Annotated in this window: 53 protein-coding genes, 2 rRNA genes, 1 pseudogene and 1 riboswitch (1 of these 57 only partly in view); of the genes and pseudogenes, 35 read left to right on the plus strand and 21 right to left on the minus strand. The window is 71.6% G+C overall.

What is annotated here, in order from left to right; translation table 11 throughout:
• Window positions 1-100: 100 nt before the first annotated feature.
• From ABZ312_RS06050 to ABZ312_RS06110, 13 genes and pseudogenes are all read left to right on the plus strand, one after another.
• Window positions 101-3,222: ribosomal RNA gene (locus ABZ312_RS06050) — 23S ribosomal RNA — on the plus strand.
• 65 nt (window positions 3,223-3,287) lie between these two features.
• A 5S ribosomal RNA gene (gene rrf / locus ABZ312_RS06055) occupies window positions 3,288-3,404 on the plus strand.
• Window positions 3,405-3,519: 115 nt separating this feature from the next.
• Window positions 3,520-4,128 carry a cardiolipin synthase ClsA gene (gene clsA, locus ABZ312_RS06060; protein WP_026250929.1) on the plus strand — a complete coding sequence of 203 codons (609 nt, stop codon included), beginning with the start codon at window positions 3,520-3,522 and terminating at the stop codon, window positions 4,126-4,128.
• A 141-nt stretch (window positions 4,129-4,269) separates the two neighbouring features.
• On the plus strand, window positions 4,270-6,765 hold the full coding sequence (locus ABZ312_RS06065) for a sugar phosphate nucleotidyltransferase (RefSeq protein WP_499510570.1): 2,496 nt from the start codon (window positions 4,270-4,272) through the stop codon (window positions 6,763-6,765).
• A gap of 94 nt (window positions 6,766-6,859) precedes the next feature.
• Entirely contained in the window at window positions 6,860-7,801 is a 942-nt protein-coding gene (locus ABZ312_RS06070; RefSeq protein ID WP_500325242.1) for a DUF881 domain-containing protein, read from the plus strand.
• Entirely contained in the window at window positions 7,798-8,130 is a 333-nt protein-coding gene (locus ABZ312_RS06075) for a small basic family protein (RefSeq protein WP_003984969.1), read from the plus strand. Before ABZ312_RS06070 ends, ABZ312_RS06075 begins: the two co-directional genes overlap by 4 nt.
• A gap of 7 nt (window positions 8,131-8,137) precedes the next feature.
• Window positions 8,138-9,070 carry a DUF881 domain-containing protein gene (locus ABZ312_RS06080; protein WP_500436605.1) on the plus strand — a complete coding sequence of 311 codons (933 nt, stop codon included), beginning with the start codon at window positions 8,138-8,140 and terminating at the stop codon, window positions 9,068-9,070.
• 327 nt (window positions 9,071-9,397) lie between these two features.
• A pseudogene (locus tag ABZ312_RS06085) lies at window positions 9,398-9,541 on the plus strand (zinc-ribbon domain-containing protein); the annotation flags it as partial.
• 15 nt (window positions 9,542-9,556) lie between these two features.
• On the plus strand, window positions 9,557-10,003 hold the full coding sequence (locus tag ABZ312_RS06090; RefSeq protein ID WP_500325261.1) for an FHA domain-containing protein: 447 nt from the start codon (window positions 9,557-9,559) through the stop codon (window positions 10,001-10,003).
• Window positions 10,004-10,022: 19 nt separating this feature from the next.
• Window positions 10,023-10,769, plus strand: coding sequence for a transcriptional regulator FtsR (gene ftsR, locus ABZ312_RS06095; RefSeq protein ID WP_499510566.1), 747 nt, complete (start codon window positions 10,023-10,025; stop codon window positions 10,767-10,769).
• Window positions 10,770-10,857: 88 nt separating this feature from the next.
• On the plus strand, window positions 10,858-11,331 hold the full coding sequence (locus tag ABZ312_RS06100; protein WP_018558705.1) for a bifunctional nuclease family protein: 474 nt from the start codon (window positions 10,858-10,860) through the stop codon (window positions 11,329-11,331).
• 191 nt (window positions 11,332-11,522) lie between these two features.
• Complete coding sequence (locus tag ABZ312_RS06105; protein ID WP_499510565.1) at window positions 11,523-12,146, plus strand: MerR family transcriptional regulator; 624 nt, start codon at window positions 11,523-11,525, stop codon at window positions 12,144-12,146.
• Window positions 12,147-12,239: 93 nt separating this feature from the next.
• A complete protein-coding gene (locus ABZ312_RS06110) occupies window positions 12,240-13,694 on the plus strand; it encodes a DNA polymerase IV (protein WP_500360027.1) in 1,455 nt (484 codons plus the stop codon).
• Here ABZ312_RS06110 and ABZ312_RS06115 read toward each other — a convergent pair.
• Complete coding sequence (locus tag ABZ312_RS06115) at window positions 13,607-13,987, minus strand: PRC-barrel domain-containing protein (RefSeq protein ID WP_499510563.1); 381 nt, start codon at window positions 13,985-13,987, stop codon at window positions 13,607-13,609. The two genes, ABZ312_RS06110 and ABZ312_RS06115, sit on opposite strands and share 88 nt — an antisense overlap.
• A 101-nt stretch (window positions 13,988-14,088) precedes the next feature.
• A riboswitch (glycine riboswitch) is annotated at window positions 14,089-14,193 on the plus strand.
• A gap of 155 nt (window positions 14,194-14,348) precedes the next feature.
• On the opposite strand from ABZ312_RS06115, the gene gcvP reads away from it, so the two are divergent.
• Window positions 14,349-17,237 carry an aminomethyl-transferring glycine dehydrogenase gene (gene gcvP / locus ABZ312_RS06120; RefSeq protein WP_500360026.1) on the plus strand — a complete coding sequence of 963 codons (2,889 nt, stop codon included), beginning with the start codon at window positions 14,349-14,351 and terminating at the stop codon, window positions 17,235-17,237.
• A 72-nt stretch (window positions 17,238-17,309) separates the two neighbouring features.
• Here the strand turns inward: gcvP and ABZ312_RS06125 are convergent, their stop codons facing one another.
• Complete coding sequence (locus tag ABZ312_RS06125; RefSeq protein WP_319139728.1) at window positions 17,310-17,516, minus strand: DUF5999 family protein; 207 nt, start codon at window positions 17,514-17,516, stop codon at window positions 17,310-17,312.
• Window positions 17,517-17,765: 249 nt separating this feature from the next.
• Window positions 17,766-18,356 carry a hypothetical protein gene (locus ABZ312_RS06130; RefSeq protein WP_499510561.1) on the minus strand — a complete coding sequence of 197 codons (591 nt, stop codon included), beginning with the start codon at window positions 18,354-18,356 and terminating at the stop codon, window positions 17,766-17,768.
• 558 nt (window positions 18,357-18,914) lie between these two features.
• On the opposite strand from ABZ312_RS06130, the gene ABZ312_RS06135 reads away from it, so the two are divergent.
• Both ABZ312_RS06135 and ABZ312_RS06140 read left to right on the plus strand, forming a co-directional pair.
• Window positions 18,915-20,411, plus strand: coding sequence for a glutamate-cysteine ligase family protein (locus ABZ312_RS06135; protein ID WP_500325234.1), 1,497 nt, complete (start codon window positions 18,915-18,917; stop codon window positions 20,409-20,411).
• 34 nt (window positions 20,412-20,445) lie between these two features.
• Entirely contained in the window at window positions 20,446-21,273 is an 828-nt protein-coding gene (locus ABZ312_RS06140; protein WP_500436607.1) for a CPBP family intramembrane glutamic endopeptidase, read from the plus strand.
• A 7-nt stretch (window positions 21,274-21,280) separates the two neighbouring features.
• Here ABZ312_RS06140 and ABZ312_RS06145 read toward each other — a convergent pair whose 3' ends face one another.
• The 6 genes from ABZ312_RS06145 to ABZ312_RS06170 all read right to left on the minus strand — a co-directional run bounded on the left by ABZ312_RS06145 (window position 21,281) and on the right by ABZ312_RS06170 (window position 25,196).
• Window positions 21,281-22,108 carry a PhzF family phenazine biosynthesis protein gene (locus ABZ312_RS06145; protein ID WP_500325230.1) on the minus strand — a complete coding sequence of 276 codons (828 nt, stop codon included), beginning with the start codon at window positions 22,106-22,108 and terminating at the stop codon, window positions 21,281-21,283.
• Between the two features lie 154 nt (window positions 22,109-22,262).
• On the minus strand, window positions 22,263-22,766 hold the full coding sequence (locus ABZ312_RS06150) for a hypothetical protein (protein ID WP_500325228.1): 504 nt from the start codon (window positions 22,764-22,766) through the stop codon (window positions 22,263-22,265).
• Window positions 22,767-22,933: 167 nt separating this feature from the next.
• A complete protein-coding gene (locus ABZ312_RS06155) occupies window positions 22,934-23,527 on the minus strand; it encodes a TetR/AcrR family transcriptional regulator (protein ID WP_500325226.1) in 594 nt (197 codons plus the stop codon).
• Between the two features lie 79 nt (window positions 23,528-23,606).
• The gene (locus ABZ312_RS06160; RefSeq protein ID WP_500325225.1) at window positions 23,607-24,623 is read right to left on the minus strand and encodes an alcohol dehydrogenase catalytic domain-containing protein; all 1,017 of its coding nucleotides are present in this window, start codon (window positions 24,621-24,623) and stop codon (window positions 23,607-23,609) included.
• A 265-nt stretch (window positions 24,624-24,888) separates the two neighbouring features.
• The gene (locus ABZ312_RS06165) at window positions 24,889-25,020 is read right to left on the minus strand and encodes a hypothetical protein (protein ID WP_500325223.1); all 132 of its coding nucleotides are present in this window, start codon (window positions 25,018-25,020) and stop codon (window positions 24,889-24,891) included.
• A complete protein-coding gene (locus tag ABZ312_RS06170; RefSeq protein ID WP_500325221.1) occupies window positions 25,017-25,196 on the minus strand; it encodes a hypothetical protein in 180 nt (59 codons plus the stop codon). The genes ABZ312_RS06165 and ABZ312_RS06170 overlap by 4 nt, the downstream gene beginning before the upstream one ends.
• A 216-nt stretch (window positions 25,197-25,412) precedes the next feature.
• Between ABZ312_RS06170 and ABZ312_RS06175 the strand changes: the two genes are divergently transcribed.
• Window positions 25,413-25,844, plus strand: coding sequence for an Ohr family peroxiredoxin (locus tag ABZ312_RS06175; protein WP_500325219.1), 432 nt, complete (start codon window positions 25,413-25,415; stop codon window positions 25,842-25,844).
• A gap of 123 nt (window positions 25,845-25,967) precedes the next feature.
• On the plus strand, window positions 25,968-27,653 hold the full coding sequence (locus tag ABZ312_RS06180) for a cytochrome c biogenesis protein DipZ (protein WP_500325217.1): 1,686 nt from the start codon (window positions 25,968-25,970) through the stop codon (window positions 27,651-27,653).
• Window positions 27,654-28,091: 438 nt separating this feature from the next.
• Here the strand turns inward: ABZ312_RS06180 and ABZ312_RS06185 are convergent, their stop codons facing one another.
• Window positions 28,092-29,150: an alpha/beta fold hydrolase gene (locus tag ABZ312_RS06185; RefSeq protein ID WP_500436609.1), complete on the minus strand. Its 1,059-nt coding sequence runs from the start codon at window positions 29,148-29,150 to the stop codon at window positions 28,092-28,094.
• A 332-nt stretch (window positions 29,151-29,482) separates the two neighbouring features.
• On the opposite strand from ABZ312_RS06185, the gene ABZ312_RS06190 reads away from it, so the two are divergent.
• A complete protein-coding gene (locus ABZ312_RS06190) occupies window positions 29,483-30,103 on the plus strand; it encodes an HAD-IA family hydrolase (RefSeq protein ID WP_500357770.1) in 621 nt (206 codons plus the stop codon).
• 69 nt (window positions 30,104-30,172) lie between these two features.
• Here ABZ312_RS06190 and ABZ312_RS06195 read toward each other — a convergent pair whose 3' ends face one another.
• Window positions 30,173-31,204, minus strand: a complete 1,032-nt coding sequence (locus ABZ312_RS06195) for a nitronate monooxygenase (protein WP_500436611.1) — start codon at window positions 31,202-31,204, stop codon at window positions 30,173-30,175.
• Window positions 31,205-31,441: 237 nt separating this feature from the next.
• On the opposite strand from ABZ312_RS06195, the gene ABZ312_RS06200 reads away from it, so the two are divergent.
• The 4 genes from ABZ312_RS06200 (at window position 31,442) to ABZ312_RS06215 (ending at window position 34,542) form a co-directional block, all read left to right on the plus strand.
• A complete protein-coding gene (locus ABZ312_RS06200) occupies window positions 31,442-31,831 on the plus strand; it encodes a YybH family protein (protein ID WP_500325209.1) in 390 nt (129 codons plus the stop codon).
• Between the two features lie 192 nt (window positions 31,832-32,023).
• Window positions 32,024-32,326, plus strand: coding sequence for a muconolactone Delta-isomerase family protein (locus ABZ312_RS06205; RefSeq protein ID WP_500325207.1), 303 nt, complete (start codon window positions 32,024-32,026; stop codon window positions 32,324-32,326).
• A 121-nt stretch (window positions 32,327-32,447) separates the two neighbouring features.
• Window positions 32,448-33,743, plus strand: coding sequence for a YbfB/YjiJ family MFS transporter (locus tag ABZ312_RS06210; RefSeq protein ID WP_500325205.1), 1,296 nt, complete (start codon window positions 32,448-32,450; stop codon window positions 33,741-33,743).
• 85 nt (window positions 33,744-33,828) lie between these two features.
• Window positions 33,829-34,542: an SDR family NAD(P)-dependent oxidoreductase gene (locus ABZ312_RS06215; protein WP_500325203.1), complete on the plus strand. Its 714-nt coding sequence runs from the start codon at window positions 33,829-33,831 to the stop codon at window positions 34,540-34,542.
• Between the two features lie 70 nt (window positions 34,543-34,612).
• Here the strand turns inward: ABZ312_RS06215 and ABZ312_RS06220 are convergent, their stop codons facing one another.
• The 4 genes from ABZ312_RS06220 to wrbA form a co-directional block, all read right to left on the minus strand.
• Window positions 34,613-35,326: an SDR family oxidoreductase gene (locus ABZ312_RS06220; RefSeq protein ID WP_500325201.1), complete on the minus strand. Its 714-nt coding sequence runs from the start codon at window positions 35,324-35,326 to the stop codon at window positions 34,613-34,615.
• Window positions 35,327-35,451: 125 nt separating this feature from the next.
• A complete protein-coding gene (locus tag ABZ312_RS06225) occupies window positions 35,452-35,850 on the minus strand; it encodes an MmyB family transcriptional regulator (RefSeq protein ID WP_500325199.1) in 399 nt (132 codons plus the stop codon).
• Between the two features lie 325 nt (window positions 35,851-36,175).
• On the minus strand, window positions 36,176-36,826 hold the full coding sequence (locus ABZ312_RS06230) for a DsbA family oxidoreductase (RefSeq protein WP_500325198.1): 651 nt from the start codon (window positions 36,824-36,826) through the stop codon (window positions 36,176-36,178).
• A gap of 116 nt (window positions 36,827-36,942) precedes the next feature.
• Window positions 36,943-37,551: an NAD(P)H:quinone oxidoreductase gene (wrbA, locus tag ABZ312_RS06235; RefSeq protein WP_500325197.1), complete on the minus strand. Its 609-nt coding sequence runs from the start codon at window positions 37,549-37,551 to the stop codon at window positions 36,943-36,945.
• A 191-nt stretch (window positions 37,552-37,742) separates the two neighbouring features.
• Here wrbA and ABZ312_RS06240 point away from each other — a divergent pair, with 191 nt between their 5' ends.
• Both ABZ312_RS06240 and ABZ312_RS06245 read left to right on the plus strand, forming a co-directional pair.
• Window positions 37,743-38,216 carry a MarR family winged helix-turn-helix transcriptional regulator gene (locus ABZ312_RS06240; RefSeq protein ID WP_500325196.1) on the plus strand — a complete coding sequence of 158 codons (474 nt, stop codon included), beginning with the start codon at window positions 37,743-37,745 and terminating at the stop codon, window positions 38,214-38,216.
• 140 nt (window positions 38,217-38,356) lie between these two features.
• A complete protein-coding gene (locus tag ABZ312_RS06245) occupies window positions 38,357-38,920 on the plus strand; it encodes a CGNR zinc finger domain-containing protein (RefSeq protein ID WP_500325259.1) in 564 nt (187 codons plus the stop codon).
• Window positions 38,921-39,028: 108 nt separating this feature from the next.
• Here the strand turns inward: ABZ312_RS06245 and ABZ312_RS06250 are convergent, their stop codons facing one another.
• Genes ABZ312_RS06250 through ABZ312_RS06260 form a run of 3 tightly spaced genes read right to left on the minus strand, consistent with a single transcriptional unit; the run spans window position 39,029 to window position 41,908 of the window.
• On the minus strand, window positions 39,029-39,721 hold the full coding sequence (locus ABZ312_RS06250; protein ID WP_500325194.1) for a cytochrome b/b6 domain-containing protein: 693 nt from the start codon (window positions 39,719-39,721) through the stop codon (window positions 39,029-39,031).
• Window positions 39,663-40,337, minus strand: coding sequence for a molybdopterin-dependent oxidoreductase (locus ABZ312_RS06255; RefSeq protein ID WP_500436698.1), 675 nt, complete (start codon window positions 40,335-40,337; stop codon window positions 39,663-39,665). The genes ABZ312_RS06250 and ABZ312_RS06255 overlap by 59 nt, the downstream gene beginning before the upstream one ends.
• A gap of 59 nt (window positions 40,338-40,396) precedes the next feature.
• Complete coding sequence (locus ABZ312_RS06260; RefSeq protein WP_500325256.1) at window positions 40,397-41,908, minus strand: GMC family oxidoreductase; 1,512 nt, start codon at window positions 41,906-41,908, stop codon at window positions 40,397-40,399.
• A 660-nt stretch (window positions 41,909-42,568) separates the two neighbouring features.
• Here ABZ312_RS06260 and ABZ312_RS06265 point away from each other — a divergent pair.
• The 4 genes from ABZ312_RS06265 (at window position 42,569) to ABZ312_RS06280 (ending at window position 47,600) form a co-directional block, all read left to right on the plus strand.
• Window positions 42,569-44,518 carry an N-acetylmuramoyl-L-alanine amidase gene (locus ABZ312_RS06265; RefSeq protein WP_500357774.1) on the plus strand — a complete coding sequence of 650 codons (1,950 nt, stop codon included), beginning with the start codon at window positions 42,569-42,571 and terminating at the stop codon, window positions 44,516-44,518.
• 195 nt (window positions 44,519-44,713) lie between these two features.
• Entirely contained in the window at window positions 44,714-45,172 is a 459-nt protein-coding gene (locus ABZ312_RS06270) for a hypothetical protein (protein ID WP_500436613.1), read from the plus strand.
• 82 nt (window positions 45,173-45,254) lie between these two features.
• The gene (locus ABZ312_RS06275) at window positions 45,255-46,709 is read left to right on the plus strand and encodes a glyceraldehyde-3-phosphate dehydrogenase (RefSeq protein WP_500325188.1); all 1,455 of its coding nucleotides are present in this window, start codon (window positions 45,255-45,257) and stop codon (window positions 46,707-46,709) included.
• A 150-nt stretch (window positions 46,710-46,859) separates the two neighbouring features.
• Complete coding sequence (locus ABZ312_RS06280) at window positions 46,860-47,600, plus strand: GNAT family N-acetyltransferase (protein WP_500436615.1); 741 nt, start codon at window positions 46,860-46,862, stop codon at window positions 47,598-47,600.
• 44 nt (window positions 47,601-47,644) lie between these two features.
• On the opposite strand, the gene ABZ312_RS06285 is transcribed toward ABZ312_RS06280, so the two are convergent.
• Window positions 47,645-48,226: a TetR/AcrR family transcriptional regulator gene (locus ABZ312_RS06285; RefSeq protein WP_500436617.1), complete on the minus strand. Its 582-nt coding sequence runs from the start codon at window positions 48,224-48,226 to the stop codon at window positions 47,645-47,647.
• Between the two features lie 87 nt (window positions 48,227-48,313).
• On the opposite strand from ABZ312_RS06285, the gene ABZ312_RS06290 reads away from it, so the two are divergent.
• From ABZ312_RS06290 to ABZ312_RS06305, 4 genes are all read left to right on the plus strand, one after another.
• Entirely contained in the window at window positions 48,314-48,682 is a 369-nt protein-coding gene (locus tag ABZ312_RS06290) for a DUF4267 domain-containing protein (RefSeq protein ID WP_500436619.1), read from the plus strand.
• A 47-nt stretch (window positions 48,683-48,729) separates the two neighbouring features.
• Window positions 48,730-49,221, plus strand: coding sequence for a cupin domain-containing protein (locus tag ABZ312_RS06295; RefSeq protein WP_500325181.1), 492 nt, complete (start codon window positions 48,730-48,732; stop codon window positions 49,219-49,221).
• A 361-nt stretch (window positions 49,222-49,582) separates the two neighbouring features.
• Window positions 49,583-50,308, plus strand: coding sequence for a DUF2625 family protein (locus tag ABZ312_RS06300; RefSeq protein WP_500325179.1), 726 nt, complete (start codon window positions 49,583-49,585; stop codon window positions 50,306-50,308).
• Window positions 50,309-50,410: 102 nt separating this feature from the next.
• A complete protein-coding gene (locus ABZ312_RS06305; RefSeq protein ID WP_500436620.1) occupies window positions 50,411-51,616 on the plus strand; it encodes a serine/threonine-protein kinase in 1,206 nt (401 codons plus the stop codon).
• A 34-nt stretch (window positions 51,617-51,650) separates the two neighbouring features.
• Here the strand turns inward: ABZ312_RS06305 and ABZ312_RS06310 are convergent, their stop codons facing one another.
• A complete protein-coding gene (locus ABZ312_RS06310) occupies window positions 51,651-52,493 on the minus strand; it encodes an undecaprenyl-diphosphate phosphatase (protein ID WP_500325176.1) in 843 nt (280 codons plus the stop codon).
• A 423-nt stretch (window positions 52,494-52,916) separates the two neighbouring features.
• Here ABZ312_RS06310 and ABZ312_RS06315 point away from each other — a divergent pair, with 423 nt between their 5' ends.
• Window positions 52,917-54,218 carry a hemolysin family protein gene (locus ABZ312_RS06315; protein ID WP_500436622.1) on the plus strand — a complete coding sequence of 434 codons (1,302 nt, stop codon included), beginning with the start codon at window positions 52,917-52,919 and terminating at the stop codon, window positions 54,216-54,218.
• A complete protein-coding gene (locus ABZ312_RS06320) occupies window positions 54,215-55,246 on the plus strand; it encodes a hemolysin family protein (protein WP_500325172.1) in 1,032 nt (343 codons plus the stop codon). The genes ABZ312_RS06315 and ABZ312_RS06320 overlap by 4 nt, the downstream gene beginning before the upstream one ends.
• 4 nt (window positions 55,247-55,250) lie before the next feature.
• Here ABZ312_RS06320 and ABZ312_RS06325 read toward each other — a convergent pair whose 3' ends face one another.
• Window positions 55,251-55,260 carry the end of a hypothetical protein gene (locus ABZ312_RS06325; protein WP_500325170.1) on the minus strand. It continues 353 nt past the right edge of the window, so only the last 10 of its 363 coding nucleotides appear in the window; the start codon falls outside the window, past its right edge; its stop codon occupies window positions 55,251-55,253.

Raw genomic sequence — 55,260 nt, forward strand, 5'->3', positions numbered from 1 at the left:
CTCGGTTGTGGACCGGACTCATCGAAGCTTCGCGGTTGCGGGGTGGGTGTTGGGTGACGGGTCGTTGTTTGAGAACTGCATAGTGGACGCGAGCATCTGTGGCCAAGTTTTTAAGGGCGCACGGTGGATGCCTTGGCACCAGGAACCGATGAAGGACGTGGGAGGCCACGATAGGCCCCGGGGAGCTGTCAACCGAGCTTTGATCCGGGGGTGTCCGAATGGGGAAACCCGGCAGTCGTCATGGGCTGTCACCCGCTGCTGAACACATAGGCAGTGTGGAGGGAACGCGGGGAAGTGAAACATCTCAGTACCCGCAGGAAGAGAAAACAACCGTGATTCCGGGAGTAGTGGCGAGCGAAACCGGATGAGGCCAAACCGTATGCGTGTGATACCCGGCAGGGGTTGCGCATGTGGGGTTGTGGGATCGTACTTCAGTCGTCTGCCGGCGGCTGGGCGAGTCAGAAACCGTTGATGTAGGCGAAGGACATGCGAAAGGTCCGGCGTAGAGGGTAAGACCCCCGTAGCTGAAACATTAGCGGCTTGCTTGTACGACACCCAAGTAGCACGGGGCCCGAGAAATCCCGTGTGAATCTGGCGGGACCACCCGCTAAGCCTAAATATTCCCTGGTGACCGATAGCGGATAGTACCGTGAGGGAATGGTGAAAAGTACCGCGGGAGCGGAGTGAAATAGTACCTGAAACCGTGTGCCTACAAGCCGTGGGAGCGTCGGACATCAGCTTGCTGGTGTCTCGTGACTGCGTGCCTTTTGAAGAATGAGCCTGCGAGTTTGCGGTGTGTGGCGAGGTTAACCCGTGTGGGGTAGCCGTAGCGAAAGCGAGTCCGAATAGGGCGATCCAGTCGCACGCCCAAGACCCGAAGCGGAGTGATCTAGCCATGGGCAGGTTGAAGCGTGGGTAAGACCGCGTGGAGGACCGAACCCACCAGGGTTGAAAACCTGGGGGATGACCTGTGGTTAGGGGTGAAAGGCCAATCAAACTCCGTGATAGCTGGTTCTCCCCGAAATGCATTTAGGTGCAGCGTCGTGTGTTTCTTGCCGGAGGTAGAGCACTGGATAGGCGATGGGCCCTACCGGGTTACTGACCTTAGCCAAACTCCGAATGCCGGTAAGTGAGAGCGCGGCAGTGAGACTGCGGGGGATAAGCTCCGTGGTCGAGAGGGAAACAGCCCAGAGCATCGACTAAGGCCCCTAAGCGTACGCTAAGTGGGAAAGGATGTGGAGTCGCACAGACAACCAGGAGGTTGGCTTAGAAGCAGCCACCCTTGAAAGAGTGCGTAATAGCTCACTGGTCAAGTGATTCCGCGCCGACAATGTAGCGGGGCTCAAGCGTACCGCCGAAGTCGTGTCATTGCAGCAATACTCCCAACGGAGGCTGTGATGGGTAGGGGAGCGTCGTGTGCCGGGTGAAGCGGCCCTGGAAGGGAGTCGTGGACGGTTCACGAGTGAGAATGCAGGCATGAGTAGCGATACAAGAGTGGGAAACTCTTGCGCCGATTGACTAAGGGTTCCTGGGTCAAGCTGATCTGCCCAGGGTAAGTCGGGACCTAAGGCGAGGCCGACAGGCGTAGTCGATGGACAACCGGTTGATATTCCGGTACCCGCTTTGAAGCGCCAGCGCTGAATCTGGTGATGCTAAGGCCGTGAAGCCGCCCTTGATCTCTTCGGAGTGATGGGGAGTGGTGGAGCCGCTGAACCTATCCAGTAGTAGGTGAGCGATGGGGTGACGCAGGAAGGTAGTCCAGCCCGGGCGGTGGTTGTCCCGGGGTAAGGGTGTAGGCCGAGTGGTAGGCAAATCCGCCACTCATTGAGGCTGAGACCTGATGCCGAGCCGATTGTGGTGAAGTGGATGATCCTATGCTGTCGAGAAAAGCCTCTAGCGAGTTTCATGGCGGCCCGTACCCTAAACCGACTCAGGTGGTCAGGTAGAGAATACCGAGGCGTTCGGGTGAACTGTGGTTAAGGAACTCGGCAAAATGCCCCCGTAACTTCGGGAGAAGGGGGGCCATTGCTGGTGAGGGGACTTGCTCCCTGAGCTGGTGGTGGCCGCAGAGACCAGCGAGAAGCGACTGTTTACTAAAAACACAGGTCCGTGCGAAGCCGTAAGGCGATGTATACGGACTGACGCCTGCCCGGTGCTGGAACGTTAAGGGGACCGGTTAGCTCCATTTCGGTGGGGCGAAGCTGAGAACTTAAGCGCCAGTAAACGGCGGTGGTAACTATAACCATCCTAAGGTAGCGAAATTCCTTGTCGGGTAAGTTCCGACCTGCACGAATGGCGTAACGACTTCTCGACTGTCTCAACCACAGGCCCGGTGAAATTGCACTACGAGTAAAGATGCTCGTTTCGCGCAGCAGGACGGAAAGACCCCGGGACCTTTACTACAGCTTGATATTGGTGTTCGGTTCGGCTTGTGTAGGATAGGTGGGAGACTTTGAAGCAGTGGCGCCAGCCATTGTGGAGTCGTCGTTGAAATACCACTCTGGTCGTGCTGGATGTCTAACCTCGGTCCGTGATCCGGATCAGGGACAGTGTCTGGTGGGTAGTTTAACTGGGGCGGTTGCCTCCTAAAGAGTAACGGAGGCGCCCAAAGGTTCCCTCAGCCTGGTTGGCAATCAGGTGTTGAGTGTAAGTGCACAAGGGAGCTTGACTGTGAGACTGACGGGTCGAGCAGGTACGAAAGTAGGGACTAGTGATCCGGCGGTGGCTTGTGGAAGCGCCGTCGCTCAACGGATAAAAGGTACCCCGGGGATAACAGGCTGATCTTCCCCAAGAGTCCATATCGACGGGATGGTTTGGCACCTCGATGTCGGCTCGTCGCATCCTGGGGCTGGAGTCGGTCCCAAGGGTTGGGCTGTTCGCCCATTAAAGCGGTACGCGAGCTGGGTTTAGAACGTCGTGAGACAGTTCGGTCCCTATCCGCTGTGCGCGTAGGAGTCTTGAGAAGGGCTGTCCCTAGTACGAGAGGACCGGGACGGACGAACCTCTGGTGTGCCAGTTGTCCTGCCAAGGGCATGGCTGGTTGGCTACGTTCGGGAGGGATAACCGCTGAAAGCATCTAAGCGGGAAGCCTGCTTCGAGATGAGGACTCCCACCCCCTTGAGGGGTTAAGGCTCCCAGTAGACGACTGGGTTGATAGGCCGGATGTGGAAGCCCAGTAATGGGTGGAGCTGACCGGTACTAATAAGCCGAGGGCTTGTCCATAGGTTGCTCGCGTCCACTGTGTAGTTCTGAAACAACGAACCGTTGGTTCGACAGTTTCATAGTGTTTCGGTGGTTATAGCGTTAGGGAAACGCCCGGTTACATTCCGAACCCGGAAGCTAAGCCTTTCAGCGCCGATGGTACTGCAGGGGGGACCCTGTGGGAGAGTAGGACGCCGCCGAACAAATTTTGAGCCCGTCACCGGAGCCTCTTCAGAGGCCCGGCGGCGGGCTTTTTCATGCCCTGAGGTAAGGTCGGGTGGAATCATCCGAGCGTACGTTCAAGAGAAGGGGCCCCCGGTGGAGGTCCAGGAGACAAGGGTGCAGACGGATCGCGTCTTCACGATCCCCAACATCCTGAGCATGGCACGGCTGTTGGGCGTGCCCGTATTCCTGTGGCTCATCCTGTGGCCCGAGTTCGGCGGTCCGAAGGTCGACGGCTGGGCACTGCTCGTGCTCGCCCTCAGCGGCGTGAGCGACTACCTGGACGGGAAGCTCGCGCGCCGCTGGAACCAGATCAGCAGCCTCGGCAGGGTGCTGGACCCGGCCGCCGACCGGCTGTACATCGTCTCCACGATCATCGGCCTCACGTGGCGCGGGATCCTACCGTGGTGGCTGACGGCCATCCTGGTGGCCCGGGACGCCGTCATGGGCGTGATGATCCTGGTCATGCGCCGGCACGGCTGGGGTCCGCCGCAGGTCAACTTCATGGGCAAGGCCGCCACCTTCAACCTCATGTACGCCTTCCCGCTGCTGCTGCTGAGCGACGGCGACGGGTGGCTGAACACGCTCGCTGCTATTTTCGGATGGGCGTTCGCAGGATGGGGTACAACGCTGTATTGGTGGGCAGGGATCCTCTACGTGGTCCAGGTCCGCCGACTCGTCAGGGCGGACGCCACGGCCGATTGAGCCCGCGTACCCGGCAGGAGAGCCCTCCGGCCGGGTACCCCGCGCGTGACCGGCGGTCCGGGGGACCGCGACGGTCCGCGTGAGAGAGAGCACGGGTGACGTCGGCAAGACAGTCGTCTCTTTGAGGAGGACGCTTCCGACATGAAGGCCGTCGTGATGGCCGGCGGCGAAGGAACACGCCTTCGCCCGATGACCTCGAGCATGCCCAAGCCGCTGCTGCCGGTCGTGAATCAGCCGATCATGCAGCACGTGCTCAAGCTGCTCAAGCGGCACGGTCTGACCGAGACCGTGGTGACCGTGCAGTTCCTCGCCTCGCTCGTCAAGAACTACTTCGGTGACGGCGAAGAGCTCGGCATGGACCTCACCTACGCGAACGAGGAGAAGCCACTCGGCACCGCCGGCAGCGTCAAGAACGCCGAGGACGCCCTCAAGGACGATTCGTTCCTGGTGATCTCCGGTGACGCACTGACCGATTTCGACCTGACCGAGCTGATCAACTTCCACAAGGAGAAGGGCGCGCTGGTCACGGTCTGCCTGACCCGGGTGCCCAACCCCCTGGAGTTCGGGATCACCATCGTCGACGAGGAGGGCAAGGTCGAGCGCTTCCTCGAGAAGCCGACCTGGGGCCAGGTCTTCTCGGACACGGTGAACACCGGCATCTACGTCATGGAGCCGGAGGTCTTCGACTACGTCGAGCCCGACGTCTCGGTGGACTGGTCCGGTGACGTGTTCCCGCAGTTGATGAAGGAAGGCAAGCCCGTCTACGGCTACATCGCCGAGGGCTACTGGGAGGACGTCGGCACCCACGAGAGCTACATCAAGGCGCAGGCCGACGTCCTGGAAGGCAAGGTCGACGTCGACCTCGAGGGCTTCGAGATCTCGCCCGGCGTCTGGGTCGCCGAGGGCGCGGAGGTGCACCCGGACGCGACGCTGCGCGGTCCCCTGTACGTCGGTGACTACGCCAAGGTCGAGGCCGGGGCCGAGCTGCGCGAGCACACGGTGATCGGTTCCAACGTCGTCGTGAAGTCCGGTGCCTTCCTGCACAAGGCCGTCGTCCACGACAACGTCTACATCGGGCCGCAGACCAACCTGCGCGGCTGCGTCATCGGCAAGAACACCGACGTCATGCGCGCGGCGCGGATCGACGACGGGGCGGTCATCGGCGACGAGTGCCTGATCGGCGAGGAGTCGATCATCGCGGGCGACGTCCGGGTGTACCCGTTCAAGACCATCGAGGCCGGCGCCTTCGTGAACACGTCGGTGATCTGGGAGTCCAGGGGCCAGGCGAACCTGTTCGGCGCGCGGGGCGTCTCCGGCATCCTGAACGTGGAGATCACCCCGGAGCTCGCCGTGCGCCTCGCGGGCGCGTACGCGACGACGCTCAAGAAGGGCGCCACCGTCACGACCGCCCGTGACCACTCCCGTGGTGCCCGTGCGCTGAAGCGTGCGGTGATCTCGGCGCTCCAGGCCAGCGCGATCGACGTACGGGACCTGGAGAACGTGCCGATGCCCGTGGCGCGGCAGCAGACCGCGCGCGGCAGCGCCGGCGGCATCATGATCCGTACGAGTCCGGGCATCCCCGACTCGGTGGACATCATGTTCTTCGACGAACGCGGCGCCGACCTGTCGGCGGCGGGGCAGCGCAAGCTGGACCGTGTGTTCGCGCGCCAGGAGTACCGCCGTGCGTTCCCCGGCGAGATCGGCGACCTGAACTTCCCGGCGAGCGTCTTCGACTCCTACACGGGCGCGCTGCTGCGGGCCGTGGACACCTCGGGCATCGCCGAGGCAGGGCTGAAGGTCGTGGTCGACGCCGCGAACGGCAGCGCGGGACTCGTCCTGCCCAGCCTGCTCGGCCGGCTCGGGGTGGACTCGCTGACGATCAACCCCGGCCTCAACGAGGCCAGGCCCACCGAGACGGCCGATGGCCGGCGCGCGGGCCTGGTCCGGCTCGGGGAGATCGTGGCGTCCTCGCGGGCGGCCTTCGGCGTGCGCTTCGACCCGGTCGGGGAGCGGCTGTCGCTGGTGGACGAGCGCGGCAAGATCATCGAGGACGACCGGGCGCTGCTGGTCATGCTCGACCTGGTCGCCGCCGAGCGGCGCAGCGGCCGGGTGGCGCTCCCCGTGACGACGACCCGCATCGCCGAACAGGTCGCGGCGTACCACGGGACGCAGGTGGACTGGACGACGACCTCGCCCGACGACCTCACCCGGGTCGGCCGGCAGGACACGACCATCTTCGGCGGTGACGGCAAGGGCGGCATCATCATCCCGGAGTTCAGCAGCGTCTTCGACGGCGCCGCGGCCTTCGTGCGGCTGATCGGCCTGGTGGCGCGTACCCAGCTCACCCTGAGCCAGATCGACGCCCGCATCCCCCGTGCCCACGTCCTCAAGCGGGACCTGGCGACGCCGTGGGCGGTCAAGGGCCTGGTCATGCGCCGGGTGGTCGAGGAGGCGGGGGACCGCAACGTCGACACCACCGACGGCGTGCGCGTGGTCGAGGCGGACGGCCGCTGGGTGATGGTGCTGCCCGACCCGGCCGAGGCGGTCACGCACCTGTGGGCGGAGGGGCCGGACGACGCCTCCGCGCAGGCACTGCTCGACGAGTGGTCGTCGATCGTGGACAGCGCCGGCCGCTGATCCCGCTCCGGCACCGGCTCACGGGCCCCTCCCGACGCGACGAACGGCGCGTCGGGAGGGGCCCGTTCGAGGTCGGTGGCACGGACATGCGACGATGTGCGGCATGTCGCAGCAGCACCCCGATCGGAGCAGCGCCCCTGGGAGGGCCGTGACCCGGCGCCCGGACGCCTCCATGTCGCTGCTGACGAACGTCATGGAGCACAGTCTCGACGACGGGTACGCCGAGGCCGCCGCCCGCCGGGGCGCCACGGGCACGTCCCGTCTGCCCGCAACGCTGCGGGGCCGGCTGGTGCTCGCACTGGGCCTGGTGCTGGCCGGCGTCGTGGTCACCATAGGCGCGGCGCAGACGCAGGTGGCCGCCCCGACGCTGGCCAAGGAGCGGCAGAAGCTCATCGACCGCATCGAGTCCGAGACCCGTACCGCCGACGAGCTGCAGAAGAGCGTGGACGGGCTGCGCGACGAGGTGGCGGCCAAGCAGCGTCAGGCACTCAACGACCGCGACGGTGACGCGGAGCGCGTGGCGCTCCTGGCCGGGGCGACGCCGGTCACGGGGCCGGGCATCGAGCTGGAGGTCAACGACGCCAAGGAGGCCTCGTCGGGCGGCGGTGGCGATCCGCGTACGACCAGTGACTTCTCCGACACCGGCCGGGTACGCGACCGGGACATGCAGCGCGTCGTCAACGGCCTGTGGGCAGCGGGGGCGGAGGCCATCTCCATCAACGGGCAGCGGTTGACGTCGTTGTCGGCCATCCGTGCCGCGGGTGACGCCATACTGGTCGACAACCGGCCGCTGGTTCCGCCCTACACGATCCTGGCGATCGGGGACCCGCAGAAGCTGAGCACGTCCTTCCAGGACGGTGCGGACGGGCAGTACCTGCACGTCCTGCAGGAGAACTACGGGATCCGCGCACGCATCTCCGAGAAGGAGAAGCTGGAACTGCCCGCGGCTCCGAGCCTGATCATCCGCTCCGCGACCCCGGTCCCGTCGGCCGGGCCGTCGTCGAGCGCATCCGGAAATGGGAAGGGTACGAATTGATCGCCGTACTGGGCCTGATCGTTGGAGTGGTGGTGGGCCTGGTGGTCCGCCCCGTCGTGCCGACGGTGGTCGAGCCCTACCTCCCGATCGCCGTGGTCGCCGCGCTCGACGCCGTCTTCGGCGGTCTGCGGGCCATGCTCGACGGGATCTTCGACGACAAGGTCTTCGTGGTCTCCTTCCTGTCCAACGTCGTCGTGGCCGCGCTGATCGTCTTCCTGGGCGACAAGCTAGGGGTGGGTGCGCAGCTCTCCACGGGTGTGGTCGTCGTCCTCGGCATCCGCATCTTCTCCAACGCCGCGGCGATCCGCCGCCATGTCTTCCGGGCGTGACAGCACGATGAGTGACGAGAACGACCAGACGCCGGAACGGCCGCGTCCCGAGCTGCCCGCCGGGGCCGAGCCGCCGGCGCGGGAGCGGCCCGCTGCGCGCCCGGAGCTGCCCGCGGCCGGACCGGTGCCGGCCGCAGGGCCGTCGGACGCGGGGCAATCCGCGCCCGGTCGGCAGCAGCCGCAGCAGGAATCGGGGGATCGGCGGGGAACGGCGTCCGGCGTGAGCGGCCGGCAACGCCTCAAGGCGGGGCTGTGGCCGCCGCGGGTGTCCCGGGCGCAGTTGATCGTCGCGCTGCTGCTGTTCGTCCTCGGTCTGGGCCTGGCCATCCAGGTCCGCTCGACCAGCGACACCAGCGCGCTGCGTGGTGCCCGCCAGGAGGACCTGGTGCGCATCCTGGACGAGCTGGACAACCGCTCGCAGCGGCTCGGCGATGAGCGGCGGCGCCTCGAGGAGCAGCGCACCGAGCTGGAGAACAGCTCGGACCAGGCCGAGGAGGCCCGCAAGCAGACCGAGCAGAAGGCGGAGCAGCTCGGGGTGCTGGCCGGCACGGTCGCCGTCGAGGGTCCCGGCATCACGTTGACGATCAACGACCCCCAGGACGCCGTCGAGGCCGACATGCTGCTCGACGCGCTGCAGGAGCTGCGCGCCGCGGGAGCGGAGGCGATCCAGATCAACGACGTGCGGGTCGTCGCCGACACGTACTTCATCCAGGGGTCGGGCGGTGTGCAGATCGACGGGCACAAGGTCAGCGCGCCCTACCGCTTCAAGGTCATCGGTAATCCACAGGATCTTGAACCCGCCCTGAACATCCCGGGCGGCGTGGTACAGACTTTGGAGAAGGAGCAGGCCACAGCGGATGTGACGCGATCGGAGAAGATCGTTGTCGACGCCTTGCGGCCGTCGGAGCAGCCTGACTACGCTCAGTCGTCGACCCGGTGAGGCGGGGGCGAGTGGGGTTTGCGGGGGAGGGCAGGAGAATGCGGGGGGTCGCCGCACCGCTGGGGTGGTGCGTGAGGGAAACTATGTGTCGGTCGTGACTGAGGGTTCGTCCTGCCCCACGGGCGGGTCTGTGTCGTTCAAGGGGAATCGCCCGTGAAGTTGTTCGGTAAGTGGTTCGGCAAGAGTTCGCGTCAGGCTGGTGACAGCCCCACGGCGCGTCACCGCGCCCCGCGGCACGCGCAGGATGAGGGACCGGGCGAGGAGCGCCCGCTGTTCCGTGACGGGACCGCTGCTCCGGGCGGTGACATTTCGGGCGCTCATGGTGCGGTGTCTGTTGACCCTGCGGCTGCGGGGCGCATAGGTTTCCAGCAACCATCAGCCTCTAGCACGGGTGGAGGGTCCTTGCCGGTCTGTACGCGGTGCGGGTTCCAGAACGCGGAAGCGAGCCGCTTCTGCTCCAACTGTGGCGCGCCGCTGCGTGCCGCGGTGCCGTCCGAGCGTGCCTCCGAGACCACGTCCACGATCTCCATCTCCGGGATCGAGGCGTACGAGGCCGAGGCGACGGGACAGACCGTGCTGCCGGCGCTGTCCCCGGAGGCCCAGGCCGCGGTCGACGCGCTGCCGCCGGGCTCCGCGCTGCTGGTGGTACGCCGTGGTCCCAACTCGGGGAGCCGCTTCCTCCTGGACGGCGAACTGACGACGGCCGGCCGTCACCCGGAGAGCGACATCTTCCTGGACGACGTCACCGTCTCGCGGCGTCACGTGGAGTTCCGGCGCGCTCAGGACGGTTCCTTCACGGTCTCCGACGTCGGCAGCCTCAACGGCACCTACGTCAACCGCGAGCGGATCGACTCGGTGACCCTGTCCAGTGGCGACGAGGTGCAGATCGGCAAGTACCGACTGGTCTTCTACGCGAGCCAGTGGGGCGCCTGACCCCCGCGAGGGAAGGTTCATGCTTCGTACACCGTCGGGCGGTGCCGGCAACGGCACCGCCACCGCGGACGACCGGCTGCTGAGCATCGGCGCGGTGCTCAACGAGTTGCGGGAGGAGTTCCCCGAGGTCACCATCTCCAAGATCCGCTTCCTGGAGGCGGAGGGGCTGGTGGAGCCGCAACGCACGCCCTCCGGGTACCGGAAGTTCACCGTCCGGGACGTGGAACGGCTCGGGCACGTGCTGCGCATGCAGCGGGACCACTATCTTCCGCTGAAAGTGATCCGCGAGCACCTCGACGCCCTCGACCGCGGCGAGCCGCTGCCGCTGCCCGTCCCGTCCTCCGGGGAGTCCCGGGAGCTGATCGAGGTCGGCGCGGTGGAGCGGGAGGCACCCGCGGCGCTGCGCATCGGCAGGGACGAACTGCTGGCCGCCACGGGGGCCGAAGCGGGCGAGCTCGCCCAGTGGGAGGCGTACGGACTGGTGGAGGCCGGTCCTGACGGTGACTACGACGCCGAAACGGTGAACATCGCCAAGATCGTGGCCGATCTGGGCCGCTTCGGGCTCGAACCGCGCCATCTGCGGGCGGTCAAGGCGGCCGCCGATCGTGAGGCCGGTCTGGTGGAGCAGGTGGTCGCGCCCCTGCGCAGGCACCGCAATCCGCAGACCAGGACGCACGCGGAGGCCACCGCGCGGGAGCTGGCGGCGCTGTCCGTGCGGCTGCACGCGGCGCTGGTGCAGTCCGCGCTGAGGGTGCGGCTCTTCTGAGCGACATTGGCCAGGACACGCCCGGTCGGTGACCGGCCGGGCTCGTCCCGACTACCCAAACCTGCCGGGCACGGCCTAGGGTTGCTGTGTGAACGAGCTCGACGTCGTGGGTGTCCGGGTCGAAATGCCCTCCAACCAGCCGATTGTGCTCCTGCGGGAAGTGGGAGGCGACCGCTACCTGCCCATCTGGATCGGGCCGGGGGAGGCCACCGCCATCGCTTTCGCGCAGCAGGGCATGACGCCCGCGCGGCCGCTGACCCATGATCTGTTCAAGGACGTGCTCGAGGCCGTCGGTCAGACGCTGACCGAGGTCCGGATCACCGACCTGCGCGACGGCGTCTTCTACGCCGAGCTGGTGTTCGCCAGTGGCGTCGAGGTGAGCGCCCGTCCCTCGGATGCCATAGCGCTCGCGCTGCGCACCGGAACCCCCATCTACGGTAGCGACGGGGTGCTGGACGACGCCGGCATCGCCATTCCCGACGAGCAGGAGGACGAGGTCGAGAAGTTCCGCGAGTTCCTCGACCAGATCTCGCCGGAGGACTTCGGAACCAGCAGTCAATAGGGCCCGCGAAGGCCATTCGTCCAGCCCTACCCCCACCATGGACACGGGAAACCACCTCTGGGGTTGATATCACTCGGCGTGCCGAGCGTGGCGATCGTTGACGCACCCGGAGTGACTGCCTACCGTCGAGGAGGAAAGTCCCGATGGCACGTGCGCGTGCCCTGAGGGGTGCGAAGGGACGGGAGGTCGGCGTGAGAAGCACCGGCGACGGTACGGCCTTTGGCGGCCCGTATCCGATGCGCGGGGCCTTGGCCCGCAACGCCGCGACGCCCCCCGGAGGGGGTTCGGGCGACACCTCGGGACAGCAGCCGGAGGGGGCCGGTGAACGGGTCGGCTACCGCGGGCCCACCGCCTGCGCGGCGACCGGCATCACGTATCGCCAGCTGGACTACTGGGCGCGTACCGGGCTCGTGGAGCCCAGCATCCGCCCCGCGTACGGCTCGGGGACGCAGCGGCTGTACAGCTTCCGGGACGTCGTGGTCCTCAAGATCGTCAAGCGGCTCCTCGACACGGGGGTGTCCCTGCAGAACATCCGCACCGCCGTGCAGCACCTGCGGTCGAGCGCGCCAGCCGAACTCACCCGCATGACGCTGATGAGCGACGGCGCGACGGTGTACGAGTGCACCTCCCCGGACGAGGTCGTCGACCTCCTCCAGGGCGGTCAGGGGATCTTCGGGATCGCCGTGGGCGTGGTGTGGCGGGACGTCGAGGGCGCCCTGTCGCAGCTGCACTCCGAGCGCGTCGACACCGGGGAGACCGTGGTCGGCCACAATCCGGGCGACGAGCTGGCGCGGCGCCGCAACCGCGCTGGCTGAACCGGGCCGAACCGCGCGGATCGGACCGCGGCCCACCCGTCCGCCGTACAGGCGTACGGCGGATGTCGGACCCGTGGGGCACCATCGGTGACTGTGAGAAGCGCGCCGACCATCCTCCACCTGGACATGGACGCGTTCTTCGCCGCCGTCGAGCAGGCCGCGAAGCCGAGTCTGCGGGGGAAGCCGGTCGTCGTGGGGGGTCTCGGGCCGCGCGGGGTGGTCGCGACCGCCTCGTACGAGGCCCGGGTACACGGGGTGCACTCGGCCATGGCGATGGCCCACGCGCGTCGGCTGTGCCCGAACGCGGCGTACCTCGTGCCGCGCTTCGCCGTCTACCGGCAGATCAGCGACATCGTCATGGAACTGCTGTCACGGCTGTCGCCGCTGGTCGAGCCGCTCAGCCTCGACGAGGCCTTCGTGGACCTGGAGGCGGGCGGGATCGCGGACGACCCGCGCGCGGTGGGGGAGCGGCTGCGGGCGGACATCCGGGCGGCCACCGGGGTCACCGGCTCGGTGGGGCTCGCGGGCTCCAAGCTGCTCGCCAAGATCGCCTCGGAGCAGGCCAAGCCCGACGGGCTGGTCGTCATCGAGCCCGGCACCGAGCGCGAGCTGCTGGCCCCCATGCAGGTGCGTACGCTGCCGGGCGTCGGGCCCGCGACGGCGGAGCACCTGAGGCGGGCCGGCATCCTCACGGTCGGCGAGGTCGTGGAGGCGGGGGAGGCCGAGCTGGTGCGGCTGCTCGGCAAGGCGCACGGCGCCCATGTGCACGGGATGGCCCTGGGGATCGACGAGCGGCCCGTGGTCGCCGACCGCGAGAGCAAGTCGGTCTCGGTCGAGGACACCTTCGACGTCGACCTCACCGACCGCGTCCGGGTCCGGCTCGAGGTGGACCGGCTGGCCGACCGCTGCGTGCGCAGGCTGCGCACGGCGGGCCGCTCGGGCCGCACGGTGGTGCTGAAGGTGCGGCGGTACGACTTCACGACGCTGACCCGATCGGAGACCCTGCGCGCCCCGACCGACGACCTCGCGGTGGTGCGGGAGACCGCGGCGCGGTTGCTGGAGGCCGTCGAGATCACCGGCGGCGTACGCCTGCTCGGGGTCGGTGTCGCGGGGCTCGCGGACTTCACGCAGGAGGACCTGTTCGCCCAGGCGGCCGAACGGGAGGAGGAGGCGGCGGGCGAGGAGTCCGCCCCGTCCGAGGGGGCTGACGGGCGGCCCGTGGAGGAAGCCCCGGAGCCGGAGCCGGCGGAGCGGCGCTGGGTGCCGGGCCAGGACGTGCGGCACACCGAGCACGGCGCGGGGTGGGTACAGGGCAGCGGGGTCGGGAGGGTCACCGTCCGCTTCGAGGAGCCGGGCTCGCCGGTGCCGGGGCGGGTGCGCACCTTCGCGGTGACCGACCCGGAACTCGAGCCATCCGAACCGCTCCCGCTGGTGTTACCGGGCCTGCGGGGGCTCCCGCGTCAGGCGTCGCCGGCCAGCTTGCCGAAGTCGTGGTCCGGCGGGGGCTCCGGCACCGGGCCGGACAGCGAAGGCCCGCTCATGCCGTAGTGGTGGTAGAGCTGCAGCTCCTGCTCGGGGGAGAGGTGCCGGCCCACGCCGAAGTCCGGGGCGTCCTTGATCAGTGCCTTGTCGAACGGCACGCGCAGCTCCTCCCCGGTGAACTCGCTCGGTTCCAGCGGCACGAAGGCGTCGCGGCTGAACAGGCCGGTGCGCACCGCGGCCCATTCGGGCTCTCCGGTGGCGTCGTCGAGGTACACCTCGTCGACCGTGCCGATCTTCATCCCGTTGCGGTCGAAGGCCCTGCGCCCGATGAGGCTGCGCGGATCGATACCGGTCTGCACGGTCCCTCCAACTGGTCGCGATTAATCCTATTTAGGCACGAAAGGTGGCGGCTGTCACATGACCCGTCCCCGGACCGCGCTGGTACGCTGACAGCGGCTGCTGACCCCTTGCGGGAGAGTCCTGGCGACGCGGGGAACCGTCCGCCGGGCGCCGAAGGAGCAAACCCTCCCCGGAATCTCTCAGGCATCCGTACCGCATGGGTGAGGTCACTCTGGAAAGCAGGAAGGGCGGCACACCGCGTGCGCGGCCGCTTCCTCACCGACGGTGAAAGCCGTCCCGGCACCTGCGGGACGGTGAAGCTCTCAGGTTCAGATGACAGAGGGGGAGGCCGTGTCGCGTCAGACCAGGAGGCCTCCGCAGATGACCGCCAACCGCATCCCACTCTCCGAGCTGGAGCGCGGCATCCCCTTCGAGCAGCGCCACATCGGGCCCGACGCCGGTGCGCAGGCCAAGATGCTCGCGCAGGTCGGCTACGGCTCGCTGGACGAGCTGACCGCCGCCGCCGTGCCGGACACCATCAAGAGCGCCGAGGCGCTCGGTCTGTCCGACGCCCGCACCGAGCCCGAGGTCCTCGCCGAGCTGCGCTCGCTCGCCGACCGCAACCAGGTGCTGCGCCCCATGATCGGCCTCGGCTACTACGGCACCTTCACCCCGCCGGTCATCCTGCGCAACGTCATGGAGAACCCCGCCTGGTACACGGCGTACACGCCCTACCAGCCGGAGATCTCCCAGGGCCGCCTGGAGGCCCTGCTGAACTTCCAGACGGTCGTCGCGGACCTCACCGGGCTGTCCACCTCCGGCGCCTCGCTGCTCGACGAGAGCACCGCGGCCGCCGAGGCCATGGCCCTGGCCCGCCGGGTCGGCAAGGTCAAGGACGGCGTCTTCCTGATCGACGCCGACACCTTCCCGCAGACCGTCGCCGTGATCGAGACCCGCGCCGAGCCGACCGGCGTCGAGGTCGTCGTCGCCGACCTCAGCGAGGGCATCCCGGCGGAGATCGCCGAGCGCGGCGTCTTCGGCGTGCTGCTGCAGTACCCGGGGGCCTCCGGTGCCGTGCGCGACCTCAAGCCGCTCGTGGAGCAGGCGCACGGGCTCGGCGCGATCGTCACCGTCGCCGCCGACCTGCTGGCCCTGACCGTTCTCACCTCCCCTGGCGAGCTCGGCGCGGACATCGCGGTCGGCACCACCCAGCGCTTCGGTGTGCCCATGGGCTTCGGCGGCCCGCACGCCGGTTACATGGCCGTCCGTGACGCGTACGCCCGCAGCCTCCCGGGCCGCCTTGTCGGCGTCTCCGTCGACGCCGACGGCGACAGGGCCTACCGTCTGGCCCTGCAGACCCGTGAGCAGCACATCCGCCGCGAGAAGGCCACCAGCAACATCTGCACCGCGCAGGTGCTGCTCGCCGTCATGGCCGGCATGTACGCGGTCTACCACGGCCCGGAGGGCCTGGCGCAGATCGCCCGCCGCACCCACCGCTACGCCTCGGTCCTCGCCGCGGGCCTGCGCGCCGGCGGTGTCGAGGTGACCACCGAAGCCTTCTTCGACACCGTCACCGCCCGCGTGCCCGGCCGTGCCGCCGAGGTCGTGGCCGCCGCCCGCGAGGCCGGCGTGAACCTGCGCCAGGTCGACGCCGACCTGGTCGGCATCGCCTGCGACGAGACCACCGGCCGCGCCGACCTCGCCGCGGTCTGGGACGCCTTCCGCGTCACCGGCGCCGACGTCGAGGCCCTGGACGCGACCACCGGGGACGCGCTGCCCGCCGGTCTGACCCGCGGCGTGGACTACCTGACCCACCCGGTCTTCCACCAGCACCGCTCCGAGACCGCGATGCTGCGCTACCTGCGCCGCCTCGCCGACCGCGACTACGCGCTGGACCGCGGCATGATCCCGCTGGGCTCCTGCACCATGAAGCTCAACGCGACCACCGAGATGGAGCCGGTCACCTGGCCCGAGTTCGGCGCGCTCCACCCCTTCGCGCCCGCCGACCAGGCCGAGGGCTACCTGACGCTCATCCGTGAGCTGGAGGAGCGCCTCGCCGAGGTCACCGGCTACGACAAGGTCAGCCTCCAGCCGAACGCCGGCTCCCAGGGTGAGCTCGCCGGCCTGCTGGCCGTCCGCGCGTACCACCGCGCCAACGGTGACGCCCAGCGCACCGTGTGCCTCATCCCGTCCTCCGCGCACGGCACCAACGCCGCCAGCGCCGTGATGGCCGGCATGAGGGTCGTCGTCGTGAAGACCGCGGGCGACGGCGAGGTCGACGTCGAGGACCTGCGCGCCAAGATCGAGCAGTACCGCGACGAGCTCGCCGTGCTCATGGTCACCTACCCCTCCACGCACGGCGTCTTCGAGGAGCACATCGGCGACATCTGCGCCGCGGTGCACGACGCGGGCGGCCAGGTCTACGTGGACGGCGCGAACCTCAACGCCCTGGTGGGCCTGGCGAAGCCCGGCCACTTCGGCGGCGACGTGTCGCACCTGAACCTGCACAAGACCTTCTGCATCCCGCACGGCGGCGGCGGCCCCGGCGTCGGTCCGGTCGCGGTCCGCGCCCACCTCGCCCCGTACCTGCCGAACCACCCGCTCCAGCCGTCCGCCGGCCCGGAGACGGGCGTCGGCCCGATCTCGGCCGCCCCCTGGGGCTCGGCCGGCATCCTGCCGATCTCCTGGGCGTACGTACGGCTCATGGGCGGCGAGGGCCTCAAGCGCGCCACCCAGGTGGCGGTGCTCAGCGCGAACTACGTGGCCAAGCGCCTGGAGCCGCACTTCCCGGTGCTCTACACGGGTCCCGGCGGTCTCGTCGCGCACGAGTGCATCATCGACCTGCGCCCGCTGACCAAGGAGACGGGCGTGACGGTCGACGACGTCGCCAAGCGCCTGATCGACTACGGCTTCCACGCGCCGACGATGTCGTTCCCGGTGGCCGGGACGCTGATGATCGAGCCGACGGAGAGCGAGGACCTCGCGGAGCTGGACCGCTTCTGCGACACGATGATCGCGATCCGCGCCGAGATCGAGCGGGTCGGCTCGGGGGAGTGGCCCGCGCAGGACAACCCGCTGCGCAACGCCCCGCACACGGCGGCGGCGCTGGGCGGCGACTGGGAGCACCCGTACTCCCGTGAGGAGGCGGTCTTCCCGTCCGGCGTGTCGGCCGCGGACAAGTACTGGCCGCCGGTCCGCCGCATCGACGGCGCCTTCGGCGACCGCAACCTGGTCTGCTCCTGCCCCCCGCTGGACGAGTACGACGCGTAAGGGCGCCTGACGCGCTCAAGGGTCGGCCCCGCTGCTCCAGCGGGGTCGGCCCTGTGTCGTTCCCGGCCCGGGTCAGGCCGCCGTGACGATGTGCTCGCTGCCGAGCGGGCGGTGCGGGGCGATGATCTGCCCGTCGGGGAGGAGCTCACCGGTGTCCTCGAAGAGCAGGACGCCGTTGCACAGCAGGCTCCAGCCCTGCTCGGGGTGGCTGGCCATGATGTGGGCGGCCTCGCGGTCGGGGCTGCCGGCGGACGGACAATGCGGCTGGTGCGGGCACATGGACGACGTCTTTCGCTGCGAGTGGTGTGAAGTACGGCTGCCTTGGGTAGGAACCTCAGTCATGCCGCTCCCCCGTTCAGTCGGTCGGTCCCAGTGTTGCTCTACTGAGGGATTTCCGCAGGGATTTCGCGTGAGCTGTCCTCGTTAGTTGGGGACGCATTCACTCTCGCGGGCGGTTGCCCGGACAATGCAACGCCTCCGTGACCGGACGGTCACGGAGGCGTGTGCGGGTCGCCCCAGCCGGGAGCCTCAGGCGGTGGTGCCGAGCAGGGGTGGCGGAGCCAGCCGCAGGGTGAGCACCGGCACCAGGTCGGAGAGCCGGTGCATGCGGTGCGCGGCGATCCCCGGCGGGGCCGGCGCCAGCGGGATCAGCAGGTCGGAAGGGGCCGGCTGGGCCGTGCCCGCGTCCGCTGTGACGTCCCCGTGCAGCCACAGCGTCAGCATGTAGAGCCCCGGTACCGAGAGCAGGTGCGGCTGGTAGGGGGTGGTGAGCGCGTCGGCCTGGCGCAGCGCGCGCTCGGTGGAGGCCAGGTAGGGGCCCTCGCAGAAGTGCGAGAACGCCCAGCCGTCCGGGGTGTCCACGGTCTCGCCCGCGGCGGCCACCTTGTCGCCGGTACGGATGTGGAAGCGCCAGCCGGTCAGTCGCGCCCGAGGCAGTCCTCCCGGTTCGGTGATCACGGGGTCGAGGACGTGCAGGGGGAGCGGATGCTCGGCGACCAGGGGCCCCGTGGCGTTGCGCAGTGAGGGGGTGCGGGCCTCACGGACGGCGGTGGGGGAGCTCAGGGCGGCGAGAACGCTCCGCAGGGCGGGAGCGGGGGCTGGGGCTACCTGCAGCGGCATGGTGGGCGGCCTCTCATGAGGAGACACGGGGGGTGTTCGGCGGGGCGCGGACAGCACTGTCAGCGATGGAGCAGACGAAGCGGCGGCAGGCCGGGACAGCCCGGATCCGCGGGGCGCGCGGGGGCGGCGACGTACGGAATCAGCGTGGGCATGCGGATCCCTTCCCGTGGCCGGATGCGTCGCGGGCGCGCGGCGGGTCGCGGAGGCTCTGCCTGTGAACGAAGGATATACGAGGAGTGTTCGCGCAGTGTTTCATCTAGCCGTCAGTGATATTACGGGCAAGGCGCTTCCAGGTCACCCTGGGCAGGTAATAGCTCCCCAATTGCGCCGTCGCCCACGCCGTGAACTGCGCTTTCCGCGTTACTGCGGATGGCTGAATCTCATCGGTGTTTTTCACGACACTGCCGCCGACGGCATGTGAATTCCGTCCATGCCCGCGGAATGTGCCGCGAGACGGTGCTCGTGGCCAGCTTAGCGGCTCAGCGCAGGCGCCGGGGGCCTTATCGATCTCAGGGCTGGGCATGATGTGATCACGGCCCACTCGAGGAAGGACCTCCGATGGGGGAAAAGGTCGCGGCCACGGGGTTCGACCTGGCCGACCGCCAGCGCTACCGCAGGAAGCTGAAGCAGTGCCTGCTGGGGTTGGAGCGACTGCTGGAGGAGAAGCGATTCGACCGCCCCCGCAATCTGATGGGGCTGGAGATCGAACTCAATCTCACCGACCGCGACGGGCTGCCGCGCATGATGAACGAGGAGGTCCTCGAGCGCATCGCGAGCCGTGATTTCCAGACCGAGCTCGCACAGTTCAACATTGAAGTGAACATCGCCCCGCACCGGCTTTCCGGCCGGGTCCTGGACCGGCTCGCAGAAGAGTTGCGCATGGGCCTGGGATATGCCGAGGGAAAGGCCCGCGAGGTCGGCGCCCGCATCGTGATGGTGGGAATCCTGCCCACCCTCGGCGCGCAGGACCTGGTCGGTGCCAACCTCTCCCGCGTCGACCGCTACATGCTGCTCAACGACCGCATCCTCGCCGCCCGCGGCGAGGACATCACCCTGGACATCTCGGGGGTGGAGCGGCTGACCTGCGTCTCCGGCTCGATCGCCCCGGAGGCCGCGTGCACCTCGATGCAGATGCACCTGCAGGTCACCCCCGCGCGGTTCGCCGCGGTGTGGAACGCAGCGCAGGTGGTGGCCGGCCCACAGGTCGCGCTCGGCGCCAACTCGCCTTTCTTGTTCGGCCGTGAGCTGTGGCGGGAGACCCGCCCCACGCTGTTCCAGCAGGCCACCGACACCCGCCCCGAGGAGCACCGGGCCCAGGGCGTGCGCCCGCTGACCTGGTTCGGCGAGCGCTGGATCGACTCCGCGTACGACCTCTTCGCCGAGAACGTGCGCTACTTCCCCTCCCTGCTGCCCATATGTGAGGACGAGGACCCGCTGCACGTGCTCGACGAGGGCGGGGTGCCGCAGCTGAAGGAACTCACCCTGCACAACGGCACGATCTACCGGTGGAACCGCCCGGTGTACGCGGTCGTCGACGGCGTGCCGCACCTGCGGGTGGAGAACCGCGTGATGCCCGCCGGGCCCACCGTCGCCGACGTGCTCGCCAACACCGCCTTCTACTACGGGCTCGTCCGCTCCCTCGCCGAGGCGTCGCGCCCGGTGTGGAGCAGGCTGCCGTTCGCCGCCGCCGCGGCGAACTTCGACGCCGCGTGCCGGTACGGCATCGACGCGGTGTTCACCTGGCCCCGGCCGGGACGCGGCAACGGCCTCGTGGAGATCGGGGCCGTCGAACTCGTCCTGGACGAACTGCTCCCGATGGCGGCCGCCGGACTGGACGCGTGGGGCATCGACCCGGTGGACCGGGACCACTACCTCGGCATCATCGAGGGCCGCTGCCGCAAGCGCACGAACGGCGCCGAGTGGCAGGCCGTCGCCTTCCACCAGGAGCTGGACCGCGGACTGGACCGGCAGCGGGCGCTGGCCGCGATGACCCTGCGCTACTGCGAGCTGATGCACACCGGCGCCCCCGTGCACGAGTGGCCCCTGGAACGCTGAGCCGCCGCCCGTGCCGCCCCGCCGATGAGGCAGGATGGCGCGGGTGGAGGCATCTGTGGACAGGAACGCGGCGGAGCCGGGCGGGTCCGGGGCCGGGTCGGTGGAGCGGCTCGGCCCGCGCGCGCTGCGCAGCGAGACCCTGCTGGTGCTCGCGCTGTCGCTCGGGGCGAGCGCGCTCGCGGCGCTGATCAGCTTCATCGGTTCGCTGACCAAGCCCGGCGGGCTCAAGGACCAGGCGGCCACCCTCGTCGGCTCGCAGGCGCCGGGCCGTCCGTGGCTGGACCTGGCCTGGCAGCTGTTCGGTGTCGCCACCGCGCTCGTCCCGGTCGCGCTCGTCGCCCACCTGCTGGCCCGCGAGGGCACGGGTATGCCGGCCATCGGCTTCGACCTGCGCCGCCCGCGGACCGACCTGCTGCGCGGCGCCGCGGTGGCCGCGGCCATCGGCGGCACCGGGCTGCTGTTCTACCTGGGCGCGCGCGCCTCCGGGTTCAACCTGACGGTCGTGCCGGAGTCGCTGCCCGACGTCTGGTGGAAGATCCCCGTGCTGATCGCCTCCGCGGTCCAGAACGCGGTGCTCGAGGAGGTCGTCGTCGTCGGCTACCTGCTGCGCAGACTGGGCCAGTTGGGCTGGACACCGGTCGGCGCGCTGGTGGCCAGCAGCGTGCTGCGCGGCTCCTACCACCTCTACCAGGGCATCGGCGGGCTCATCGGGAACATGGCGATGGGCGTCGTCTTCGTCCTGCTCTACCGGCGCTGGGGCCGGGTGGGGCCGCTGGTGGCGGCCCACGCGCTGATCGACATCGTGGCCTTCGTGGGCTACGCGCTGCTCGCCGGGAAGGTCGGCTGGCTGCCGACCGCGTGAGGCCCCTCTACGGGTGGGCGTGCAGCTCGCCGTCGATCACGGTGACGGCACGGCCGCTGAGCCGCACGCGGTCACCGCGCAGCACCGTCCGCACCAGGCCCGAACGCGCCGAGGCCTGCAACCCGGTGAGCTCGTCGCGGCCCAGACGCCGCGACCAGAACGGCGCCAGGGCGGTGTGGGCGCTGCCGGTCACCGGGTCCTCGTCGATGCCGACGGCGGGGAAGAAGCCGCGCGAGACGAAGTCGTAGCCGGTCGTCGCCGGGGACTCGGCGGCGGCCGTGACGATGAGCCCGCGCTTGGACGGCAGCGCGGCGACGGCGGCGACATCGGGGGTGAGCGCCCGCACGGTCTTCTCGTCGACGACCTCCACCAGCAGGTCGCCCACGTCGTCGCCGGTCTCGTGCACCGACAGCACGTCGGCGCCGATCGCGGCGCCGATGTCGTCGGTGACGACGACCGAGGTCAGCGGGGCTACGGGGAAGTCCATGGTGATGGTGCCGTCGTCGTCGGCCGTCGTCGTGAGGATGCCGCAGCGGGCGCCGAACCGCACCGGACCGCGGGCGGCGCCCGTGCTGTGGAGGATGTGCGCGGTGGCGAGGGTGGCGTGCCCGCACATGTTCACCTCGGCTTTGGGGGTGAACCAGCGCAGGGCCCAGTCCGCGTCCTGGGCGCCCGGCGTGGGGTGGGCGAAGGCGGTCTCGGAGAGGTTGACCTCGGCGGCCACCCGCTGGAGCCAGCCGTCGTCGGGGAAGGCGTCGGCGTCCAGCAGCAGGACGCCCGCGGGATTGCCGGCGAAGGGGCGGTCGGTGAAGGCGTCGACGATACGAATCCGCATGCCCGCGAGCGTACGGAGGCCCGGGCGCCACCGGCCAGGGCCAATCGAGGGGTTGTGGCCCGAGCCATGGGTGCCGCAGTCGCTCCCGCGCCCCAACCGGCACCGGACCCGGCCCACTTGAGGGGCGCCAAGCCCGTGCGGGCCGGGTTCGCCGTCAGGCGGGCGGAGCGTCGTCGCCGGGCAGCGTGCGGACCAGGGCGCCGTGCGCGTCGAGCACGGCCCGGCACTGCGCGCGTTCCGGGTGATCGCCGTCCGGCCCCCGGAGGAGCACCGCGCGCTCGTTCCCCGGGTCGACGGGCCGGGCGAGCCCGGCCGCGACGGCGACGAGGTCGACCAGCGCGGACCTCACCGGGACCTCCGGGTCCGCGGCAAGACGGATCACGAACGGCAGGGCGGCCGCCATCGCGGCGCCCATCCGCACGACACCGTCCATCAGGACGTTGGTGAGCACCCGCGCGGCCTCGGGGGCGGCACTTTCGTCGAGCAGCGCGTGGAGGACGGCCGGGAGTCCGCCGGGGCAGCCGGGGAAGCCGGCCCACGGCACTTCGGCGCAGCCGCGCAGCGCGGGATGCGCCGCACCGTCCCCGCCCGCGTCCGGATGGTCGCGGAGGAACCGGGCCACCATGGCCTCCTTGGCCGCGGTGTCGATCACGCCCATGGTCGTCCGCCCTCCGGCCACGTCGCGCGGGGTCACCATTGTGACCTGGCCGCACCGGGTGCAGGGCGACGGGCTGCGGGTGCGCGACCGTGCTCTCGAGGGGCTGGACGGCACATCGGTCGTCCGCGCGGTGCCCGGTCGCCGTGGGGCGTCCGGGCACCGGTCGGTCATGCCGCCGGGGGCGGCGGCGGTGCGAGCAGCGTTCCGAAGACCGTTTCGAAGAAGTCGTCGAAGGCCTCGCCCGAGCGGCCGGAACGCGCGGCGATCAGCGTGCCCTCCCAGGTGTTGAGGATGAACCGGGCCGTCCGCTCCGTGTCGAGGTCCGCCCGCAGCTCGCCGGCCTGCTGTGCCTCGGCGAGCGCGCCGGAGATCGACGAGGCCCACTGGCCGAGGGACGCACGGACCCCCGCGCGGATCGTCTCGCTGTGGTCGGCGATCTCGGCGCCGAAGTTGCCGATCATGCAGCCCCGGGTGAAGTCCGCGTCCACGGTCTCGTCGCGCAGGAACTCGAAGTGCGCGCGCAGCCGCGCCAGCGGCGCGGTGCCGGGTTCCGACAGTTCGTGCGTCCGCCGGCCCGCGCCGTAGCGGTCGAGCGCGACGAGGGCCAGCGACTCCTTGCTGTCGAAGTGGTTGTAGAACGACCCCTTCGGAACGCCGGCCGCGTCCGTGATGTCCTTCACCCCTGCGGCGTTGTACCCCTTCGCGTGGAACTGTGCGACCGCCGCGTCGACGATCGCCTCGCGCATGCTCTGCCGGGCCATGGTGCCACCTCCGCACCGCAATATGGCCAGTCGTCTCTGATCTGTCAAAAATACACCCGGCAGGGCACGGCCCGCCGGGTCAGGCCGCCGCGTCCAGGACCACCCGGAAGCGGGCCTTGCCGGACATCATGCGCTCGTAGGCCTCGGGCGCCCGCGACAGCGGCATCGTCTCGACCATCGGGCGGATGCCGGAGCGCGAGCTGAACTCGAGGTTGTCCTCGTTCTCGATCGCGGAGCCGGTCAGGCTCCCGCTGATGGTGCGCGAACCGAGGACGAGGTCGGTCGTGGCGACGGAGACCGGGTCCATGGAGACGCCGACCACGACCATGTGCCCGCGCGGGGCGAGTCCGGGAACCAGCGGCGTCATCGACGTGCCGTTCGCCGCGGTGGCGACGATGGCGTCCGCGCCGCCCAGCTTGCGCAGTTCGGCTCCGGGGTCCTGTGCCGCGCTGTCGATGTAGTGGCTCGCGCCGAGTTCGAGGGCGAGCTTCTCCTTCTCCTGGCCGCGGGCGATGGCCGCGACGCGGTAGCCGAGCCGGGCGGCGTACTGGAGGCCCAGGTGGCCGAGGCCGCCGATGCCCTGGACCGCGACGAGCGCGCCGGGGCGGGCGTCCAGCCGGCGCAGGGCGCTGAAGGTCGTGAGTCCGGCGCACAGCAGCGGGGCGGCGAGGGTGGGGGAGAGCTCGTCCGGCACCCGGACCAGGCCGCTGCTGCGGGTGACGAGGACCTCGGCGTAACCGCCGTCGGTGGTGGTGCCGGTCTGCGGCTGGTCGGTGCAGTTGACGAAGTCCCCGCGTCGGCAGGACGTGCACTCGCCGCAGTGACCGCCCAGGAAGCCGACGCCCACCCGGTCGCCGACGCGCCAGGCGCTCACGCCCTCGCCGACGGCGTCGATGACGCCGACGACCTCGTGGCCGGGGACGACCGGCTGCGACGGGTCGGCCCGCAGGCCCTCCACGGCGAGCGCGTCGGAGTGGCAGACGCCGCAGGTCTCCACCCTCAGCCGCACGTGCCCGGCGGGCGGGGCGACGACCTCGCGGGTGACGAGTTCGAAGTTGCGGGCGCCTGTGACCTCGAATGCGCGGTACGTGGACATGGTTCTCCTCGACGGGTCGACCGGTGGGGTGGGGGTGGCCGGGGGCGGGCGCCGCCGCGAGGGCGGCGCCGCCGGGCCGCGGCGCAGGCCGCGCCCGTCACGCCGGAGCGACGGGCGGGCCTGCACCGAAGAACCAATATGACCGGTCGTCTCACATGCGTCAAGCGTGGCCGCCGGCTCCGGCCGCACCCCGGGTGCGACGGCGCCGGCCCGCTCCCGACGGTGGTCGGGGCGGGCCGGCGTGGTGGCGATGGGGGCGGGGCGGTCAGACGACCTGGGCGAAGCAGGCGACGCTCACGGCTGCCGCGAGCACCGTCAGGGATGCCGCCAGGAGCGGCTTGGGGATGCGCACGGGGGAGACCTCCGTTGCTCGGCCGGCGGAGCCGGTGGGGTTCACAGGCAGTAGCGGACGAGCCAGTCGTCGGCGGTGTACACGTCCCGGGCCGGGTCGGGTGCCGTGGCCGGGCTCTCCTGGACCATCTGTTCGGGCCGGACGCGCTCCGGCAGCTTGCCGAACCGGGCCCTGCGCGCCGCCGCGGCGGCATCGGGGGTCTTGTGTTGCGTGGGCGGCATCGCGTCGTCTCCTCCGCCGAAGGGTGTCGTTCCCGTTGACGATGTCCCCCATTTCGTCACCTGTCAAGGAAGTGATTCACCTCACGGGTCGCGGGGTGGGCGGCAAGGGGACGTAGTGCGTCACCTGTTTGACAGGTGATGAAAGGTTCTGCGACAGTCGCACCACCCGGACAGGTGATCCGCTGGGCCGACCGGCCCGGGACGCGCGAGAGAGGCATGATCGTGACCGAGACGCACTACACCGCCGTCGTCACCGCCACCGGCGAGGGCCGCAACGGAGGCCGGGCGGCGTCCAGCGACGGGCACCTGGACCTGACCCTCGCCGTCCCGGAGGAGTTCGGCGGCAACGGCGGGGCGACCAACCCCGAGCAGTTGCTCGCCGCGGGATGGGCCTCGTGCTTCCTGGGCGCGGTGAAGATCACCGCGGCGCAGCGCAAGGTGCGCGTGCCCGACGTGGCCGTCGTCGCCGAGGTCACCCTCCACCACCGGCACGAACAGGGCGACTACGGCCTGAGCGCCGTGCTGCACCTGGAGGTCGGCGGCGTGGACCAGAAGACCGCCGACGAACTCGGTGCGGGCGCCCACCAGATCTGCCCCTACTCCAAGGCGCTCGCCATCCCGGTGACCGTCGAGGCCACCGTCGTCTGACGCCGTACCCGCCGCCGCCCACCCGCGGCGGCACCGTCCGTCCGCGTCGTGCCGGGGCCACGGGCCCCGGCACGACGCCGTTCCCCCCGGGGCCGTCCGTGAGGGCTCCGTCCGGAGGTCGTCTTGCTCACGCTGCTGCTCATCGGACTGGTCGGCGGATTCGTCACCGCCGTCTCCCCGTGCGTGCTCCCCGTCCTGCCCCTGGTCTTCCTCTCGGGAGGGGTCCCGGCGTCCGGGCAGGCGGCCGAACCGGCGCGCAGGAGCCGGCCGTACGCGGTGATGGCCGGGCTGGTCGTCAGCTTCAGCCTCATCACGCTGTTCGGCACCCTCGTGCTCGGTGCCCTGCCGGTGCCCCCGGACATCCTGCGGTGGGTGGGACTCGGGGTGCTTCTCCTGCTCGGCGTGGCCATGATGTTCCCCGCGGTGCAGGACCTGCTGGAGCGCCCGTTCGCACGTATCGGGCAGCGGCGGGTCGGTGGCGGACGCGGCGGCTTCCTCCTGGGACTCGTTCTCGGCACGGTCTACGTGCCCTGCGCCGGGCCCGTCCTGGCGGCGATCGCCGTCGCCGGCGCCACGCACCGGATCGGCGCGGGGACGGTCGTGCTCGCCGTCGCCTTCGCCGTCGGCACGGCGGTGCCGCTGCTCTTCTTCGCGCTCGCAGGCCGCAGGGTCGGCGAGCGGGTGCGCGCGTTCCGCGAACGGCAGCGGGGGGTGCGGTTCGCCGCCGGACTGACCTTCGTCGTCCTGGCCTTCGGCCTCACCTTCAACCTCACCGACGTCGTGCAGCGTGCCGTCCCCGACTACACCTCGCGCATCAACGACGCGATCGCCGGCCCCGGGCTCCCCGGTGGGCACGGCCCGTCCGGCTCACGGGAGCTGCGCTCCTGCGCGGAGGAACCGGCCTCCGTCCTCCTGGACTGCGGCGCGGCGCCGGAGATCTCGGGGATCCAGCAGTGGCTCAACACCCCGGGGAACGCACCGCTGACGAAGGAGTCACTGGCCGGCAAGGTCGTCCTCGTCGACTTCTGGGCCTACTCCTGCATCAACTGCCAGCGCGCCATCGAGCACGTCGACGCCTGGTACGGGAACTACCGGTCCGACGGCCTCGTGGTGATCGGCGTGCACACCCCCGAGTACGCCTTCGAGCGCGTCCCCGGCAACGTCGCGGCGGGCGCCCGGCGGCTCGGCGTCGACTACCCGGTGGCCCTGGACAACTCCTATGCGACCTGGGACAACTTCGGCAACCAGGCCTGGCCCACCCAGTACCTGATCGACGCCCGGGGCAGGGTCCGGCACGTCGCCGTGGGCGAGGGCGGTTACGGCGGCACCGAGTCGCTGATCCGGCGGCTGCTCACCGACGCGCGCCCCGGCACCGCGCTGCCGCCCCCCACCGACGTACCCGACGACACCCCGACCGACGGGAGGCAGACCCCGGAGATCCCGCTGGGGGCGGGCCGCAGCGCGGCGGTGGTGAACGGACCCGTGGCCACGGGGACCGGTGAGTTCCGCCGCCCGGAGACGCTCCTGCCGGGACAGGCCGCCCTGACCGGGGCCTGGGACGCCGGCGAGGAGGCGATCACCAGCGGGCGGAACGCCGGGATCACCCTGGACTTCTTCGCCCGCGACGTCTACCTCGACGTCGGCGGCACGGGAACCGTCACCGCGACCCTGGACGGGAGGACCAGCACCTTCACCGTCTCCGGCGCCCCCGGCATCCACCGTGTGGTGACCGGGAGTTCGTCCCGGCAGGGCGTCCTGACGCTGAAGCTCTCGCCCGGACTCAGCGCCTACTCCTTCACCTTCGGCTGATCGCACGGCTGCCGGCCGGCCCTACCGCCCTCGTCCGCCCCGCGGCCGGGGGCGGTGGCCTGCTTCCCGGGGGTTCCTGCCAGGCCACCGCGAACGCCGTGCCTGCGCACCGCGCCACCGCGACGGGTGGGCGCCGATGACAGCGGACCCTGGCGGGGGACGGCGAGGTGCGGGCGGTGGGTGCCGACGACGGCCGTGTCCGTGCCGCTGTCGGGACCCGAGGGGGACTCGCCAACGGCCGCGCGGAGGAGGGTTACGCCGGGTACGGCCTCGCCCGCGAGCCGGATGCAGCCGGCGGTGTCCTGGCCGATGAGGGAGCGGAAAGGGGCGGACCGGGTCGCCCGGCTCCGAGGGTGCCGTGCTCCCGATCCGCCCCGAACCGATCTCCGTGACGGGCGGTCACGCCGCCGCCCGCCCCCTGCCGGTGGGCGCGGCTCTTCAGAAGGCGTCGACGTCGACGACGGCCGCGGCGAAGGCCTCCGGTGCTTCCTGGGGGACGTTGTGCCCGATGCCCTTCAGCGTGCGGTGGGCGTACTTCCCCGAGAACTTGGCGCGGTAGGCGGCCCCCTCCCCGGCCGGGGTGAACGGGTCGGCCTCGCCGTCGAGGGTGATGGTGGGCACCCCGATCATCGGGCCTGCGGCGAGGCGCCGCTCCAGGCGGTCGTAGCGCGGATCGCCCTTCTCGAGGCCCAGCCGCCAGCGGTAGTTGTGGAGCACGATGGCCACGTAATCCGGGTTCTCGAAGGACGCCGCGGTGCGGCGGAACGTGGCGTCGTCGAACTCCCACGTGGGGGAGTTGAACTGCCAGACCAGCCGGGCGAGGTCGTGCCGGTTCTCCTCCAGGCCGAGCCGTCCGCGCTCGGTCGAGAAGTAGTACTGGTACCACCACGCCCACTCCGCCTTGGGCGGCAGCGGCTGCTTGTTCGCCTCGCGGTTGGTGATCAGGTAACCGGTGACGGAGACCAGGGCCTTGCAGCGCTCCGGCCAGACCGCGGCGATGATGTCGGCGGTCCGCGAGCCCCAGTCGTAGCCGGCGAGGACCGCCTTCTCGATCCGCAGGGCGTTCATCAGGGCGATGACGTCGAGCGCGACCACCGACTGCTGGGCGTTGCGGAAGGCCCTGGGGGAGCGGAAGCGCGTCGTGCCGTGGCCGCGCAGGTGCGGGACGATGACGCGGTAGCCCTCCGCCGCCAGCAGGGGTGCGACGTCGGCGTAGCTGTGGATGTCGTACGGCCAGCCGTGCAGGAGTATCACCACGGGGCCCTCGGCGGGGCCGGACTCGGCGTAACCGATGTTCAGGACGCCGGCGTCGACCTGCTTGAGGGCGCCGAGGGAGGTGTACGTCCCCCGGACGGATGCGGGTCCCCCGGTGCCCGGCCGCGGCCCGTGCGGTGTCGCCGCCGAGGCGGGCTGCGACGCGAGGCCCGACAGCCCCGCGAGTGACGCCGCGGCCGCGCCCGCACCGAAAACCTTGCCGAAGCTCCGCCTGTCGATCATTCCCAACCTTCTTTCCTGTTCCCGGGGTTCTCCCGGCGGCAACCCTCGCACGCGCATGCGTCACCGGTCAAGGTGGTGACGCAGGTGACGCACTGCCGACGTCGTCCGGGGGCCCACTGAGGTCCGGGGGAGGGGTGGCCGGGCGGGCCGCGGAAGGGGATGGCAGGATGACGTCCGGTCGTCGCCCCGTGCGTGCCGCCCGTGTGGCCGCCGCTCCCGGCCGGCCCCCTCGGGCACCGTGCGGCAGCGTCGCCGGCGGACGGCCCATCGCGCGGCTGCCGCGTCCGCATCGCGGCGGCAGGCGTCCTCGTCGCTACCGCAGGAGTTCCGTCATGTCCCACCGCACCGGCCTGATCCTCGACTTCGGCGGTGTCCTCACCACGCCTTTGCTGCCCGCCGTGCTCGCCTTCGAACGGCGCGAGGGACTGGCCGAGGGGGCGTGCATCACCGCGCTCTACCTCGACGAGGAGGGGACCCGGCGCACCCACGACCTCGAACGCGGCACGATCACCCAGGTGGAATGGAACATCGCGGCGGCCCGCAGCCTCGGCGTGGCGCCCGACAACCTCATGGGCCGGATCTTCGCCGACCTCCGCCCCGAGACGGCCCTGATCGACGCCGCGGCCGCCGCCCGGCGCGCCGGGGTGCGCGTGGGGATCCTGTCCAACTCCGTGGGCTCCGCGCCGTGGGACCTCTACGACGGCCACGACCTGGAGGGTTCGTACGACGCGGTGGTCATCTCCGAGCACCACGGGATGCGCAAGCCCGAGCCCGCCATCTTCGAACTGGCGCTGGAGAAGCTCGGTCTGCCCGCCGAGGCCTGCGTGTTCGTCGACGACACCGAGCAGTACCTGGCGCCCGCGGCGCAGCTGGGGCTCGCGGGCGTCCACGCCAAGGACCCCAAGGAGACGATCGCGCAGCTGGAGGTCCTGCTCGGCGTCGCACTGACCTGAGCGGCGGGACCGGGACCGGGCCCGGGGCCGGGTGGGCCGCCGTGTGCGGCCCGCCCGTGTGCCCCGGGATCAGATTGCGGACGCCAGCCGCCGCAGGATCCGCTCCGCGGGCTCCTCGGTGGCGTGGCGGTAGCCCGTGCCCGCCCACAGGTTGATCCGCTCGGGGTCGCCCGCGGCGGCGGCCGCCTTGCGCATCGGGCTGGTCAGATGGTGCAGGGCCGGGTAGCCGGCCGGAGCGTGCCCGGTGTGGCGGTCGGTGAAGCCGTTGCGCAGTGCCCTCGCCGGACGACCCGTGAACGCCCGGGTCACCATCGTCCCGGTGCGTGCCGGGTCGGCCAGCGCCGCCCGGTGCGGCGCGGAGGTGCCGGCCTCCTCGGCGCGCAGCAGGACGGTGCCGACCATGACCGCGTCGGCTCCGGCCCGCAGCGCACCGGCCACGGCGGCCGGGGTCGCCAGGCCTCCGGCGGCGACGAGCGGCAGGGGCACCGCCGCGCGCACCTCGCCGAGCAGGTCCTCGAGGGGGACGGCCGCCGGTACGTGCTGCGGGGTGAGCGTGCCGGAGTGCCCGCCCGCGGCGGACGCCTGCACGGCCAGTGCGTCCGCGCCCGCCTCCGCGGCGGCCCGGGCCTCCGCGGCCGAGGTGACGGTCAGGACGACCAGGCTTCCGGCGGCGCGCAGCGCGGAGACGACCGAGGCGTGCGGGACGCCGAAGGTGAAGCTGACCACCGGCACCGGGTCGGAGAGCAGCAGGTCGACCTTGTCCGCCCAGTGGTCGTCGTCCTCGACGATCTCCGCCGCCTGCGCGTCGATGCCGTGCGTCCCGGCGTCGGGCGCGATGGCGCGTGCGTAGCGCCGGAAGGCGTCGGGGTCCACCGGGACGGGATTGGGTGCGAAGAGGTTGACGCCGAAGGGCACCTGTCCGGGCCGGACCGCGGCGATCTGCTCGGCGAGCGCCGCCGCGGTGCGGTATCCGCCGGGCAGGAAGCCCAGGCCGCCGGCTCGGGCGGCCGCGGTGACCAGCGCGGGGGTGGTGGGACCGCCGGCCATCGGCGCGGCGAGGACCGGGGCGTCGACCCCGAGTGCGGCCAGTGGCGAGACCATGATGTGAGTGTTCCTCCTGCGGGGCGGCGACGGTCGTTCGCGCGGTGGGCGCGGGGCGGGCGGTGCCGGCGGCGGGCTTCTCGCCGGCGTCACGGTGCGGCCCGTGTTTGCCAGTATACGACCGCCCAACTATTTTTATTAGACCGGTCGACTATCATCGCCCATCCCTGATCCGGCCGCCCTCCGCACGCGGACGGGTGCCGTTCTTCCTACCGTTGAGCACAGAGGAGAACCGACATGAGCGCTGACCCGAAGGACGCCGCGAACGACCCGATGCGCGAGACGCTGTCCCGCTGGAAGGCCGCCTTCGACGGCCACCGGCCGGACGAGATGGCCGAGTTGTTCACCGTGGACGCCCTGTTCCAGGGGTTCGGGCCCGAAACCACGGCCGGCCGTGACGCGGTGCGCGCCTACTACGAGGCCGTGACGGAGGACCGCTGGGCGGACGTGGGGAAGGTGCAGGGCTACCGCATCGGCGACCGGGTGGCCGGCGGCTTCGCCGACGTCGTCTTCCGGGGCGCGGAGGGTTGGGAGGCCGCCGTGCACCTCTCGCTGGTCCTGCAGCGCGAGGGTGACGACTGGCTGATCCGCGCCTACCACGTCTCGCGGATCGTCACCGACCACTGAGGCCGAAGGCCCCCCGTCCGCCGGGTGGAGCGCGTTGCGAGGTTCCGCCTCCCAGCAGGGAGGGCGGCGGTCGTGGCGCCGCCCCCGCCCGTGGGCGCAGGGTGGAAGGGCGCAGGACCGGCGGTTCGTACACCGGTCCGGCCGCGTGCCCGCCCGTCGAAGGTTCCGGCAGTTTCGAAGAGAGGCAACACCGTGAAGGAGTTCCTGGTCGAACTCACCACCACCGTCCCCGAGGGCACCGACCCCGCCGAGGTGGACCGGCGTCGCGCGGCCGAGGCCGTCCGCGCCGGGGAACTGGCCGCCGCCGGCCACCTCGTCAGGCTGTGGCGCCCCGTGGGCGAACTGCGCAGCATCGGCCTCTGGCGCGCCGCCGACGAGGCCGAGCTGTACGAGAAGGTCCTCGGCACGCTGCCGCTGTGGCCGTGGATGGCCGCGGCCGTCACCGCCGTGCAGTCCCACCCCAATGACCCGGGGAAGGCGAACGGCGACGCCTGACGGCGCACGCCCGCCGCACACGCGGCACCACACACGGCTCCCCGCCGCCCGGACACGGTCGCGACGGGGAGCCGTGGTCCGTCCGGTCCCGTCCCGGAACCCACCCGTCGAGGAATGTGTCATGATCCAATCAACCCGGCGCCCGGCCGCCGCACGCGGCGGCGCCCCCGGGTCGCCCTGGGCCCATGTGGCCCGGGCCGGGGCGGCGCTGGCGGCGGCCATGGGGGTCGGCCGTTTCGTCTACACCCCGATCCTCCCCCTGATGCACGCTCAAGCGGGCCTGACGGCCGGGGCCGGTGCGCACCTGGCGACGGCCAACTACGTCGGCTACCTCGCCGGAGCGCTCGCCGGGACCGTCCTCCCCCGGCTGACGCGCTCCGCCGCCGTCCTGCGCGGTTCGCTGGTGCTGCTCGTCGTGAGCCTTGCCGCCATGCCGCTCACGCACGCGACCGCCGTATGGCTGGTGCTCCGGCTGGTCGCGGGCACGGTGAGCGCGACGGTCTTCGTCATCGCCGTCAGCGCGCTCCTCGGGCGGCTGCGCGCGCACCCCGCACACCTGCCGGGCTGGGGCTTCGGCGGGGTCGGCGCAGGGATCGCGCTGTCCGGCCTGCTCGTCCTCGTCCTGCGCGGCTTCGCCGACTGGCGGGCCGCGTGGTGGGCGTCCGCCGCACTCGCCGCGCTGCTCGCCGTGCCGGCGTGGACCATGCGGACGGAACCCGCGCCGGACGCGCCGGACGCGCCGGACGCGGCGGACGCGGCGGCCGCGTCGGTCGATGCGGCCCCCGGAGCGCCGGGGCGGACGGCGGCGCCGCGCACGCACCGCTGGTTCGGTGCCCTGTTCGCGTCGTACACGCTGGAAGGCGTCGGCTACATCATCGCCGGCACCTTCCTGGTCGCCGCGATCGACCAGGGCTCACCCGGACCGCTCGGCACCGCCGCGTGGGTGCTGGCAGGGGTGGCGGCCGTCCCCTCCGCCGCGCTGTGGGCGTGGCTGGGACGGCGCTGGTCCCGCCCGGACGTGCTGCTCGCCGCGCTGGTCGTGCAGGCCGCCGGCATCGCCCTGCCGGCCCTGGTCGGGGGGTCCGCCGCCGCGCTCGTCTCGGCGTTCCTCTTCGGCGCCACCTTCATCGGCGTGAGCACGGTCGCCCTCGCGGCCGGGACGCATCTGCGGTTCCCACGTGCGGTCGCCCTGCTGACCGCCGGCTACTCGGTGGGTCAGATCCTCGGCCCTGTGGCCGTCGCGCCGCTGCTGCGCCACGGCTACCAGCAGGCACTGGTCCTGGCGGCACTGGTCGTCCTGGCCGCCGCCGCGGCGGCGTTCGTGCTGCGCATCGGGTTCCCGCACCGCTTGGACCTGCCCGCCCCTCGGGAAGCCGCCTCCGGCGGCGCCGCCCCCGTCCGGGTTCCGGGTCTTTGACAGTTCTCGACCGGTCGTCTACGTTATATGTGACCGGTCGTCTAGTACCGGATTCCCCATGACACCCCCTGGAAGAAGTAACACCATGAGCATTGAGGGTCAGAAGGTCGCGGTCATCACCGGTGCGTCGCAGGGCATCGGTGCCGGTCTGGTCGAGGCGTACCGGAAGCTGGGGTACGCGGTGGTGGCCACGTCGCGGAACATCGGCGACTCGGCGGACCCGGGCGTCGTGACGGTCCGCGGCGACATCGCCGAGTGGGCGACCGCGGAGCGGGTGATCGCGACGGCGGTGGAGCGCTTCGGCCGGGTGGACACGCTGGTCAACAATGCGGGGATCTTCGTGGCGAAGCCGTTCACGGAGTACACCGAGGCGGAGTACCGCGCCGTGCTCGGCATCAACGTGGACGGCTTCTTCCGCATCACGCAGCTGGCGGTGGAGCGGATGCTGCAGCAGGGCGGCGGGCACGTGGTCCAGATCTCCAGCAGCCTCGGGGACCAGGCGGACGCGAAGATCACGTCGGTGCTGGCCTCGCTCACGAAGGGCGGCCTGCAGTCGGCGACCCGGGCGCTGGCGACCGAGTACGCGAAGCAGGGGATCCGGGCGAACGCGGTGGCGCTCGGCACGATCAAGACCCCGATGCACCCGGTGGAGACCCACGAGTGGCTGGCCGAGCTGCACCCGGTCGGGCGCATGGGCGAGATCGCCGACATCGTCGAGGCGGTGCTCTACCTGGAGAACGCGCCGTTCGTGACGGGCGTGACCCTGCCCGTCGACGGCGGCCAGACCGCCGGCCGCTGACCGGCTGGCTGCACAGGCCGTGAGTTCACGGCGGCGGCCCCGGACGGAGACGTCCGGGGCCGCCGCCGCGTCATGCGCCCGGGGTGGGGCTCGGGGGTCCGGAGAGCGCGGACTTGGCGCGCCGGGTCTCCTCGTCGGCGAGGACTTCCGGCCGGTCGTGGAGCAGCGCGTCCATGGTCAGTTCGGCCACCGTCCCGGCGCTGATCTTCGGGGCGTCGGTCCACGCGCTGAGTTCGGTGTCCACGAAGCTCGCGTGGACGCCCACCACCAGCGTGCCCTGGGGGTGCAGGGCCTGCCGGAGGGTGTCGGTCAGCGACCATGCGGCCGCCTTGGAGGCCGCGTACCCGGGGATCAGCGGCTGGCCGACCCAGGACGCCAGCGAGAGCATGTTGACCAGCGCCCCGCCCCCGTTCGCGGCCAGGATCGGGGCGAAGGCCCGGGAAACGGCCCAGGTGCCGAAGTAGTTGACCTCCATCGCCTGGCGCGCGCCGTCGAAGGAACCCTCCAGCAGACGGGTGCCGGCGCCGCCCGTGCCCGCGTTGTTGACGACGATGCTGACGTCGCCGGCCGCGGCGGCCGCCGCGGCGACCTCGTCGGGCTTGGTGACGTCCAGGCGCAGGGGTACGAGGGTGTCGTCCACCAGGCTCTGGTCGACGAGGCTCTCCGGATCGCGGACGCCCGCGTAGACCTTGGACGCGCCGTGCGTGATGAGCGCGCGGGCGAAGGCGCGGCCGATGCCGCGGCTCGCGCCCGTCACCAGGGCGACCGACCCCTTGATGTGCATCGTGCCTCCTTCCTGCGGGCGCGCCCTGCCCGCACGGCCGCGCGGTCGTCGGCGGCCCCGGGCGGTGTGCGGCAGCCCTCGGCGCAGGCGTGGATCGGCCTGCGGGGCCAGGCTAACAGCTGACTTTAAGTGTGAAAGTCAGATGACTGGGCCGGTCGGGCCGCTGGCCGCCCTGTTCGGCCCACTGGGCGAGCCGGCGCAGGGCCCGGTCGGAGGCGGTCGCGGGCTCCGCGGTGCGGACGCCGAGGATCTGGTCCGGATCGCCGGTGGCGCTTGATGCCGTGGCCGTCCCACCACGTCGGGAGGTCCTCGTCGCGCCCGGACAGTTCGCCGACCAGCTCGGCGAGCCGGGGGTCGTGGGGGTGCTTGCCGGAGTAGAGGCGGGCGTCGAGGAAGATGAAGCGGGCCATGCTCCGCTGCCGCTGGGGGAGCGCGTCGAAGCCGGTGTGGAGCGCATGGGCGAGCCGGTCGGCGGCCGGGACGCAGGTGCGGCGCCCCACCACCAGCGCGGGGCCCTCGGTCATCGGCTCCAGGAGGCGGTGCAGGGCCGGACGGACCTGTTGCGGCGGCAGCGGACGGGGCGCCGGGGCGGTGGGGCGGAGGACCTGGCCACGGTGAACAGATGGACCCGTTCGTCGTCGGTCAGGCGCAGGGCGCGGGCGGTTCGGGGACCGGGCCGGCCTGCGCGGGGGAGATCTTCGCGCGGCGTGAGCGGAGGAACTCCCCGAGCGCGGCGTTCCGGGCGTTGTCCCTGGTCATGTGCGCGTATGTCTCCCTCACGCCACGGCGCCCGCCACGGGGGAACGCGCCGCGCAGGGGTACTGCGGGAGCCCCCCCCGGGGCCGGGCGTCAGGCCCGGGCCCCCGCGTGGTCCTCCCACGCCTGCTCCAGGGCACGGGTGAACAGCTCGACGGGCTGCAGTCCGCTCACGCCGTACTTCCGGTTCAGCACGAAGAACGGCACGCCGCCGGCGCCGAGTTCAGCGGCCAGCCGCTCGTCGGCCCGTACCTGCTGGGCGTAGGCGTCGGGGTCGGCCAGGACGGCGCCTGCCTGCGCCCGGTCCAGTCCCGCCTCGGCCGCCAGGTCCAGCAGGGTCTCCGTGTCGTAGACGGAACGCTCGTCCGCGAAGTTCACCCGGAAGGCGAGGTCCAGGAGCTCCTGCTGGACGCCGTGCTCCTTGGCGAAGTGCAGGAGGCGGTGGACGTCGAAGGTGTTGCCGTGGACGCGGCCGCCGATCCGGAAGTCCAGTCCTTCGGTGCGCGCCTCGGACGCGGCGTGCTCCTCCCGTGCGACCTGCTGCTCGCGGGTGCGCCCGTACTGCGCGGCCACGGCGTCGATGATCGGTGTCGTGCCGTTCTTGGCGTCCGGGTTGAGCTCGAACGACCGGTGTACCACCTCGACGCCGTCACGGTGCTCGAAGCCGGCGAGGGCCCGCTCGAAACGGGCCTTGCCGGCGTAGCACCAAGGGCAGGCGATGTCGGTCCAGATCTCGACGCGCATGTTTCCGCATCTCCCTGTTCGTGGGTTCGGTGAGGATGTGGGGAGCGGCGCCGCGCGGTTCCCCCGGTGAGGGGGCCTGCCGCGCGGCGCCGCTGCCGGCGGGGTGCCGGGAGGGGTCAGGCCGCCTTGAGCTGCGCGGCGACGCGCACGACGCGCTCGGCCTGGACCCGGGCGGCGGTGCGGGTGACCTCGTCCACGGGGTTGTTGCCCTGGCCGTCCACGTGGGAGGTGCCGTAGGGGTTGCCGTCGACGAACTTGGAGGGCTGGGTGAAGCCCGGGGTGACGGTGATGCCGCCGAAGTGGTGGATCGAGGTGTAGAGGGCCAGCAGCGTGGCCTCCTGGCCCGCGTGCGCGGTGGCGCTGGAGACGAAGGCGCTGTAGACCTTGTCGATCAGCTTGCCCTCGGCCCACAGCCCGCCGAGCGTGTCGATGAACTGCTTGAGCTGCGCCGAGACGTTGCCGAAGCGGGTGGGGGTGCCGAAGATCACGGCGTCGGCCCACTCGACGTCCTCGGGCGTGGCGTGCGGGACGTGCGTGTTCGCCGCGTGGTGGGCGGCCCAGGCCGGGTTGCTCTCGATGGCGGCCTGGGGGGCGAGTTCGGCCGTCTTCACCAGGCGCACCTCGGCGCCGGCCTTGACGGCGGCGTCGTGCAGTTCCCTGGCGATCTCGGTGATGGTGCCGGTCGACGAGTAGTAGACGATGGCGAGCTTGACGGGGGTGGCCACAGGAGGCTCTCCGGTTCTTTTCGTTGCTGTGCGATGGGGGGATGGGCGGACCGGAGGAACTAACTGACCGGTCGCCTATTTGAAGCTAGACGACCGGTCGACAACTGTCAAAGGCATGTGCTCGCACCGGTTCTCGCCGGAGTGCCGATCATTGAGGCCTCATTGACCCGTCAAGAAGCTAAAGTGGGGGGATGGCGTCCACGAAGCAGCAGTTGCAGCCCCTCAGCGCGAGGGAGGAGGCTTTCGTGCGCGCGCTGGGCCGGGTGCTCCTGGAGCTCCCGCGTGCCGTCGACGCCGACATGGTCGAGGGGGCGGGGCTGCCGCTCTCCGAGTACACGCCGCTGAGGCACCTGTCCGAGACCCCGGGGCGCGCGATGCGGATGAGCGAACTCGCCGCCGCCTGCAGCCTCTCCCTGAGCGGGATGACCCGCGTCGTCATCCGGCTCGAGAAGCACGGCTGGGTGGAACGCGTCAAGTGCGCCGAGGACGGCCGTGGTTGGAACGCCGTGCTGACGGACGCCGGGCTCGAGCGCCTGGAGCAGGCCTGGCCGACGCACCTCGCCAGCGTGCGACGCCACCTCGTCGAACCCTTCGCCGACCAGGACCTCGCCGCGCTGACCATCGCGCTGGGCCGGGTGGCGACCGACCAGGGCGCCTCCGCCTGACCCCGGCCTGAGACCTCCGCCTGTTCGCCGTCGAGGCCGGCACGCCGGCACGCCGGCGGGCCGCAGTGGGCAGAATGGGTGTGCCGCCGTCGGGCCGGTGCCTTGCCCTCTTGTTCGTCACCTGTCAAAATGGTGACATGATGCATGTGTTCAAGTGCGGCATGCCCGTGCTGGACTTCGTGGGAACCCTGAGGCGCCGTCGCAACCCGGAGCCCCAGGAGATGCTCACCACGCCCGAGAGCCTCGACGCCTGGTTCCGCGAGTCGGGGCTCGTCGACGGGGACGTCCTCTCGCAGCCGTCCGACGTGGCGGAGGCGGTCTCCCTGCGGGAGGCGGTCTTCTCGCTCGTCAGGTCCGCGCTGAACAAGGAGGACTACGACACCGACGCGCTCGCGCTCCTCAACGCGGCGGCACGCAGGCCGTCCGCCGTCCCGCAGCTCACCAGGGACGGGCGCAGGGTCGAGGCGACGCCGCAGCAGGCCCTGTCGTCGCTGGCCCGGGAGGCCGTGCGGCTCCTCAGCGGCCCGGACGCGGAGCTGGTCAAGGAGTGCAGCAGGCCGGAGTGCACGCAGATCTACCTCGACCGCTCGCACGGCAGCCGTCGCGAGTGGTGCGCCATGGACCCCTGTGGCAACCGTGTGAAGGCGGCGGCGTACCGCGCGCGAAAGAAGGCGGCCACGCCGCGGACGGCCGTGTCCGCGTAGCACACCGCCGCGCGGGGGAGCGAGTGCCCGTCGATACGCCCGGGTGGCCGGGCCCCGCAGAACGGGGCCCGGCCACCCGGGCGTTGCGTGGGTGCGGCGCGGCGACGTTCAGCGCTCCGGCGTGTCCTCGGCCGCCGGGCGGTCCTCGTCCAGCCAGTGGGCGTGCCATCGCCGCGCCCAGCCCAGGGAGACGTACCCGGTGCGCATCCCGAGCCGCGCCTCGGGGTCCTGGAACGCCTTGCGGATGTGCCCGATCAGCACCAGGGCGATGGCCCAGGCCAGGAGGTCGTGCACGAAGATCGCGCTGGTGCGGGAGACCGCCGGCAGCAGGCCCGTGAACCACATCAGCAGCCCCGTGGCCGTCATGACCAGCACGACCCCGGCGAGCCAGCCAGCGTAGAGCTTCTGACCGGCGTTGAACTTGCCGGCGGGACGCATGTCCGGCGAGGTCAGCCGCCGGCGCGCGGCCCGCAGCCAGCGCTTGTCGTACGGGGCGAAGCGGTTCAGCCTGCGCAGGTCCGCGCGGAAGGCGGGGGAGGCGAGTCCGAGCAGGAAGGGCAGCGGCAGCAGGATCCCCGACCATTCGTGGACCGTCGCGAGCAGGTGGCGGCGGCCGACGAGCTGGGCCAGCGGCCCCAGGTAGAGGCAGGCCGCGGTCACCAGGCACACCAGCATCAGCAGACCGGTGCCGCGATGCACCCAGCGCTCGGCCCTGGTGAACCGCAGTACGCGCCCGGAGCGTTCAGGCGGCCTGCGCGTCGCCGCGCTGGTCGGCGCCGTCGAGCCAGCCGTCGACGTCATAGCCGTACTCCTCCCAGTAGCCGGGGATGACCTTGTCGGTCACGGTGATTCCGGACAGCCACTTGGCCGACTTGTAGAAGTACATCGGCGCGGCGTAGAGCCGGACGGGGCCGCCGTGCTCGTGGCTGACGGGCTTGTCCTGCATCTTCAGGGCGACCAGCATGTCGGGGCGGCGCGCCTGGGTGAGGGTCAGGCTCTCGGTGTAGACGCCGTCGAAGCACGTGAAGTGGATCGCCTTGCCCTCCGGGCGCACCCCTGCCGCGTCCAGGAGGTCCGACAGCGGCACGCCCTCGAAGGGGGTGTCCGCCACCCGCCAGCCGTCGGTGCACTGCACGTCGCGCACGATCCGCTGCTGCGGGAGCGCGCGGAGGTCGTCGAGGGTGTACGTCCGCGGACGGTCGACGAGACCGTTGACCTTCAGCCGGTAGGTCCGCTCGTCCTTGCGGGGCACCGAGCCGACGACGCTGTAGTAGCGGAAGCCGCCCGGGTTGGGGAGCACCCCGGTGAGCCCGGTGGGGTCGGCCTGGGAGGCCGCGCCGAGGAAGTTCTCCCAGCCGCGCTGCAGCCAGGGTGCGGCGGCGACGCCGGCGACGCCGGCGCCGAGCATGCCGAGCATGGTGCGGCGCGCCACGGGGGCCCCGCGCTCCGGCTGCTTCTCGTGGTCGGCCGCGGTCATCACGCCCCCTTCCGGGAGACGAACTCGGCGGCCCGCTCGGCGATGGCGTAGACCGTCGCGTTGGTGTTCCCCGAGACGATCGACGGCATCACCGAGGCGTCGGCGACGCGCAGCCCGTCGATGCCGCGGACCCTGAGCTCCTCGTCCACCACGGCGCCCTCGTCGGTGCCGAGCCTGCACGTGCCGACCGGGTGGAAGTAGGACGCCAGGCCCCTGCGGAGGTAGGCGGCGACCGCCGCGTCGTCGTCGACGTCCACGCCGGGCAGCACCTCCTCGCCGCGCCAGCCGTCGAGCGCCCTGGCCCGGCCGATCTCACGGGCCGCGCGGATGCCGGCGACCATGGTCCGCAGGTCACGGGGGTCGGCGTAGTAGTCCGGGTCGATCAGGGGGGCGGTCCCGGGCGCGGATGAGGCGAGCCGCACCGTGCCGCGGCTGTGCGGGCGCATCAGCGAGACGCGGATCGTGTAGCCCTCGCGCGGCCCCGCGAGGGCGGGCGCATGGCTCGGGACGTCGACGAAGATGATCTGCAGGTCGGGGGCGTCGGCGGAGGGCGTGCTGCGCAGCAGGCCCAGTGCCTCCCCGTGGTTGTTCCGCGCGGCGGGGACCGGGCGGGCGGCGGAGTAGACCAGACCGGCCATCACATGGTCCTGCAGGCCGCTCCCGACGCCGGGCAGGTCGTGGACGACCTCGACGCCGGTCTCCCGCAGGTGCCGGCCGGGGCCGATGCCCGAGAGCATGAGCAGGTGCGGGGTGCCGATGGCGCCGGCCGTGAGGATCACCTCACGGGTGGCGCGGGCGGTGACCTCTTCTCCTCCGGCGGTGTACGCCACCCCGGTGCAGCGGTCGCCGTCCAGCAGGACGCGGTGGACGAGCGCACCGGTCACCACGCGCAGGCCGGCCCGTCCCGACGCGGGGGTGAGGTAGGCGTCGGCGGCGCTCTGACGCCGGCCGTCGACGATGTTCAGGTCAGGCCAGCCGAATCCCTCCTCCAGCCCGGAGCTGATGTCGGCCGCCCTGCGGTGGCCCGCTTCCGCGGCCGCTTCCAGACAGGCCTCCAGCACCGGGTTCGGCTCGCGGGCGGGGGCCACGGCCAGCGGTCCGTGCTGCCCGCGCGTGCGGGGGTCGCGGCCCTCCGCGCGCTCGCTGCGCATGAGGTACGGCAGGAGGGCGTCGAAGCCCCAGCCCTTCGCGCCGCCGGCGGCCCACGCGTCATAGGCGCTGCGGTGCCCGCGGGTGAAGACCATGGCGTTGATCGCCGACGACCCGCCGAGGCCCCTGCCCCGGGCGAGCGCCACGGACGTGCCGGTGGCGGCCTGCTCGGTCGTGCGGTCGCCCCAGTCGGACGACGTGCCCAGCAACCGCGGCCACGCGGGGGGAACCGGCATCGCCTCCGGCACGTCGGGGCCGCCCGCCTCCAGCAGGAGGACGCGGGCGCCGCCGTCCTCGGACAGGCGCGAAGCCAGCACACTGCCGGCCGTTCCCGCGCCCACCACGACGTAGTCGTAATCCACAGCCTGGCTCACGCGGCCTCTCCTCGGTTCCGGGGACGCGATGACCGATCTGATCACCTATTGAAGTGGTGATGACTTTCGCACAGAAAAAAGTCACCTGTCAAGGCGGTGACGAGTGAGGGCGTCCAGGGTCGCATGGTGAGACGCGGCGTCGTGAATGAACCGATTGACGCCATTATGCGTCGCAGTTACTTGCATGGTGCAGCACTTTCCTGATCTACTCCTTGACGCAGCAAGCTATTGGCCCGGGGTCTGCGGCTCTCGCGTGCACGCCCGTCCGGACAAGAAGAGGGATCTTCGTGAGCTTCCACCGTCGGGGCGGTGACGCACCGGGAGGTCGTGCGACTGCGATGCACCGGCCGAGTTCGGCCGCCGATGCGGTCCCCGCCCCTCACGCCTCCCGGTTCCCCCTCGCGGGTGCGGGAGTTGCGGCGGATGCCGGGAATTCGGCTGATGGACCCCCGCGCTCTTCCCGCTCGCCGTCCGGAGGATCCGGCCCGCCGCCGGCGAACCGCGCGACGGTGGCTCGATAGTGACGGTGCCTCAATTCCGGGGATTCGGCGTGGGTAGAATCCGCGAGCCTTCCACGGGCCGATGGAGCGTCACATCGACGTCCGGCCAGGGGAATTGGCCTCACACGTTCAAGATTTGGGATCGTTCATGACATCAGAAACATCCATACGCCGGCACGCCAGGCGGCGCAGGCCCGGTCTGCTGGCCGCGGTCGGCGCGCTGGTGATCGCGGGTTCGGTGGCCGTGCCGTTGACGGCGCAGGCCACCGGTGCGGCGCCGGCGGAGACCGCCCGGCAGCGCGACTTCGCCGCGGCGGCCGAGGAGTACCACGTGCCGGAGCAGGTGCTGCTGGCCGTGGCGTACCAGGAGTCGGCGTGGGACGGGCACGCGGGCGCGCACAGCGCGAGCGGCGGCTACGGTCCGATGCACCTCACCGACGTGACGGCGGAGATGGTGGCCGGTGGTGACGCCGGAGCGGCCGGCCGCAGCGACCTCGCGTCCTTCGTCGCCGACCCGGCCCTGCACACCCTCCAGGCCGCGGCGAAGCTCACCGGCCTGTCGGCGCGGGAGCTGAGGAACGATCCGGCGGCCAACATCCGCGGCGGCGCGGCGCTCCTCGCGTCGTACCAGCAGGCCACGGCCGGAACCGCCTCCGCCGAACCCGGCGACTGGTACGGAGCCGTGGCCCGTTACAGCCAGGCCTCGCAAGCGCAGGGTGCCAAGGCGTTCGCGAACCGTGTCTTCGCCACCCTGGCCAAGGGCGCCGGCCGTACCACGACGGACGGGCAGCGGGTCAGCCTCGCCGCCGCGCCGCAGGTCAAGCCCGCCACGAGCCAGTTGGCGAAGCTGCACCTGAAGGCCGCGGCGACCGCCGACGTCGAGTGCCCCGCCACCGTGGACTGCACCTTCGTGCCGGCGGCGTCGACCAACGGCCAGGTCTCCAGCCGGCCCGCCAACGGGGTCCGCATCGACACCATCGTCATCCACGACACCGAGGGCTCGTACGAGTCGGCGATCGCCACCTTCCAGGCCCCGGGCAGCACGACCGCCTCGCACTATGTGATGCGGTCGTCGGACGGTGCGGTGACGCAGATGATGCCCACGAAGGACATCGCCTTCCACGCGGGCAACTACTCCACCAACATGCACTCCATCGGCATCGAGCACGAGGGCTACGCGGCGCACGGGGCCGACTGGTACACCGAGGCGCAGTACGAGGCCACGGCGGAGCTGGTGAAGTACCTGGCCGAGCGCTTCGACATCCCGCTCGACCGGCAGCACATCCTGGGCCACGACAACGTTGTCGGCCCTGCGTCGTCCTACGTCGCGGGCATGCACTGGGACCCGGGCACCGCCTGGGACTGGGAGCACTTCATGGCCCTGCTCGGCGCGCCCGTCACGGGCGAGCACGGGGTCGGTGACATCGGCTCGGTGGTGACCATCGCCCCCGGCTTCGAGCGGAACCAGCAGACCGCCGAGATCTGCCCGTCCGAGGACCCGACCGGTGCCACCCCCGAGTGCACCAAGGTGACGCAGGCGGCCAACACCCTGTTCGTGCGCACCGCCCCCAGCAGCACCGCGCCCCTCTTCGGGGACCCGGCGATCCACTCCGGTGCCGCCGGCACCGACCGGATCAACGACTGGGGCAACACCGTGCAGGCCGGCCAGCAGTTCGTCGTCGCCGGCAAGGAGGGCGCCTGGACCGCGATCTGGTTCAGCGGCGCGAAGGTGTGGTTCTACAACCCGCACTGCGCCAACACCGTTCCGGCGCACGGCGGTTACACCCTCATCAAGGCCGGCGTGACGCCCGCCACGCCGCCCGGCAAGGTGTACGGCACCAGCTACCCGGACGCCTCGGAGTACCCGGCCGGGTATGGCGCCTCCTCGCAGGCCCCGCTGAGCATGTACAGCATCCCGTCCGGCCAGGCGTACGTCGCCACCGCGCCGCCCGCCCTGACCGACGACTACTTCAAGAACGACGGCAAGGTCGTCTTCGGCGCCAAGAAGATGTACACCATCCAGTACAACCACCGCACCGCGCTGGTGTACGCGGGCGACGTCATCGCCACGGAGCGTCCCGCGCACAACGACCGCTGATCCGGTCGCCGGCGCCCGTTCCGACGCGCTGAGGGTGGGGCCCGTGAGCCACGGCTTCCGGGCCCCACCCGCATCCGGGCCCCCTGTTCGGGGCCCCCTGTCCTGCCCTTTCCCGTCCTTCGCCCGCGCCGGTCCGGCGTGGAGCGGCACCCCGGTGAGCGGGACTCACCGACTGCACCACTTCTGGAGCCACAGGTGCGCACAGCACTCCTGCCCGCAGCACTCGCCACCGCCGCACTCGGTGTGTCCGCCGTCTCCTGCGCGGACGCGCCCCGCCCCGGTGGCACGGCCGCCGAGGCCCCCGCGGAGGACCTGCGGGTGGGGGCCGTCTGCTCCTCGCACTTCGCCTTCGCCACCGACGTCTCGTGCGGGCTGGTGGACCTCGGCGACGTCCGCTTCCACTGCACCGGTGAGCACGACGGCCCCTGTCCCCGGACCCGTTCCGTGACGTTCGAGAACATCGGCAGCACCTCGGTGCGGCTCGTGGCGGTCAGCGGGTCGGCGCCGGGGGAGCGGCACGAGGCCGTGTCCCGGGCGCTGCCGACCGGGGCGCGGGCGGTCGTGGCGCCGCGCGACGGTGACCGGTACCTCTACGACGTCCTCCTGCGCGCGAAGACCGGCTCGGCGGCGGTGGGGGTCGTCGCCGTCTCCTGACGTCACCCGGTGGGACCCGCGGCAAGAGCGAGATGGCGGTGTGGTTAACATATGAGCACCGCCTAGCTCGAAAGATAAGCCTGTGACTGTCAACGAGGACTCGTTCACCGACTGGAAGCACCGCGAGGAGATCGCGGAATCGATGATTCCGATCATCGGGAAGCTGCACAGGGAGCGGGACGTGACCGTCCTGCTGCACAGCCGCTCCTTGGTGAACAAGTCGGTGATCAGCATCCTCAAGGCCCACCGCTTCGTCCGGCAGATCGCCGGCGAGGAGCTCTCGGTCACCGAGACGCTGCCGTTCCTGCACGCACTCACCACGCTCGACCTCGGCCCGTCCCAGATCGACCTCGGCATGCTCGCCGCGACGTACCGGGCCGACGACCGCGGGCTGTCGGTGGCCGAGTTCACCGCGGCGGCCGTCGCGGGCGCCACGGGTGCCAACAAGATCGAGCGGCGTGAGCCGCGCGACGTCGTCCTCTACGGCTTCGGCCGCATCGGCCGCCTCCTCGCCCGGCTGCTGATCGAGAAGGCCGGTTCCGGCAACGGCCTGCGGCTGCGCGCCATCGTCGTCCGCAAGGGGGCCGGACGGGCCGGCGAAGACCTCGTCAAGCGCGCCTCGCTGCTGCGCCGCGACTCCATCCACGGCCAGTTCCAGGGCACGATCACCGTCGACGAGGCGAACAGCACGATCGTCGCCAACGGCAACGCCATCAAGGTGATCCACGCCGACGACCCGACGTCGCTGGACTACACCGCGTACGGCATCAAGGACGCCATCCTCATCGACAACACCGGCAAGTGGCGTGACCGCGAAGGCCTTTCGCAGCACCTGCGCCCCGGCGTCGACAAGGTCGTCCTGACCGCGCCGGGCAAGGGCGACGTCCCCAACGTCGTCCACGGCGTCAACCACGACATGATCAAGCCGGACGAGCGGATCCTGTCCTGCGCCTCCTGCACCACCAACGCGATCGTGCCCCCGCTGAAAGCGATGGCGGACGAGTACGGCGTCCTGCGCGGCCACGTCGAGACGGTCCACTCGTTCACCAACGACCAGAACCTGCTGGACAACTACCACAGCTCCGACCGCCGCGGCCGTTCGGCGCCGCTCAACATGGTCATCACCGAGACCGGTGCCGCCTCGGCCGTCGCCAAGGCGCTGCCCGACCTCAAGGCCAGGATCACCGGCAGCTCCATCCGCGTGCCGGTGCCGGACGTCTCGATCGCGATCCTCAGCCTGCAGCTCGCCAGGGAGACCACCCGTGAGGAGGTCCTCGACCACCTCCGCGAGGTGTCGCTGACCTCGCCGCTCAAGCGCCAGATCGACTACATCAGCGCCCCCGACGCCGTCTCCAGCGACTTCATCGGCTCGCGGCACGCCTCGATCGTCGACGCCGGCGCCACCAAGGTCGACGGCGACAACGCCATCCTCTACCTCTGGTACGACAACGAGTTCGGCTACTCGTGCCAGGTCATCCGTGTCGTGCAGCACGTGTCCGAGGTCGAGTACCCGACCTACCCGGCCCCGCAGGCCTGAGGGTCCGGCGCACCGACGCACCGGTGCGTGGGTGCGCCGGTGCGGCAGGGCGTCCCCCGGCCGGAAACCGGTTGCCCGCACCGGCGGGCGGCCCGCAGCATGGGCCGCATGAGAGCGATGCCGATGCCGGTGGGCGGGTACTGAGTGGCCGTGCACGAAGAAGAGCGCCTGGTCCTGCGCGGCCCGGGGGGACTGCCGGAACTGACGTACGTCGAGGGGGTCCGGGACGGCCGGCCGTGGGCCGACCTCGCGGAGGCGGTGGGACCGGACCCCGTACCGGCCGTGCTCGCGGGCATGCCGGGGTGGGCCGTGTCGGGTTCCGTCGAACTCGGGGAGCAGCTCGTCCGGCACGGTGCCCGGGTCCTCCGGCACGCGCACACGATGGAGCGCGACCTCGTCGCCGACCCCCCGCCGCGCGAGTGGGCCCCGGCGCCCCTGCCGGACGGACTGCGCGCCGTACCCTGCGACCGGGAGGCACACGAGCTGTTCCCCGCGTGGCGTGCCGCCTTCGGGCCGGGCCATCCCGACCACCATCAAGGAAGTGACGAGGAGGCCCTCGAAGCCCAGCTGGCTCCGGTGCTGTCGGGCGCCGTGCTCGGGCCGGTCCTGCCGTGCAGCACCCTGGCCGTCGACGGCGACGGCCACGTCGTCGCGGGGGTCGTGGTGACGGACCGGGACGGCCTCCCGTGGGTCGCGACGGTCTTCCGGCAGCGGGACCCCCGCCACGCCGGCCTCGGTTCCCGGCTGCTGCGCCGGGCGCTGGCGGACGCGGCGGCCGGCGGTCTCCCGAGGATCGCCCTGGCGGTGAGCGACGGCAATCCCGCTCGCCGGCGGTACGAGCAGCTCGGGTTCGCCGTCACCGCCACCTCGCTCACCGTCCTCGTCCCCTGAGCGGTGCCGGGCGGTGGGGGTGCGGCGTGTGCCGCCGCCGTGCTTCAACCGCCGTTAGTGAAGCGCCCGTTCAGCAGGGTGAGGCGGCGCTCGTACGCCCCTTCCGGCAGCCGGCCGCTGCGCATGAGGGTGACCAGGCCGTGCAGGGACGCCCAGTACGTCTCGGTGAGGAGGTCCGGCGCGTCGCCGGCGCCCGCGACCGGCTCCACGGCCCGCAGCAGTTCGCCGAACGCCTCGCGCAGGGCCGCCGGGGCCTCGGGCGTGGCGAACGGCAGGCCGACGTGGTGGGTGAACATCGCGTCGTAGAGGGCCGGCCGCCGCCGCGCGAACGCGGTGTACGCCTCGCCCACCGCGGCGAGGGTCTCCCGCGGACCCGCCACCGCGGTGCGCGCCTCCCGCAGTTCGGCGGCCAGCTCCGCGAACCCCTGCACCGCTACGGCGGCCATGATCGCGTCCTTGCCCTTGAAGTGGCTGTACAGGACGGGCTGGCTGTACTCGATCTCGGCGGCCAGCCGCCGCGTGGTGACGGCGTCCCAGCCCTCGGCCTCGGCCAGTTCCCGCGCGGCCGTGATGATCAGCTGCTCGCGCTCGGCTCGCTCGCGCTCCCGGCGCGTCCGGATCGTCATGCAAAAATTCTAGCACTGCTAGACCTTCTGTCGACGCTCTGCTAGCTTCGCTCTTGTCCCTAGCGCTGCTAGCAAGGAGATGTGGACGTGACCACCACCGTGTACACCCTGGCCGTCGTGCTCGACCTCCTGGTGCTCTTCATCGGAGTCCGGTTCCTGCTCCAGCCCCGCCCCGCGGCCGCCGGCTACGGCGTGCCCGCCGACGGGGACGGGACCGCCGCCTACCTCACCGTCAAGGGCCTGCGGGACACCACCTTCGGGGTGATGGGCCTGGCCCTGCTCGCCTTCGCCGGTGCCCGCGCGGAGGCCTGGTTCATGCTGGTCGTGGCGCTCGTCCCGCTCGGCGACACCTTGGTGGTCCTGCGGCACGGAGGCACCAAGGCGGTGGCCTTCGGCATCCACTTCGCCACCGCGGTCGTCGTCCTCGTCAGCGCCGCCCTGCTCTTCGCCGTGTGACCCGGCAGTTCCCGAAGACCCGTCACCACCCGGACAAGGAGTTCGCCATGTCATTGATCGTGCCCGACTTCGACGCCTCCGTGATCGTCCGCTCCACCGAGGCCGAGGTCATCGGCCGCGCCCCCACCACCGTCCGGCTGCTGGCCGACAGCAGTGCGACGGGAGGCGCGCTCTCCACCCAGCGCGTGACCCTGACCGGGGGCGCCGACGGCGCCCGCCCGCACCGGCACGACCGGTCGGCCGAGATGTTCTACATGCTCGACGGCGAGGCCCGGTTCCTGTCCGGGGACGAGGTCGTCACCGCAGGCGCCGGCGACCTGGTCGTCGTCCCGCCCGGCCGCCCGCACGCCTTCGCCGCGGCGCCCGGGTGCGACGCCGACATGCTCATCGTCATCACCCCGGGCGTCGAACGCTTCGAGTACTTCCGCCACTTGCAGCGCATCGCCCTGGGCGAGGTCACCCCGGAGAGCCTGCTGGAGGTGCAGGAACGGTACGACACCTACTTCCTGCGCAACGCGGCCTGGGACGACCGGCGCTGAGCCGGGGCGCCGGTCCGGCTCGGCGCCGGCCGGGGGCCGCGGTACGGACGAGGCGGGCACCGCAGCCCGCCAGGACCACGGTGACCACGACCGTTCCGCCCGCGCCACCGGCCTGCGAGGTGCCGAAGCCGTGCGCCGCCGTGACGACGCCGGCGAGGAGGAGGACGCCTCCGAGCAGGTGCCGCCATGCGAGGACCGTGTTCACCTTCCCTCCTCCCGATGGGCCGGAAGCGACCCCTCGACCGACTCGCCTGCCGTGCGGCGGTCTCGACGCGCAACCGGTCTGAGGTGACCTGAGGTTCCGCGGCACCGCACCCACCCCGCCCCCGGCGGGCGGGCATCGGGCTGCGATCATCCTCGGGTGCGGCAGATCGACGAATTGACCGACGTGGACACCCCGGCGTGGCCGGAGCTGGAGGCCGGGCTCACCGGTGGCCCCGTGGCCGCCCGGGTGCTGCCCGGCGATCGTGCCGAAGGGATGCGGTGCCTGCTGCAGTTGCAGGTCACCGCGCGTTCGGCGCTGGGTGCCCTGGTGCTGAACACCGGCGGGGTGCTGCTGGACGACGGGTGGGTACGGGTGTTCGGCGGCGGCCCGGCCGCCGGCGGAGGCCTGCCGAGCCTGGGGCAGGTCAACCGCTTCCCGGCGGTCCTCGACCCGGCCTGGCATCCCGGCACCGGTCTCGTCGTCGGCCACGACGCGGTGGGCGGGGTCTTCGCGCTCAACGGCCATGCTCCCGCGGCCGTGGGCCGGCCGGGAATGCCGGGCCAGATGACCTACTTCGCGCCCGACACCCTCGCCTGGGAGGCGATGGAGATGGACTACTCCGGTTGGGTCGCCTGGCTGCTGTCGGGACGGCTGGAGACGTTCTACGACGGGCTGCGCTGGCCGGGCTGGCGCGAGGAGGCAACTGCCCTCACGCCCTCGCAGGGGATCGCGGTGTACCCGTTCCTGTGGTCCGAGGAGGCCCACGCCGATCTCGCGGCGACCACCCGGCAGGCGGTTCCGATGAGCCAAGTCCTCGCGTTCGCCGCCGACTTCGCCCGGCGGACGGGCCCGGCGGACCCGGGGTTCCTCGGCGAGGTGTGAGTCCCCCGGCGGTTGCGGCCGCAGGTCACCGCGGGTGCGCGGGTGAAGTACCTTAAGCAAGGTCTGGTTTGGCTCGCGGGATCGAGGTCGTACGACGTGCTGGTGGCGGATCGGTATCGCTTGGACGCGCCCATCGGCCGCGGTGGCATGGGCGAGGTGTGGCGGGCGACCGACGAGGTGCTGGGACGTCCCGTCGCCGTGAAGCTCCTGCTGGGCGACGGTTCCGACGCCTCGGCGGCCGCGCGGTTCCGGCTGGAGGCGCAGACGGCGGCGCGCCTGGGTCACCCGCACGTCGTGGCGGTCTTCGACTTCGGTTCCTGGGACGGGCGGTTCTTCCTCGTCATGGAACTGGTCGAGGGCGACAGCCTGGGCCAGCTGCTGGAGGCAGGGCACGTGCTCGGCGCCGATCACGTCGCGGTCGTCGCCGCGCAGGCGGCCGCGGGCCTGGCGGCCGCCCACCAGCAGGGCATCGTCCACCGCGACATCAAGCCCGGCAACCTGATGCTCGACGCCGCCGGATCGCTCAAGATCGGTGACTTCGGGATCGCCCGGTTCGTCGACGATCCGGCCGCCGCGCTCACCATGACCGGACAGATCGTCGGCACCAGCCTCTACCTCGCCCCCGAGCGGGCACTGGGCCGGACCGCGGGGCCGGCCTCCGACGTCTACGCGCTCGGGTGCGTCCTGTACCAGCTGCTGACGGGCCGTACGCCGTTCCAGGGCGACAGCGCCACGGCCCTGCTCTACCAGCACATCGACAGCGCCCCCGTGCCGCCCTCCCAGCTCGGCGCCGATCTGCCCGCCGCCTTCGAGGGGTACCTGCTCGGGCTCCTCGCCAAGCAGCCGGAGGACCGGCCCTCGGCCCAGGACGTGGCCGACTGGTTCCGCACCGACGCGTGGCGCGCGCACCCGGCGTCCCTGCCCGCCACCGTGCCGTCGCACGGCGCCCCGAACGTCGCGGGCCACGAGGCCGGTACCGCGCCGCAGGTGCGGCCGACGGCGACACGCTCCGCGCGGCCGGGGCCGGCGTCGAGGCGGCGGGCGGCTCCGGCGCAGCGACGCAGCCCCGGCGAGTTCATCCGCTACCGGCCCCGCGTCGCGAGCGCCATCGCCGGGGCGGTGGCCTTCGCGGTGGCGGTGCTCCTCGGCATGCTCCTGTTCTCACCGGAAAGCAGCTCCGCGAAGACCCCCACCACCGGTCCCAGCGCGACGCCGACCCAGGGGACCGGGCCCGCGCCCGGCGCCGGCGCACCGTCCGCCGGCCAGGACGACGACCAGGGCGACGACGACTCGGACGACGAGGACTGAGCCGGGGGACGGGGCGGCGGACCGGGCGGGCCGGTCAGCCCACGCCTCCCGCGCCCGGTGCGACCGCACCGGCGGCGACCAGTCCGATGATCAGTACGCCGAGGAGCACGCGGTAGACCACGAACGGCGTGAAGCTGTGCGTGGAGACGTACTTGAGGAACCAGGCGATGGCCGCGTAGCCCACGACGAAGGCGATCCCGGTGGCGAGCAGCGTCGGCCCCCAGGCGGGGGCGGCGCCGTCGCCGATCTTGAACAGCTCCAGGGTGCCGGACGCGAGCACCGCGGGGATGGCCAGCAGGAACGAGTAACGGGCCGCTGCCTCACGGCTGTAGCCGAGGAAGAGGCCCGCGCTGATGGTGCCGCCGGAGCGGGAGACGCCGGGGATGAGGGCGAGGGACTGGGCGAAGCCGTAGCCGAGGGCGTGGGGGAGCGTCAGCTCGGTGATGGGCTTGGCGTTGCGGATCGCCCGGCTGCGGTCGGCCACGGCGAGGACCAGCCCGAAGAGGATCAGCACGGTGCCGGTGATCCGCAGATCGCGCAGTGACGTCTCGATGCTGTGCTGGAACACCGCGCCGAGGACCGCGATGGGGATCGTCCCGATGATGACGAACCAGCCCATGCGGGCGTTCGGGTCCTTGCGCCGGTCGGGCACGAAGAGGGACGTCGTCCAGGCCTTGACGATCGAGACGATGTCGCGGCGGAAGTAGATCAGCACGGCCGTCTCGGTGCCCAGTTGCGTCACGGCCGTGAAGGCGGACCCCGGGTCCTCCCAGCCGGCCAGGGCGGAGAACACGCGCAGGTGCGCGCTGGAGGACACGGGCAGGAACTCGGTGAGCCCCTGCAGCAGGCCGAGGACGGCGGCTTCGAACCAGGACATCGGGGGGTGACTCCGCGGATGGTCGGGGCGGCGGCCCGGCGGCGGCGCCGCTCGGGGAGGTGCGCGACATGAGGTCGTACGGTGGCAGTGGCCGCAGACGGGCGGGCTGCGGCCCGCGGTGGATCGGGCCGTGCCGCCGGCCGCCGGCCCCTGCGGGCCACCCGCAGAACTACCACGTCAGGTAAAGAAGTTCCCAAGAGTCCTGATGGCCGAGCGGTCTCCGGCCGGCCGTGAGGGGAGAGGGCGGGCGGTGACCAGGGGTCCGTCCGCCGACCGTGGCCTTTGCGCTTCCTTTACCATGGGGGAAACCCGTCGTACCGAGCACGAAGAAGGAGCCGCGGTTCCCGCGATGGACCATCCCCCGAGTACCGACCGTGTCATACCCCGAGAGGCCCGCCGAGGCGTGGAAATGGGGGTGACACGGTGACCGAAGTGCTGCTCCTGCTGCTGGCCCTGCTGCTGACCCTGGCCTGTGCGGTGTTCGTCGCGGCGGAGTTCTCCCTGACCACGGTGGAGCGCGGTGAGCTGGAACGTTCCGCCGCTGCCGGTGAGCGCGGCGCGGACGGCGCCCTCAAGGCCGTGCGGCGGTTGACGCTGCAGCTGTCCGGCGCGCAGCTGGGCATCACGGTGACCTCACTGGTCATCGGCATGCTCGCCGAACCGTCCCTGGCGGCGCTGCTGAGCGGCCCGATCGAGGCCGCCGGCCTGCCCGAGGGCGCCGCGTCCATGACGGCGACCGTCCTGGGTGTCGTCGTCTCGACCGTGGTGCTGATGGTGATCGGCGAGCTGGTGCCCAAGAACTGGGCGATCTCCAGCCCGCTGGCCGTCGCGAAGGCGGTGGCCGGGCCGCAGCGCGGCTTCACCGCGGCCTTCTCGCCGTTGATCAACCACCTCAACGACGCTGCGAACCGCCTGGTGCGCCGGTTCGGCCTGGAACCGGCGGAGGAACTGGCCTCCGCCCGCACACCGGACGAGCTGCGGGCCCTGGCCCGCCACTCCGCCGCCGTGGGCGTCCTGGAGCCCGACTCCGCCGAGCTCTTCGTCCGCACGCTCCACCTGAGCGAGCTGACCGCGGAGAACGTCATGACCCCGCGCGTGGACGTACGGGCGCTGGAGGCCCACGCGAGCGCCGCCGACGCCGCCGCCCTTTCGCTGTCCACCGGGCTGTCCCGCTTCCCCGTGTACAGGGACGGCCTCGACGAGGTCATCGGCACCGTCCACATCCGTGACGTCCTGGCCCTTCCGGCCGCGGAACGCGCCACCACACCCGTGAGCGCCCTGGCCACCGCGCCGCTGCTCGTGCCCGACAGCCTGCCCGTGAACCGGCTGCTGGACCGGATGCGCAGCCGCCGCACCATGGCCGTCGTCATCGACGAGTACGGCGGCACGGCCGGTGTCGTCACCGTCGAGGACGTCGTGGAGGAGGTCGTCGGCGACGTGCGCGACGAGCACGACCCCCAGCAGCGGCCCGACCTCGCCCCCGCCGGCGACGGGTCCTGGGAGGCCGACGGCAACGTCCGCATGGACCAGCTCGCCGGCATCGGCCTGACCGCGTCCGAGGGCCCGTACGAGACCGTCGCCGGGCTGCTGGCCGCCACCCTCGGCAGGATCCCCGCGCGGGGCGACGCCGCCGAGGGCGACGGCTGGCGCTTCACCGTGCTCAGCGTCGACCACCACGTCGCCGAGCGGGTCCGTGTCGCACGCATCGCGGAGGACGCCCGATGACCGCGCTGCAGCTCGCCGTCGGCGCCCTCACGCTGCTGACGAACGCCTTCTTCGTGGGCGGCGAATTCGCCCTGATCTCCGTACGGCGCAGCCAGATCGAGCCGCGCGCGCAAGGGGGCGACAAGCGCGCCCGCACCGTGCTGTGGGGTCTGGAACACCTGTCCGCCCTGCTGGCCACCGCGCAGCTGGGCATCACCGTCTCCTCGCTGGTGCTGGGCGCGGTCGCGGAGCCCGCCATCGCGCACCTGCTGGAGCCGGGCTTCGAGGCCGCGCACGTCCCGCACGCGCTGGTGCACCCGATCTCGTTCGTGATCGCCCTGACCGCGGCCACCTACCTGCACATGCTGGTCGGCGAGATGGTGCCCAAGAATATCGCGCTCGCCGCGCCCGAGCGCGCCGCGCTGCTGCTCGGCCCGCCGCTGGTGAACGTCACCCGCGCGCTGCGCCCGGTGGTCTTCGGCATCAACGCCTTCGCCAACGCCCTGCTGCGGCTGCTGCGCGTCGAGCCGAAGAACGAGGTCGCGGCCGTCTTCACCGACGACGAACTGGCCCGCCTGGTCCAGGACTCCAGCGCCGCCGGCCTGCTCGACGTCACGGGCGGCGAGCGCCTGCGCGACGCCCTGGAGCTCGGCAGCCGTCCGGTGGGGGAGATCCTCGTACCGGCCGGCCGCATGGTCACCGTCGGCGAGCGGGTCACCCCGGACGAGCTGGAGCGGACCGCCGCCGCGTCCGGCTACTCCCGTCTGCCGGTCACCGGCGCCGACGGCGGCGTCCTCGGTTACCTCCACATCAAGGACACCCTCGGCGCTGCCGGGCGCGACCGTCCCTTCCCCCCGGGCGCCTTCCACCCCGTCATCCGGCTCCGCCCCACCACCCCGCTGGACGACACGCTCACCGCCCTGCGGGCCGCGGGCACCCACCTCGCCGCGGTCACCGGGGACGACGGCACGCTGCTCGGCTACGTCACGATGGAGGACGTCCTCGAGGAGCTCGTCGGACCGGCCACGGCGGTCGAGGAGGCGGCCTGAGCCGCTACCCGGCG

The sequence above is a fragment of the Streptomyces sp. NPDC006207 genome (genome assembly GCF_040613835.1).
Taxonomy (GTDB): domain Bacteria; phylum Actinomycetota; class Actinomycetes; order Streptomycetales; family Streptomycetaceae; genus Actinacidiphila.

What these genes read in the sequence shown, in the direction of transcription:
- ABZ312_RS06065 (WP_499510570.1), top strand. Translation starts at nt 4,270, where the DNA reads ATGAAGGCCGTCGTGATGGCCGGCGGCGAAGGAACACGCCTTCGCCCG.
- ABZ312_RS06070 (WP_500325242.1), top strand. Translation starts at nt 6,860, where the DNA reads ATGTGCGGCATGTCGCAGCAGCACCCCGATCGGAGCAGCGCCCCTGGG.
- ABZ312_RS06080 (WP_500436605.1), top strand. Translation starts at nt 8,138, where the DNA reads ATGAGTGACGAGAACGACCAGACGCCGGAACGGCCGCGTCCCGAGCTG.
- ftsR (WP_499510566.1), top strand. Translation starts at nt 10,023, where the DNA reads ATGCTTCGTACACCGTCGGGCGGTGCCGGCAACGGCACCGCCACCGCG.
- gcvP (WP_500360026.1), top strand. Translation starts at nt 14,349, where the DNA reads ATGACCGCCAACCGCATCCCACTCTCCGAGCTGGAGCGCGGCATCCCC.
- ABZ312_RS06125 (WP_319139728.1), bottom strand. Translation starts at nt 17,516, where the DNA reads ATGTGCCCGCACCAGCCGCATTGTCCGTCCGCCGGCAGCCCCGACCGC.
- ABZ312_RS06130 (WP_499510561.1), bottom strand. Translation starts at nt 18,356, where the DNA reads ATGCCGCTGCAGGTAGCCCCAGCCCCCGCTCCCGCCCTGCGGAGCGTT.
- ABZ312_RS06135 (WP_500325234.1), top strand. Translation starts at nt 18,915, where the DNA reads ATGGGGGAAAAGGTCGCGGCCACGGGGTTCGACCTGGCCGACCGCCAG.
- ABZ312_RS06140 (WP_500436607.1), top strand. Translation starts at nt 20,446, where the DNA reads ATGGCGCGGGTGGAGGCATCTGTGGACAGGAACGCGGCGGAGCCGGGC.
- ABZ312_RS06145 (WP_500325230.1), bottom strand. Translation starts at nt 22,108, where the DNA reads ATGCGGATTCGTATCGTCGACGCCTTCACCGACCGCCCCTTCGCCGGC.
- ABZ312_RS06150 (WP_500325228.1), bottom strand. Translation starts at nt 22,766, where the DNA reads ATGGGCGTGATCGACACCGCGGCCAAGGAGGCCATGGTGGCCCGGTTC.
- ABZ312_RS06155 (WP_500325226.1), bottom strand. Translation starts at nt 23,527, where the DNA reads ATGGCCCGGCAGAGCATGCGCGAGGCGATCGTCGACGCGGCGGTCGCA.
- ABZ312_RS06160 (WP_500325225.1), bottom strand. Translation starts at nt 24,623, where the DNA reads ATGTCCACGTACCGCGCATTCGAGGTCACAGGCGCCCGCAACTTCGAA.
- ABZ312_RS06170 (WP_500325221.1), bottom strand. Translation starts at nt 25,196, where the DNA reads ATGCCGCCCACGCAACACAAGACCCCCGATGCCGCCGCGGCGGCGCGC.
- ABZ312_RS06175 (WP_500325219.1), top strand. Translation starts at nt 25,413, where the DNA reads ATGATCGTGACCGAGACGCACTACACCGCCGTCGTCACCGCCACCGGC.
- ABZ312_RS06185 (WP_500436609.1), bottom strand. Translation starts at nt 29,150, where the DNA reads ATGATCGACAGGCGGAGCTTCGGCAAGGTTTTCGGTGCGGGCGCGGCC.
- ABZ312_RS06190 (WP_500357770.1), top strand. Translation starts at nt 29,483, where the DNA reads ATGTCCCACCGCACCGGCCTGATCCTCGACTTCGGCGGTGTCCTCACC.
- ABZ312_RS06195 (WP_500436611.1), bottom strand. Translation starts at nt 31,204, where the DNA reads ATGGTCTCGCCACTGGCCGCACTCGGGGTCGACGCCCCGGTCCTCGCC.
- ABZ312_RS06200 (WP_500325209.1), top strand. Translation starts at nt 31,442, where the DNA reads ATGAGCGCTGACCCGAAGGACGCCGCGAACGACCCGATGCGCGAGACG.
- ABZ312_RS06210 (WP_500325205.1), top strand. Translation starts at nt 32,448, where the DNA reads ATGATCCAATCAACCCGGCGCCCGGCCGCCGCACGCGGCGGCGCCCCC.
- ABZ312_RS06215 (WP_500325203.1), top strand. Translation starts at nt 33,829, where the DNA reads ATGAGCATTGAGGGTCAGAAGGTCGCGGTCATCACCGGTGCGTCGCAG.
- ABZ312_RS06220 (WP_500325201.1), bottom strand. Translation starts at nt 35,326, where the DNA reads ATGCACATCAAGGGGTCGGTCGCCCTGGTGACGGGCGCGAGCCGCGGC.
- ABZ312_RS06225 (WP_500325199.1), bottom strand. Translation starts at nt 35,850, where the DNA reads ATGACCGAGGGCCCCGCGCTGGTGGTGGGGCGCCGCACCTGCGTCCCG.
- ABZ312_RS06230 (WP_500325198.1), bottom strand. Translation starts at nt 36,826, where the DNA reads ATGCGCGTCGAGATCTGGACCGACATCGCCTGCCCTTGGTGCTACGCC.
- ABZ312_RS06240 (WP_500325196.1), top strand. Translation starts at nt 37,743, where the DNA reads ATGGCGTCCACGAAGCAGCAGTTGCAGCCCCTCAGCGCGAGGGAGGAG.
- ABZ312_RS06245 (WP_500325259.1), top strand. Translation starts at nt 38,357, where the DNA reads ATGCATGTGTTCAAGTGCGGCATGCCCGTGCTGGACTTCGTGGGAACC.
- ABZ312_RS06250 (WP_500325194.1), bottom strand. Translation starts at nt 39,721, where the DNA reads ATGACGTCGACGGCTGGCTCGACGGCGCCGACCAGCGCGGCGACGCGC.
- ABZ312_RS06255 (WP_500436698.1), bottom strand. Translation starts at nt 40,337, where the DNA reads ATGCTCGGCATGCTCGGCGCCGGCGTCGCCGGCGTCGCCGCCGCACCC.
- ABZ312_RS06265 (WP_500357774.1), top strand. Translation starts at nt 42,569, where the DNA reads ATGACATCAGAAACATCCATACGCCGGCACGCCAGGCGGCGCAGGCCC.
- ABZ312_RS06285 (WP_500436617.1), bottom strand. Translation starts at nt 48,226, where the DNA reads ATGACGATCCGGACGCGCCGGGAGCGCGAGCGAGCCGAGCGCGAGCAG.
- ABZ312_RS06295 (WP_500325181.1), top strand. Translation starts at nt 48,730, where the DNA reads ATGTCATTGATCGTGCCCGACTTCGACGCCTCCGTGATCGTCCGCTCC.
- ABZ312_RS06310 (WP_500325176.1), bottom strand. Translation starts at nt 52,493, where the DNA reads ATGTCCTGGTTCGAAGCCGCCGTCCTCGGCCTGCTGCAGGGGCTCACC.
- ABZ312_RS06320 (WP_500325172.1), top strand. Translation starts at nt 54,215, where the DNA reads ATGACCGCGCTGCAGCTCGCCGTCGGCGCCCTCACGCTGCTGACGAAC.